The sequence below is a fragment of the Thiemannella venezuelensis genome, from assembly GCF_014203605.1.
Taxonomy (GTDB): domain Bacteria; phylum Actinomycetota; class Actinomycetes; order Streptosporangiales; family Streptosporangiaceae; genus Planomonospora_A; species Planomonospora_A venezuelensis.
Genome location: NZ_JACHJJ010000001.1, coordinates 555,733 through 612,288 on the forward strand (window position 1 = coordinate 555,733; position 56,556 = coordinate 612,288).

At 72.7% G+C, this 56,556-nt stretch carries 50 protein-coding genes and 1 pseudogene (2 of these 51 cut by a window edge); 26 read left to right on the top strand and 25 right to left on the bottom strand.

Annotated elements, in window-relative coordinates; translation table 11 throughout:
- Together FHS22_RS02825 and FHS22_RS02830 are read left to right on the top strand one after the other, a co-directional pair.
- Positions 1-980, top strand: the 3' portion of a protein-coding gene (locus FHS22_RS02825; protein WP_184938044.1) for a UDP-N-acetylmuramate dehydrogenase. Its footprint begins 61 nt before the window's first position; only the last 980 of its 1,041 coding nucleotides appear in the window; its start codon lies beyond the left edge, outside the window; its stop codon occupies positions 978-980.
- Positions 981-1,294: 314 nt separating this feature from the next.
- A complete protein-coding gene (locus FHS22_RS02830; protein WP_221473092.1) occupies positions 1,295-1,864 on the top strand; it encodes a TMEM165/GDT1 family protein in 570 nt (189 codons plus the stop codon).
- Positions 1,865-1,946: 82 nt separating this feature from the next.
- On the opposite strand, the gene FHS22_RS02835 is transcribed toward FHS22_RS02830, so the two are convergent.
- From FHS22_RS02835 to FHS22_RS02845, 3 genes are all read right to left on the bottom strand, one after another.
- A complete protein-coding gene (locus FHS22_RS02835; protein ID WP_184938049.1) occupies positions 1,947-5,573 on the bottom strand; it encodes a response regulator in 3,627 nt (1,208 codons plus the stop codon).
- Between the two features lie 80 nt (positions 5,574-5,653).
- A complete protein-coding gene (locus FHS22_RS02840) occupies positions 5,654-8,527 on the bottom strand; it encodes a helix-turn-helix transcriptional regulator (RefSeq protein WP_338047562.1) in 2,874 nt (957 codons plus the stop codon).
- Between the two features lie 121 nt (positions 8,528-8,648).
- Positions 8,649-8,816: a hypothetical protein gene (locus FHS22_RS02845; RefSeq protein ID WP_184938053.1), complete on the bottom strand. Its 168-nt coding sequence runs from the start codon at positions 8,814-8,816 to the stop codon at positions 8,649-8,651.
- A gap of 310 nt (positions 8,817-9,126) precedes the next feature.
- Between FHS22_RS02845 and deoC the strand changes: the two genes are divergently transcribed.
- The 5 genes from deoC to FHS22_RS02870 all read left to right on the top strand — a co-directional run bounded on the left by deoC (position 9,127) and on the right by FHS22_RS02870 (position 14,707).
- Positions 9,127-10,083 carry a deoxyribose-phosphate aldolase gene (gene deoC / locus FHS22_RS02850; protein ID WP_184938055.1) on the top strand — a complete coding sequence of 319 codons (957 nt, stop codon included), beginning with the start codon at positions 9,127-9,129 and terminating at the stop codon, positions 10,081-10,083.
- A 2-nt stretch (positions 10,084-10,085) separates the two neighbouring features.
- On the top strand, positions 10,086-11,510 hold the full coding sequence (locus tag FHS22_RS02855) for an aldehyde dehydrogenase family protein (protein WP_184938057.1): 1,425 nt from the start codon (positions 10,086-10,088) through the stop codon (positions 11,508-11,510).
- A gap of 182 nt (positions 11,511-11,692) precedes the next feature.
- Positions 11,693-12,556 (top strand): aldehyde dehydrogenase family protein, encoded by an 864-nt coding sequence (locus tag FHS22_RS02860; RefSeq protein ID WP_184938059.1) that lies wholly within the window; start codon positions 11,693-11,695, stop codon positions 12,554-12,556.
- Between the two features lie 287 nt (positions 12,557-12,843).
- Positions 12,844-14,115 carry an AAA family ATPase gene (locus FHS22_RS02865; protein WP_184938061.1) on the top strand — a complete coding sequence of 424 codons (1,272 nt, stop codon included), beginning with the start codon at positions 12,844-12,846 and terminating at the stop codon, positions 14,113-14,115.
- Between the two features lie 61 nt (positions 14,116-14,176).
- On the top strand, positions 14,177-14,707 hold the full coding sequence (locus tag FHS22_RS02870) for an RloB family protein (protein ID WP_184938063.1): 531 nt from the start codon (positions 14,177-14,179) through the stop codon (positions 14,705-14,707).
- Positions 14,708-14,762: 55 nt separating this feature from the next.
- Here the strand turns inward: FHS22_RS02870 and FHS22_RS02875 are convergent, their stop codons facing one another.
- The 3 genes from FHS22_RS02875 to FHS22_RS02885 are packed head-to-tail and all read right to left on the bottom strand — an operon-like array spanning position 14,763 to position 17,267.
- Positions 14,763-16,169 carry an amidase gene (locus FHS22_RS02875; RefSeq protein ID WP_184938065.1) on the bottom strand — a complete coding sequence of 469 codons (1,407 nt, stop codon included), beginning with the start codon at positions 16,167-16,169 and terminating at the stop codon, positions 14,763-14,765.
- Positions 16,170-16,228: 59 nt separating this feature from the next.
- Entirely contained in the window at positions 16,229-16,399 is a 171-nt protein-coding gene (locus tag FHS22_RS02880) for a type II toxin-antitoxin system antitoxin (protein ID WP_184938067.1), read from the bottom strand.
- 4 nt (positions 16,400-16,403) lie between these two features.
- Positions 16,404-17,267: an SPFH domain-containing protein gene (locus tag FHS22_RS02885; RefSeq protein WP_184938068.1), complete on the bottom strand. Its 864-nt coding sequence runs from the start codon at positions 17,265-17,267 to the stop codon at positions 16,404-16,406.
- A gap of 172 nt (positions 17,268-17,439) precedes the next feature.
- Here FHS22_RS02885 and FHS22_RS02890 point away from each other — a divergent pair, with 172 nt between their 5' ends.
- Positions 17,440-18,183, top strand: coding sequence for a hypothetical protein (locus FHS22_RS02890; protein WP_184938070.1), 744 nt, complete (start codon positions 17,440-17,442; stop codon positions 18,181-18,183).
- A 143-nt stretch (positions 18,184-18,326) separates the two neighbouring features.
- Positions 18,327-19,196 (top strand): hypothetical protein, encoded by an 870-nt coding sequence (locus FHS22_RS02895; RefSeq protein WP_184938072.1) that lies wholly within the window; start codon positions 18,327-18,329, stop codon positions 19,194-19,196.
- Positions 19,197-19,220: 24 nt separating this feature from the next.
- On the opposite strand, the gene FHS22_RS02900 is transcribed toward FHS22_RS02895, so the two are convergent.
- On the bottom strand, positions 19,221-21,851 hold the full coding sequence (locus FHS22_RS02900) for an ATP-dependent RNA helicase (protein ID WP_184938074.1): 2,631 nt from the start codon (positions 21,849-21,851) through the stop codon (positions 19,221-19,223).
- Between the two features lie 258 nt (positions 21,852-22,109).
- On the opposite strand from FHS22_RS02900, the gene FHS22_RS02905 reads away from it, so the two are divergent.
- From FHS22_RS02905 to FHS22_RS02915, 3 genes are all read left to right on the top strand, one after another.
- A complete protein-coding gene (locus FHS22_RS02905) occupies positions 22,110-24,680 on the top strand; it encodes a glycosyl hydrolase family 18 protein (protein WP_184938076.1) in 2,571 nt (856 codons plus the stop codon).
- A gap of 179 nt (positions 24,681-24,859) precedes the next feature.
- Positions 24,860-25,453 (top strand): hypothetical protein, encoded by a 594-nt coding sequence (locus FHS22_RS02910; protein ID WP_184938078.1) that lies wholly within the window; start codon positions 24,860-24,862, stop codon positions 25,451-25,453.
- Positions 25,450-25,662: a hypothetical protein gene (locus tag FHS22_RS02915; protein WP_184938081.1), complete on the top strand. Its 213-nt coding sequence runs from the start codon at positions 25,450-25,452 to the stop codon at positions 25,660-25,662. Before FHS22_RS02910 ends, FHS22_RS02915 begins: the two co-directional genes overlap by 4 nt.
- Positions 25,663-25,831: 169 nt before the next feature.
- On the opposite strand, the gene FHS22_RS02920 is transcribed toward FHS22_RS02915, so the two are convergent.
- The 4 genes from FHS22_RS02920 to FHS22_RS02935 all read right to left on the bottom strand — a co-directional run bounded on the left by FHS22_RS02920 (position 25,832) and on the right by FHS22_RS02935 (position 28,121).
- Complete coding sequence (locus FHS22_RS02920) at positions 25,832-26,671, bottom strand: undecaprenyl-diphosphate phosphatase (RefSeq protein WP_338047563.1); 840 nt, start codon at positions 26,669-26,671, stop codon at positions 25,832-25,834.
- 80 nt (positions 26,672-26,751) lie between these two features.
- Entirely contained in the window at positions 26,752-27,228 is a 477-nt protein-coding gene (locus tag FHS22_RS02925) for a DUF6098 family protein (RefSeq protein WP_184938083.1), read from the bottom strand.
- 150 nt (positions 27,229-27,378) lie between these two features.
- Positions 27,379-27,795 carry a CBS domain-containing protein gene (locus tag FHS22_RS02930; RefSeq protein ID WP_184938085.1) on the bottom strand — a complete coding sequence of 139 codons (417 nt, stop codon included), beginning with the start codon at positions 27,793-27,795 and terminating at the stop codon, positions 27,379-27,381.
- A 131-nt stretch (positions 27,796-27,926) separates the two neighbouring features.
- Positions 27,927-28,121 (bottom strand): hypothetical protein, encoded by a 195-nt coding sequence (locus FHS22_RS02935; RefSeq protein WP_184938087.1) that lies wholly within the window; start codon positions 28,119-28,121, stop codon positions 27,927-27,929.
- Positions 28,122-28,228: 107 nt separating this feature from the next.
- Between FHS22_RS02935 and FHS22_RS37710 the strand changes: the two genes are divergently transcribed.
- Complete coding sequence (locus tag FHS22_RS37710) at positions 28,229-28,360, top strand: hypothetical protein (RefSeq protein ID WP_260407577.1); 132 nt, start codon at positions 28,229-28,231, stop codon at positions 28,358-28,360.
- A gap of 66 nt (positions 28,361-28,426) precedes the next feature.
- Here FHS22_RS37710 and FHS22_RS02940 read toward each other — a convergent pair whose 3' ends face one another.
- Positions 28,427-29,929 carry a M20/M25/M40 family metallo-hydrolase gene (locus FHS22_RS02940; RefSeq protein WP_184938089.1) on the bottom strand — a complete coding sequence of 501 codons (1,503 nt, stop codon included), beginning with the start codon at positions 29,927-29,929 and terminating at the stop codon, positions 28,427-28,429.
- A gap of 170 nt (positions 29,930-30,099) precedes the next feature.
- Complete coding sequence (locus FHS22_RS02945; protein WP_260407578.1) at positions 30,100-31,656, bottom strand: M28 family peptidase; 1,557 nt, start codon at positions 31,654-31,656, stop codon at positions 30,100-30,102.
- A gap of 249 nt (positions 31,657-31,905) precedes the next feature.
- Here FHS22_RS02945 and FHS22_RS02950 point away from each other — a divergent pair, with 249 nt between their 5' ends.
- Together FHS22_RS02950 and lipB are read left to right on the top strand one after the other, a co-directional pair.
- Positions 31,906-32,091 carry a PspC domain-containing protein gene (locus FHS22_RS02950; RefSeq protein ID WP_184938091.1) on the top strand — a complete coding sequence of 62 codons (186 nt, stop codon included), beginning with the start codon at positions 31,906-31,908 and terminating at the stop codon, positions 32,089-32,091.
- A 15-nt stretch (positions 32,092-32,106) separates the two neighbouring features.
- Complete coding sequence (gene lipB / locus FHS22_RS02955; protein ID WP_184938093.1) at positions 32,107-32,742, top strand: lipoyl(octanoyl) transferase LipB; 636 nt, start codon at positions 32,107-32,109, stop codon at positions 32,740-32,742.
- Between the two features lie 50 nt (positions 32,743-32,792).
- Here the strand turns inward: lipB and FHS22_RS02960 are convergent, their stop codons facing one another.
- Positions 32,793-34,334, bottom strand: a complete 1,542-nt coding sequence (locus FHS22_RS02960) for an amino acid permease (protein ID WP_184938095.1) — start codon at positions 34,332-34,334, stop codon at positions 32,793-32,795.
- Complete coding sequence (locus FHS22_RS02965) at positions 34,331-35,323, bottom strand: phosphotransferase (RefSeq protein WP_184938097.1); 993 nt, start codon at positions 35,321-35,323, stop codon at positions 34,331-34,333. Before FHS22_RS02965 ends, FHS22_RS02960 begins: the two co-directional genes overlap by 4 nt.
- Positions 35,324-35,397: 74 nt before the next feature.
- Here FHS22_RS02965 and FHS22_RS02970 point away from each other — a divergent pair, with 74 nt between their 5' ends.
- The 4 genes from FHS22_RS02970 to FHS22_RS02985 all read left to right on the top strand — a co-directional run bounded on the left by FHS22_RS02970 (position 35,398) and on the right by FHS22_RS02985 (position 40,646).
- Complete coding sequence (locus FHS22_RS02970) at positions 35,398-37,866, top strand: GcvT family protein (RefSeq protein WP_184938099.1); 2,469 nt, start codon at positions 35,398-35,400, stop codon at positions 37,864-37,866.
- A 64-nt stretch (positions 37,867-37,930) separates the two neighbouring features.
- Complete coding sequence (locus FHS22_RS02975; protein WP_184938101.1) at positions 37,931-38,557, top strand: TetR family transcriptional regulator; 627 nt, start codon at positions 37,931-37,933, stop codon at positions 38,555-38,557.
- Entirely contained in the window at positions 38,557-39,093 is a 537-nt protein-coding gene (locus tag FHS22_RS02980; RefSeq protein WP_184938103.1) for a PH domain-containing protein, read from the top strand. Before FHS22_RS02975 ends, FHS22_RS02980 begins: the two co-directional genes overlap by 1 nt.
- Entirely contained in the window at positions 39,090-40,646 is a 1,557-nt protein-coding gene (locus FHS22_RS02985; RefSeq protein WP_184938105.1) for a PH domain-containing protein, read from the top strand. Before FHS22_RS02980 ends, FHS22_RS02985 begins: the two co-directional genes overlap by 4 nt.
- A 64-nt stretch (positions 40,647-40,710) precedes the next feature.
- Here FHS22_RS02985 and FHS22_RS02990 read toward each other — a convergent pair whose 3' ends face one another.
- Positions 40,711-41,256: a type 1 glutamine amidotransferase domain-containing protein gene (locus FHS22_RS02990; protein WP_184938107.1), complete on the bottom strand. Its 546-nt coding sequence runs from the start codon at positions 41,254-41,256 to the stop codon at positions 40,711-40,713.
- 183 nt (positions 41,257-41,439) lie between these two features.
- On the opposite strand from FHS22_RS02990, the gene FHS22_RS02995 reads away from it, so the two are divergent.
- From FHS22_RS02995 to FHS22_RS03005, 3 genes and pseudogenes are all read left to right on the top strand, one after another.
- Positions 41,440-42,462 carry a hypothetical protein gene (locus tag FHS22_RS02995; protein ID WP_184938109.1) on the top strand — a complete coding sequence of 341 codons (1,023 nt, stop codon included), beginning with the start codon at positions 41,440-41,442 and terminating at the stop codon, positions 42,460-42,462.
- Between the two features lie 139 nt (positions 42,463-42,601).
- A pseudogene (locus FHS22_RS03000) lies at positions 42,602-42,805 on the top strand (heavy-metal-associated domain-containing protein); the annotation flags it as partial.
- Positions 42,806-42,934: 129 nt separating this feature from the next.
- A complete protein-coding gene (locus FHS22_RS03005) occupies positions 42,935-45,154 on the top strand; it encodes a heavy metal translocating P-type ATPase (RefSeq protein ID WP_184938111.1) in 2,220 nt (739 codons plus the stop codon).
- An 89-nt stretch (positions 45,155-45,243) separates the two neighbouring features.
- Here FHS22_RS03005 and FHS22_RS03010 read toward each other — a convergent pair whose 3' ends face one another.
- The 9 genes from FHS22_RS03010 to FHS22_RS03050 form a co-directional block, all read right to left on the bottom strand.
- Positions 45,244-45,939: a DUF4386 domain-containing protein gene (locus tag FHS22_RS03010; RefSeq protein WP_221473094.1), complete on the bottom strand. Its 696-nt coding sequence runs from the start codon at positions 45,937-45,939 to the stop codon at positions 45,244-45,246.
- 246 nt (positions 45,940-46,185) lie between these two features.
- Complete coding sequence (locus FHS22_RS03015; RefSeq protein ID WP_184938113.1) at positions 46,186-46,821, bottom strand: Pr6Pr family membrane protein; 636 nt, start codon at positions 46,819-46,821, stop codon at positions 46,186-46,188.
- Positions 46,822-46,907: 86 nt separating this feature from the next.
- The gene (gene pyrF / locus FHS22_RS03020) at positions 46,908-47,741 is read right to left on the bottom strand and encodes an orotidine-5'-phosphate decarboxylase (protein ID WP_184938114.1); all 834 of its coding nucleotides are present in this window, start codon (positions 47,739-47,741) and stop codon (positions 46,908-46,910) included.
- A gap of 115 nt (positions 47,742-47,856) precedes the next feature.
- The gene (locus FHS22_RS03025; RefSeq protein ID WP_184938116.1) at positions 47,857-48,828 is read right to left on the bottom strand and encodes a 2-hydroxyacid dehydrogenase; all 972 of its coding nucleotides are present in this window, start codon (positions 48,826-48,828) and stop codon (positions 47,857-47,859) included.
- A gap of 29 nt (positions 48,829-48,857) precedes the next feature.
- Positions 48,858-49,721, bottom strand: a complete 864-nt coding sequence (locus FHS22_RS03030; protein ID WP_184938118.1) for an HAD-IA family hydrolase — start codon at positions 49,719-49,721, stop codon at positions 48,858-48,860.
- On the bottom strand, positions 49,624-50,292 hold the full coding sequence (locus FHS22_RS03035; RefSeq protein ID WP_184938120.1) for a thymidylate synthase: 669 nt from the start codon (positions 50,290-50,292) through the stop codon (positions 49,624-49,626). Before FHS22_RS03035 ends, FHS22_RS03030 begins: the two co-directional genes overlap by 98 nt.
- Before the next feature lie 50 nt (positions 50,293-50,342).
- A complete protein-coding gene (locus tag FHS22_RS03040) occupies positions 50,343-51,026 on the bottom strand; it encodes a hypothetical protein (RefSeq protein WP_184938122.1) in 684 nt (227 codons plus the stop codon).
- 237 nt (positions 51,027-51,263) lie between these two features.
- The gene (locus FHS22_RS03045; RefSeq protein WP_184938124.1) at positions 51,264-51,926 is read right to left on the bottom strand and encodes a J domain-containing protein; all 663 of its coding nucleotides are present in this window, start codon (positions 51,924-51,926) and stop codon (positions 51,264-51,266) included.
- A 157-nt stretch (positions 51,927-52,083) separates the two neighbouring features.
- Entirely contained in the window at positions 52,084-53,370 is a 1,287-nt protein-coding gene (locus FHS22_RS03050; protein WP_184938126.1) for an MFS transporter, read from the bottom strand.
- A gap of 263 nt (positions 53,371-53,633) precedes the next feature.
- On the opposite strand from FHS22_RS03050, the gene FHS22_RS03055 reads away from it, so the two are divergent.
- The 4 genes from FHS22_RS03055 to FHS22_RS03070 all read left to right on the top strand — a co-directional run.
- Positions 53,634-54,269 (top strand): LysE family translocator, encoded by a 636-nt coding sequence (locus tag FHS22_RS03055; RefSeq protein WP_184938128.1) that lies wholly within the window; start codon positions 53,634-53,636, stop codon positions 54,267-54,269.
- A gap of 171 nt (positions 54,270-54,440) precedes the next feature.
- Complete coding sequence (locus FHS22_RS03060; RefSeq protein ID WP_184938129.1) at positions 54,441-55,076, top strand: HAD-IA family hydrolase; 636 nt, start codon at positions 54,441-54,443, stop codon at positions 55,074-55,076.
- A gap of 88 nt (positions 55,077-55,164) precedes the next feature.
- Positions 55,165-56,115: an RNA polymerase subunit sigma-70 gene (locus FHS22_RS03065; protein WP_338047564.1), complete on the top strand. Its 951-nt coding sequence runs from the start codon at positions 55,165-55,167 to the stop codon at positions 56,113-56,115.
- A gap of 27 nt (positions 56,116-56,142) precedes the next feature.
- A protein-coding gene (locus FHS22_RS03070; protein WP_184938131.1) for a serine hydrolase domain-containing protein crosses the window boundary here: on the top strand, positions 56,143-56,556 show its start. It continues 678 nt past the right edge of the window; the window shows 414 of its 1,092 coding nt (coding positions 1-414); it begins with the start codon at positions 56,143-56,145; the stop codon falls past the right edge of the window.

The following is a 56,556-nucleotide window of genomic DNA, read 5'->3' on the forward strand; positions in this document are numbered from 1 at the left end:
CGGCCGGGGCGTTCGTGGAGGCCTCCTCGGCCGAGGAGATCGTCGAGCTGGTCGCCGCGGCCGACCGGGTGGGCGAGCCGGTGCTCGTGCTCGGCGGCGGGAGCAACCTGGTCGTCTCCGACGACGGGTTCGAGGGGCTCGTGGTGCGGGTCGCGTCGCGGGGGATCGAGATCGACGGCGACCTGGTCACCGCGCAGGCGGGGGAGGACTGGGACACGCTGACCGGGCAGGCCGTGGCGGAGCGGCGCTCCGGGATCGAGTGCCTCTCGGGCATCCCCGGCCTGGTCGGCTCCACCCCGATCCAGAACGTCGGGGCCTACGGACAGGACGTCTCCCAGACGATCACCGCGGTGCGGGTCTACGACCGGACGACCCGCCAGGTGCGCGACCTCGGCGCCAGGGAGTGCGGCTTCGCCTACCGCCACAGCGCCTTCAAGCAGGCGCCCGAGCGCCATGTCGTCCTCTCGGTCACCTACGAGCTGCCCCGGGACGGGCTCTCCGGCCCGGTCGCCTACAAGGAGCTGGCCGTACGGCTCGGCGTGGAGCCCGGGGCCCGGGTGCCGCTCGCCGAGGCCCGGCAGGCGGTCCTGGAGCTGCGCGCGGGCAAGGGCATGGTCCTGGACGCCGCCGATCCGGACACCCGGAGCGCGGGCTCGTTCTTCACCAACCCGGTCCTGACCGCGGAGCAGGCGGCCGAGCTGGAGCTGCGCGCCCCCGGCTTCCCCCGGTGGGACATGCCCGGCGGGGGCGGGGTGAAGGTCCCCGCCGCCTGGCTGATAGAGAACGCGGGGTTCCCCAAGGGCTACCGGCGCGGCCCGGTGAGGATCTCCACCAAGCACACCCTCGCCATGACCAACCCCGAGCTCGCGGCGGCCACCGAGGACCTCCTCGGCCTGGCCCGCGAGGTCCGCGACGGGGTGCGTGAGAAGTTCGGCGTGACGCTGGTCAACGAGCCCGTGATGGTCGGCGTCCGGCTGTAGTGCGGCGGCGTCCCGGCTCCGGGCGGGGCGGGAGACGACGGGAGACGACGGGAATGAGCAGCCCGGCGCGGATGTTAGGGTCTGGTGGAAACACCCGAAGGGGAGTAGTCCCAATCGCGTGATCGACATACTGGCGCCCTCGCGCGCCCGGTCGCGCGGGCCTCGTTCCCGGTGAAGACGCTTCTTCCCGGCGACAGGCGGACGAGACCTTCGGCCTGGCAGGCATACCGAAAATGCCGCCGGGCCGAAGCCGTGCCCGAGACTCCCCGGGTGCCCCTTCCGGCCCGGTCGCATGCACACGAAGGGCGACCCCGTTGGAAGCGTTCTGGATCAGTCTTGCTGTGATCTTCGTCGCCGAGCTCGGCGACAAGAGCCAGCTCATGGCGATGACCTTCGCCACCCGGTTCAAGCCGTGGCCGGTCCTGGCCGGCATCACCCTGGCCACCGCGGTGGTCCATCTCGTCAGCGTCGGCCTCGGCGGTCTGATGGGGGACTTCCTGCCGACCACCGCCATCTCGGTCGCCGCCGGTGTCGCATTCCTGGGGTTCGCGCTCTGGACGCTGCGCGGAGACGAGCTGACCGAGGAGGAGGCGCAGAAGGCGAAGCGCACCACCCGTTCGGCGGTCATCGCCGTGACCGTCGCCTTCTTCCTCGCCGAGCTCGGTGACAAGACCATGCTCGCCACCATCACCCTGGCCACCCAGCACGGCTGGTTCGGCACGTGGATCGGTTCGACGGTCGGCATGGTCGCCGCCGACGCGCTGGCCATCGCGGTCGGACGCCTGCTGGGCAGGAACCTGCCGGAGAAGGTCATCCGGTACGGCGCCGCCGCCGCGTTCGCCGTCTTCGGCGTGCTCCTGCTCGCCGAGCCGCTGCTCGCCTGACCTGGCCTGACCTGGCCTGACCTGGCCCGGCCTCGTGCGGCCCCGGGGGCCCGCAGCCGTTTCCCGGCGCCGGGCCCCGGGATCAGCCCTCCGCGGCCAGCGCGGTGCGCAGGGCGCGGCAGGTCGCGTCGGCCTGGTGGGCGACGACGCCGGCCAGGGCGGTGACGCCGCCGACGTCGCCGTCGAGGGCGGCCTGCTCCAGTGCGGTGCAGGTGGCGGAGAGGCGCCGCCCGGCGAAGGAGCCGCTGCTCCCCCGCAGCTTGTGCGCGAGTCTGGCCAGTTCCCTCATGTCGTTGCGGGCCGCGGCGGCGGTGATCGCGACGGCCGCGGCCGCGGTGTTCCGCAGGTAGGAGGGCAGGATGCGTTCGACGAACGAGGGACCCATCTCGCGCAGCTCGTCGAGGATGCCGGGGTCGAGCAGGGCCTCGGGGGAGTCCAGCCGCCCGGAGGCGGCCGCGGGCGCCACCGCCTCCGGAGGACCGGCCGCGGCGGCGGGCGCCGCAGGGCCGTCCGGAGACCCGGCCGGGCCGGTGCCGGAGCGCAGGACCGTGCGCAGGACGGCGTCGAGCTCCTGCCCGCGCAGCGGCTTGGCGAGGAAGGCGTCCATGCCGGCGGCCAGGCAGCGCTGCTCGTCGGAGGCCAGCGCCGAGGCGGTCAGGGCGACGACCGGGACGGCGTTCAGCGGCGCGGGAAGCCGCCGGATCCGCTCGGTGGCCTGGAACCCGTCGAGACGGGGCATCTGGCAGTCCATGAGCACGGCGTCGTAGTGCCCCGCCCGCAGCAGGCGCAGCGCCTTCTCGCCGTCGCCGGCGACGTCGGCGGCGTACCCGAGACGGGCGAGCATCGCGGTGACGACCTGCTGGTTGACCTCGTTGTCCTCGGCCACCAGGATCCGCATGCCGTTCCCGGCGCGGTCGTCGGCCGAGGCCGTTCCCGGGTCCGCGACCGGCTCCGGGGCGTCGGCGTCGGGCGCGCGGCCGAGCAGCTGGAGCAGCGCGGCGCGCAGCTGGGCGGCGCGCACCGGCTTGGTCAGGTAGACCTCGATGCCGCACGCGCGGGCGGCCTGCGCCTCGCCCGCCTGGTTGGTGGAGGTCAGCATGGCCAGCCGGACGCCGTTGACGGAGGGGTCGGCGGCGACGGCCCGGGCCAGCTGCAGCCCGTCGAAGCCGGGCATGTGCATGTCCAGCAGGGCGACGCCGAACGGGTCGCCCGAGCCGGCGGCGTCGCGCAGGACGGCGAGGGCGTCGTGGGCGTCCGGCGAGCTGTGCGCCCGCATGCCCCAGCTGGTGAGCAGGTCGTGGACCACGGTGCGGTTGGTGCGGTTGTCGTCGACGACGAGCACCCGCACCCCGGCCAGGTCGGCGGGAGGGGGCGGCGTGACCGACGGCGCCGCCGCGTCGGGCAGGGACAGGGTGAAGTGGAACCGGCTGCCGTGGCCGGGCCGGCTGGTCAGCCCGATCGTCCCGCCCATCAGCTCGACGAGCTGCCGGCTGATGGTCAGGCCGAGGCCGGTGCCGCCGTACCGCCGGGTGGTGGAGGCGTCGACCTGGGTGAAGGCGTCGAACAGGCCGGCCTGCCGGTCGGCGGGGATGCCGACGCCGGTGTCGGCGACGCTGATGTGCACCTGCCGGATCCGGTCCTCGCCCTCGGCGGGGCCGACGCCGACCTCGACGACGATCTCGCCGCGCTCGGTGAACTTGACGGCGTTGGAGACCAGGTTGGTCAGCACCTGGCGGATGCGGTGGGCGTCGCCGCGGACCGCGGGCGGGATCGCCGGATGCACCACCGCGGCGATCTCCAGTCCCTTGGCCTGCGCGCCGGCGGCCAGCAGGCTGACCACGTCCTCGGCGAGCGCCCGCACGTCGAAGTCGACCGGGTCGATCTCGAGCTTCCCCGCCTCGATCTTGGAGAAGTCGAGGATGTCGTTGATGACGTTGAGCAGGGCGTCGGCGGAGCTCTGCACCGTGGTCAGGTAGTCCCGCTGCCGGGCGTCGAGGCGGGTGTCCAGCAGCAGGCTGGTCAGGCCGATGACGCCGTTCATCGGGGTCCGGATCTCGTGGCTCATGTTGGCGACGAACTCCGACTTCATCCTCGACGCGGCCAGGGCCTCGTCCCGGGCCGCGGCGAGCTCGGCCTCCTGGCGCCTGCGCTCGGTGATGTCCCGGACGAACGCGCTGAAGGTCGTGTGACCGCCTGCCGAGGACGTCCACGCGGTGACCTCGGCGGGGAAGGCGGTGCCGTCACGGCGGAGGGCCTGCACCTCCATCCGCCGGTTGAGCAGGTGGGGCCCGCCGCCGGTGGGCACCCGGGCGAAGGCGGCGGCGTGCGCGTCCCGCTGCGGGCCGGGAGCCATCAGCTCGGTCAGCGGCCTGCCCAGCGCCTGCTCGACCGGCCGGCCGAAGACCGCCTCCGCCTGGGAGTTCCACCGGTTGATCCGGCCGGTGCCGTCGACCGAGACGAACGCGTCGCCGGCCGCGTCCAGGATGGCGCTGACCTGCTCCTCCCGGTGGGCCAGGACCGCCTCGGCGACGCGCCGGCGCCGGTCGGTGTACGCCGCCAGCACCAGCCCGGCCAGCAGCATCTGCGCCAGGGACAGGGTCACGGCCAGCGTCCGCCCGGCGAACCGGTCGGTGCCCGCGAAGGCCTCGCGGGTCGGTACCTCCGCGACCGCGGCCCAGTCCAGGCCGGGAACGGGCTGGTAGGCGGCGTCCAGTTCGACGCCGTTCTCCGTGCTCCGGCCGGTGCCGCTGGATCCGGCCAGGGCGGCCGCGACGTGTTCGTCGCCGGCACCCGAGGACAGGCCTGAGCCGTCGCCGGTGACACCGGCCAGCAGCGTGCCGCGCCGGTCCGTCAGCTTCAGCCGCACCTTCTGCACGTCGGCGAGCCGGTCGGTGAAGGACTCCAGCGCCTCCAGCCGGTAGCCCGCGGCGAGCACTCCGACGACCCGTCCGCCGTCCGTCACCGGCGCGGCGATGGCCACCACGCGGGGGCCGCCCGGCAGCGCGGTCGTGAAGGCGTCCGACACGTACGGCTCGCCGGTGCGCAGCACACCCTGGACGTAGTCGTGGGAGGAGAAGTCCGTTCCGGCGGCCGCGGGCTGGGAGGGGACGGAGGAGAGCAGCGTGCCCGCCGCGTCCAGCACCCAGGCGCCGGCGAACGCCGGGTCGCGCGACGTGAGCTCGGCCACGTGCCGGTCGATCTCCGGCCGGCCGGAACCCGCGAGCCCGTCCGGCGCCGCGGAGACGGCCTTCCTCAGCAGCCGCCGGTCCGCGTAGGAGCCGACGAGCTCCCGCAGCGTCGCCAGCTGGTCCCCGACGTAGGCGACGCTGACGTCGACGCTGGTCACCAGCCGCCGTTCGACCTCGGCTCGCACGGTGCCGGTGTCCTCGCGTACGGACAGGTAGGCCAGTCCCGCCAGCGGCAGCAGCCCCAGGACCGTGACCGCGGCGCACAGCCGCAGGACCGAGCGGCGCAGCGCCCTCCGCACGGAGGCCTCGGTGAGGGGGCCGCCGGCCGAGGCGAGGAGATGGACCAGCGCGAGCGCGGCCATCACCAGGGAGCCCGCGGCGACCACCGCGAGATCGTCGGTCGAGGCCTGCACCGCCCGCACCACCGGCAGCACCACCAGCGGCGTCACCAGGGCGCCCGCCAGCCAGGCGGGAAGGAGCCGTCTGCCCGGTCGGGGGCCGGGTGCCCGATGAGTAGCCATACAGGCTTCTCCATCGGCAGAGGCCTGCGGGGCTGAAGGAAACCCGGAACGCCCGCCCGCGTCCGGTTCGGGCCGGGAGGTCAGCCGATCAGGGCGAGGCGGTGGGCGGCCGCGGCGGCCTCGCCGCGCGTGGAGACGCCGAGCTTGCCCAGGATGTTCGAGACGTGCACGCTCACCGTCTTGGCGGAGATGAACAGCTCGGCGGCGATGTCCCGGTTCGAGCGCCCCTGCGCGACGAGCCGGAGCACCTCCTGCTCGCGCGGGGTGAGCGCCGGGGCGCCCGGGGTCTCCGGGCTCTGGGCGTCCGCCGGGGAGAGAGCGGTCCCGGTCCGCCGGGCCAGGGCCTCGATCTCGGCGGCCAGCGGTCGGGCCGCGAGCGCGAGGGCCACCGGGTGGGCGGTGCGCAGCCGTACGGCGACGCCCTCGCGGTCGCCCGCGGCGGCGGCGGCGCGTGCCGCCTGGAGCAGCGAGACGGCCCGCGGGAAGGGGCGGTCCAGCCGCTCCCAGGCGGCGGCCGCGGCGTCGTGGTCGCCGGTGAGACCGAGCCGGTACGCCTCGGAGACCGGGTTGTCCGTCGTCATCGCGGCGGCGGCCTCCCCGGTCCGGGCGCGCAGGGCCGCCGCCCGCTCGGGGGCGACGGCGGCGGCGGCGTCGCAGACGCCGGCGACCACCGAGAGCAGCCGCCAGCCGAGCTGCGGCTTGTTCATGATCCCTGTGTCGACCTCGACCCGCTCGGCCACGTCCAGCGCGGCCGGCGGCTCGCCCTCCAGCAGGTGGAGGGCCATCCTGAGCCGGTCGTTGGCGGTCAGCTCCTGGGTGAACTCCTCCTCCGCGGTGAAGGCGTCCACCTCGGCCAGGACGGACCTGAGCAGGTCCGTCTCGCCGCGGGCGGCCGCCACGTCCGCGCGGATCCGGCGCAGGTGGTGCCGGGTGCGCAGGGTGGGGTCCATGGCGAGGGCGTGCTCGGCCGCCGCGGCGGCCTCGTCGAAGCGGCCCAGGGACTCCAGCGCCTCGGCGCGGTTGTTGGCGATGAAGGTGCCGTGGACGCGGTAGAGGCCGTACCGCTTGGCCAGCCGCTCCCCTTCGAGCGCGCGCTCCACGGCCTCGGCGGAGCGGCCCAGGTTGTTCAGCGCGTCCACGTTGTTGGCCAGGGCGCGCAGGAAGATCCGGCCGGAGCCCAGCCGCTCGCCGATCGCCAGGGCGGTCTCGTTGACCGCGACGGTCCGCTCCATGTCCCCGGTGATCGAGTGGCCGACGGCGAGGTTGAGCAGCAGGTCGGCCTCCAGGGCCTCCTCCCCGTGCGCGCGGGCTATGTCCAGCGCCTCCCGGGTGAGCGACGTGCCCTCGGTGACCTCGCCCTGGAACATGAGGTAGGAGCCGAGCCGCGCCAGCACCCGGGCGCGGGCCAGGCCCGGCTCGGGCACCAGCCGTTCGGCGTGGCGGAGGTCGCCGAGCGCGCCCGGCCGCCGCTTGGAGATCTTGAGCTGCGAGAGCCGCACGACCAGCTCGGCCACCCGTTCGGGCTCGGCCGTCTCGTCCAGCTCGGCCAGGGCGGCCTTGACGAACTTCATCCCCCGGTCGTTCTCTCCGGAGGCGTAGGCGGCCTCCGAGGCCTGCTCCAGCACCGTGGTGTAGTCCGCGCCGATCCGCGCCTCCGCGTCGGGGACCTTGCCCCACAGGGTGAGCACCCGTTCCAGGAGCTGGACCTTCTCGGTGTAGGCGAAGGTCTTGGCGGCCTTCTGCGCGGCCTGCCAGGCGGAGACGAGGGCCCACAGATCGTCGCGGGCGGAGTACCAGTGGTGGGCGATCTCGATGGCGGCCCGGCCGGGCGGGACCAGGGTGCGGTCCTTCTCGATCTCCTCCGCGAAGCGGGCGTGCATCCGCACGTGCTCGCCGGGCAGGAGCTCGTCGTGTACGGCCTCGCGGATCAGCGCGTGCCGGAAGACGTAGGCCCGGCCGTCGGCGACCTGGAGCACGTTGGCCGCGACGGCGGGCCGGAGCGCGTCCTCCAGGTCGGGGTCGGACAGGCCGGTGACCGCGGAGAGCAGGGCGTGGCCGACCCGGATGCCGCCGGCGGCGGCGACGCGCAGCACGCGCTGGGTCTCGTCGGGGAGCTGCTCCACGGAGCCGATGATCAGGTCGTGCAGGGAGTCGGGGAAGGCGCACTCGCCGTCGCAGTCGAGCAGCGCCTCGACGAACAGCGGGATCCCCTCGCTGCGCTCGTAGACCCTGCCGACCTTGGCGAACTCCGGGGTGGTGCCGAGGATGCCGGCCATCTGCGCGGCCACCTCGTCGCGGGTGAGCCGGGGCAGGTCCAGCCGGAGGACTCCGTCCACCCGGCCGAGTTCGGCGAGCACCGGCCGGAGCGGGTGCTGGCGGTGCAGGTCGTCGGAGCGGTAGGTGAGGACCATCAGGACCGGCGCGGTGCGGAGATTGCGGCTGAGGAAGGCGATCAGGTCGCGGCTGGACCGGTCGGCCCAGTGGATGTCCTCGATGACCAGGACGACCGGGCGGCGCTCGGCCAGCCGTTCCAGAAGGGTGAGGATCTGCTCGAACAGGCGGGCGCGGGCGGTCTCGCTCTCCGCGTCGCCGCCGGGCTCGCCGAACTCGGGCAGGAGGCGGGCCAGATCGCGGGCGGCGCCGTCGGGCAGCAGGGCCGCCACCTCGTCGGAGCCCTGCTCGCGGACGAGCTGGCGGAGCACCGCGGTGAAGGGGGCGTAGGCCAGGCCCTCGGTGGAGAGCTCCACGCAGCCGCCGGTCAGCACGTGCGCGCCGTCGGCGGAGGCACGCTCGGCGAAGCACGTGACCAGCCGGGTCTTGCCGACCCCGGCCTCGCCCCCGAGCAGCACGGCCGCCGCGGCGTTCTTGCGCGCCTGCTCGAAGGACTCCCCCAGACCCGCGAGTTCCGCCTCCCGCCCCACGAAGACGGGGCTCACCGCCGCCCGACCCATCATGTCGTCCAGCATGTCACGCCTTATGTGTGGGTTTCTCCCTCTTATTCGGTGGTGCCGGGAGGCTAGGGGGGCTGAGATGCCCGGCCGGGCGGGAGGGGGCGGCCGGGCTCTCGTGTCAGCGTCATGCCGTGGTGGTCTTGCGGAAGAGGCCCAGCCCCCGGCGGCGGGTCTCGCCGGAGCGGCTCTTCCTGGCCTCCACGGCCTCGCGGGCCATGCGGTGCTCGGCCGCCTCGGCGCGAAGCTCGGCGGTACGGGTGACCATCAGGTCGAAGTGGATGTCCGGACCCATTTCGGGTGCCTCCTTGAGCGGTGCGATTTCCTTACACACTCAAGATTCGTCCTAAGGCCCCCCACCCCGCATCGGACGGATGCCCTATCTCCGGGGCGCCCGCCGGCCGGAAGGTACCTAGGACGGTCCCACCGCCGCCGGGAACGGCCTAGGACACCTCCGTACCGGGCTCCCCGGGCTCCGGCGGGCCGTGTCCCCCGCCGGGCGACGGGCCGGACTCGGCGAATGTTGACGAAAAGCTGTGAGAGGACTCGGCCACGTCCAGTTTGGAACTAATCACGCCTGTCGGCATGCTGGTGTGGTGTCAACTATGACTACTCCGCTCGCTGACGTGGCCGCCTCCGGCGCCACGCTGCGGGCCTTCCTGCACGGCCTGCCCGGTGTCGACCGGGTGGGCGCCGACCAGCGGGCCAAGATGCTCGGCACCCGGTCGATCAAGACCACCGCCAAGGCGGAGGCCATCGACCTGGCCATCCGCATGGTGGACCTGACGACCCTGGAGGGCGCGGACACGCCCGGCAAGGTCCGCGCGATGTGCGCCAAGGCCGCCCACCCCGACCCGAGTGACCCGTCCGTGCCCAAGGTGGCCGCGGTCTGCGTCTACCCCGACCTGGTGGGCCTGGCCGTGGAGGCGCTCGGCGGCTCCGGCGTGAAGGTCGCCAGCGTCGCGACCGCCTTCCCGAGCGGCCGGTCCTCCCTGGAGGTCAAGGTCGCCGACACCGCGCTCGCGGTGGCCGCCGGGGCCGACGAGATCGACATGGTGATCGACCGGGGCGCGTTCCTCGCGGGCGACTACCTGAAGGTCTACGAGGAGATCGCCGCGATCAAGGCCGCCTGCGCCCGTCCCGGAGACGAGCACGGCGCGCACCTGAAGGTGATCCTGGAGACCGGCGAGCTCGCGACCTACGACAACGTGCGGCGCGCCTCCTGGCTGGCCATGCTGGCCGGGGGCGACTTCATCAAGACCTCCACCGGAAAGGTCCAGCCCGCCGCGACCCTGCCGGTGACCCTGATCATGCTGGAGGCGGTCCGCGACTTCCTCGCGGCGACCGGCCGCAAGGTCGGCGTGAAGCCCGCGGGCGGCATCCGGACCACCAAGGACGCGATCAAGATGCTCGTCCTGGTCAACGAGACCGTCGGCGAGGGCTGGCTGGACCCCGACTGGTTCCGGCTGGGCGCCTCCACCCTGCTCAACGACCTGCTGATGCAGCGCCAGAAGCTGGCCACCGGCCGGTACGCGGGCCCCGACTACTTCACCCTGGACTGACGATGTTCGAATACGCACCGGCACCCGAGTCCCGCGACGTCGTCGACATCAAGCCGTCCTACGGCCTGTTCATCGACGGCGAGTTCGTCGACGGCGCGGGCACGTCCTTCAAGACGGTCAACCCCGCGACCGAGGAGGCGCTGGCCGAGGTGGCCGCCGCCTCCCAGGCCGACGTGGACCGCGCCGTCCAGGCCGCGCGCAAGGCGTTCGGCGCCTGGTCGGCGATGCCCGGCTCCGAGCGGGCCAAGTACCTGTTCCGGATCGCCCGCATCATCCAGGAGCGCTCGCGCGAGCTGGCGGTGCTGGAGACGCTGGACAACGGCAAGCCGATCCGCGAGTCGCGCGACGTGGACCTGCCACTGGTCGCCGCGCACTTCTTCTACTACGCGGGCTGGGCCGACAAACTCGGCTACGCCGGGTACGGCCCGGCCCCGAAGCCGCTGGGCGTGGCCGGCCAGGTCATCCCGTGGAACTTCCCGCTGCTCATGCTCGCCTGGAAGATCGCCCCCGCGCTGGCCTGCGGCAACACGGTGGTGCTCAAGCCCGCGGAGACCACGCCGCTGACCGCGCTGCTGTTCGCCGAGATCTGCCGCCAGGCCGACCTGCCGCCCGGCGTGGTGAACATCGTGACCGGCGCCGGGGAGACCGGCGCGGCCGTGGTGAACCACCCCGACGTGAACAAGGTCGCCTTCACCGGCTCCACCGAGGTCGGCCGCCTCATCGCGCGCAGCGTCGCGGGCACCGGCAAGAAGGTCACGCTGGAGCTGGGCGGCAAGGCCGCCAACGTCATCTTCGACGACGCGGCGATCGACCAGGCCGTCGAGGGCATCGTCGACGGCATCTTCTTCAACCAGGGCCACGTCTGCTGCGCGGGCTCCCGGCTGCTGGTCCAGGAGTCGATCGCCGAAGAACTGCTGGAGTCGCTCAAGCGCCGGCTGTCCAGGCTCCGGCTCGGCGACCCGCTGGACAAGAACACCGACATCGGCGCGATCAACTCCGCCGAGCAGCTCGCCCGGGTCCGCGAGCTGTCCGACATCGGTGAGGCCGAGGGCGCCGAGCGCTGGTCTCCGGCGTGCACGCTGCCCGAGCGGGGCTTCTGGTTCCCGCCGACGGTCTTCACGGGCGTCGCCCAGTCGCACCGGATCGCCCGGGACGAGGTCTTCGGCCCCGTCCTGGCCGTGCTGACCTTCCGCACCCCGGCGGAGGCCGTGGAGAAGGCCAACAACACCCCGTACGGCCTGTCGGCCGGGGTCTGGACGGAGAAGGGCTCGCGCATCCTGTGGATGGCCGACCGGCTCCGCGCCGGCGTGGTCTGGGCCAACACCTTCAACAAGTTCGACCCGGCCTCCCCGTTCGGCGGCTACAAGGAGTCCGGCTACGGCCGGGAGGGCGGGCGGCACGGGCTGGAGGCGTATCTCGATGTGTGACCATCGCGGGGCCGGACGCCGTGCCCGCCGGGCCCAGAGCACCCGTGGCCGCGCTTTCGCCCGTGCCGGCCGTCCGGCGCTGCGCGGCTGGTTCGCCCACCGGTGCGGGGTGAGCCGCTGCGGGCAGGTCTTCGTGCCGGTACGGCTGGCACAGCAGCAGAGCACGTGGAGAGGGCGCGGAGATGAGTAAGACCGAGGCCGTACGGCTGGCCGTGCGCAAGACGTACAAGCTGTACATCGGCGGGGCGTTCCCCCGTTCGGAGAGCGGAAGGTCCTACGCGGTGACCTCCTCCAAGGGCGACTTCCTGGCCAACGCGTCCAAGGCCTCCCGCAAGGACGCCCGCGACGCGGTGTCCGCCGCGCGCAAGGCCTTCCCCGGCTGGTCCGGCGCGACCGCCTACAACCGGGGGCAGATCCTCTACCGGATCGCCGAGATGCTGGAGGGCCGCCGGGCGCAGTTCGTCGCCGAGCTGACCGAGGCGGGCGCCAAGAAGGCCGGGGACGCCGTGGACGCGGCCGTCGACCGGCTGGTCTGGTACGCCGGGTGGTCGGACAAGATCACCTCGGTCGCCGGGGCGGCCAACCCGGTCGCCGGGCCGTACTTCAACATCTCCACCCCCGAGCCGACCGGCGTCGTCGCGGTGGTCGCCCCGGCCGACCCGCTGCTCGGGCTCGTCTCGGTGGTCGCCCCGGTGATCGTCACCGGCAACACGTGCGTCGTGGTCGCGAGCGAGCGGGCCCCGCTGCCCTCGATCACGCTGGCCGAGGTGCTCGCCACCTCGGACCTGCCCGGCGGGGTGGTGAACGTCCTCACCGGCTCGGTGAAGGAGATCGCCCCCTGGCTGGCCGCGCACATGGACGTCAACGCCGTCGACCTGACCGGCGTCGCCGACGACGACCTGGCGGTCGCGTGCGAGCAGGCCGCGGCGGAGAACCTCAAGCGGGTCCTGCGCCCGTCCGCGCCCGACTGGTCCGCCGATCCGGGCCTCAAGCGGATGACGGCCTTCCTGGAGACCAAGACCGTCTGGCACCCCACCGGGTTCTGATCTCCCCGCCCCGCCTCGCTCATGGAGCCGGGGCGGGGCGTTCCTTTCGGAGGGTCGGCCGGATGGGCCGGGAGTTGAGCCGACGGCAGGACTCCCTTGTCGGCCGATGCCGTTGTCGAACCCAGCTCGGCGAGTTCGTGCGGTGATGTCTCGTATTGATCACCGGGTCCGCTGTGACGCCCCTCAAGACAGCGGCATCTGAAGCACGTACAGTTACGGTATCGGCTCGTGCGGATTTTCCACACGGATCGGTATGTAAGCCTCATCTGGAGGGGGTTAACCCGCTCATGCTGCTGAGTTTCCGTGTAACCAACCATAGATCGCTCCGTGGTGAGCAACAACTCCTGTTGACGCCCGGTTACGGCACGGACAGCTCTCAAAACAGGGTTTCGGAAGCCGTTCCGGTGATCGGCCTGTTCGGGCCGAATGCTTCTGGAAAGTCGAACGTCATAGACGGGCTGGTCTACATGCGCGACCTCGTCCGGGGATCGCTTCGCGAGAACGAACCCGGGGCCGGGATCGAACGCCAGCCCTTCGCTCTGGACCCTGTAGCCAGGGAGGAACCGTCCACGTATGTCGTCGATCTCCTGATCAATGATGTCAGATACACGTACGGTGTGGCGGTCGATGATGCACGGGTGGTTGAAGAATGGATGTTCAGCTATCCCCTCAAAAAAAAGAGGACTATATTTCATAGGCGTTTTGATGACTACTCTTATGGAGAACGCTCTCCGGATTCAATGCGACAAGTTGCGGATATCACAGACTCCAATGTCCTTTTCTTGTCAATTGCTGCGCGGTCGAAGCAGGAGCTGGTGAGGCCGGTTTACGACTGGTTCACGGGAGTCCTGGCCCGCAGTCCATGGAGTCCTCGGTTCGCGCGACGGTCCATAGCCGAGTCGCTCGATCGTCTGGGACTCCTCGGAAGGATAACCGATCTTCTGCGTGCGGCCGATACTGGGATCGAATCCGCAGAGATCGTCGAAGAAACCGATGCGGAGCTCGCAGAGAGGTCCATGCGAATAAAGGGAATCGAAGGATATTCTCCGGAGCGGCGCAAGGACATACGGTTCAGGCACAGAGGTGAGGATGGGACTTTTTTACTGAGTCTCCACGACCAGTCCCTCGGAACGCGAACCCTTTACGAGTTGGGTTTTGACGTGCTCAGAGTGCTCGATCGAGGAGCGATTTTGATCGTTGATGAGATCGATTCGAGCCTCCATCCTTACTTGACGGCCCAGCTTGTCAAACTGTTCAACGACCCAGAGGTGAATCGTCACGGGGCCCAGCTCGTCTTCAGTAGTCACGATGCCACGCTTCTCGGCAGGATTCAGGGTGAAGAGGTACTGCGCCGCGACTCGATCTGGTTCACTGAAAAGGACGAGCACGGTGCGACGGAGCTGTTCCCTCTGACGGACTTCAAGCCTCGCCGTGACGAGAACCGGGAACGCCGCTATCTGGCCGGTCGCTACGGAGCTGTTCCCATCGTCAGCGACAACCTGTTCGCCGCCGCCCTGGCAACACGCGGAGAGGCAGGCGATGTCTCGTCGAACCCCTAGGGATGAAAGGTCGAGGAAGAAGATTCAAACGGAAACAGATCTCGGGCGCAGGAGAGGCGGTGTGCGCCAGGAGCGGCCATCGTTCCTGATTCTCTGTGAAGGGAAGACCGAGAGAGACTACTTCATCGGCATGAGATCCCGTCGTGGACCGCAAATCGATGTCGACATTCCTGATGTCGACCATCTTTCCATCGTGCGGGAGGCGACCGTTCGGAAGTCGGACGAATACAGTTCCATCTGGTGTGCTCTGGACACCGAGCTCGACCATGCGCTGACGGCCAGACTTGTCGACGAGGCCCGTCGCGGAGAGGTCAACCTGTGCCTGTCCACTCCATGTTTCGAGGTCTGGCTCATCCTGCACCACGCGGACTGTGCAAGGCCTTTTCAGTCCGCAGAAGAGGCCAAGAAGAAGCTGAAGTCCCTTGTCCGGTCCTGGAGCGAGGGAAGTACCCGGTTCTCTGATTTCTCTCACGGGATCGAAGTCGCCTGCGGCCGGTCGCGGAAGCTCGATCCCACTGGAGGCGAGGTCCTGAAGAACCCTTCGACAAACGCCTGGAAGCTGGTCGCCGAGATCCAGGAAGAACCAGAGTAGACATGCCGTGACCCCGCCTCCGCGAGCCCGGTCCCAGCGATGTATGGCGCCCGTTTCAGGCGGGCGGGGCGTGCCGGGGCCAGGGGGCGGCCTGCTCCAGGCAGGCGGCCAGCGTCAGCAGCTGGGCCTCGCCGCCGGGGGCCGCGACGAGCTGCACGCCGATCGGCAGGCCGCTGGAGTGCCTGCCGTACGGGACGGTCATGGCCGGCCAGCCGGCCACGTTCCAGGCGGCGGTGGCGGGGGCGTAGGTCAGGTTGGCGCGGGCGTTGCGCAGCAGGCCGCGGCGGCCCCAGCGCTCGGCCCGCGGCGGGACCATCGCCAGCGCCGGGGAGACGAGCACGTCGGCGTCGCCGAACCACTGGTCGGCGCCGTTGGCCCGCCAGCGGTCGCGGCCCTTCGCGCCGTCCAGCCCGAACGCGCCGAGGACCCGTCCGGCGCGGGCCAGGGCCCTGGTCCGCCGCTCCAGTCTCCGCCGGTCGAGCCCGGCCGCGTCCTCGCGGGCCAGCGCGAACCAGGTGGCGACCGCGGCCGAGCCGAGCCAGACCGGCAGCCGCGCGCCGTGCTCCACGACCGTGTGCCCGGCCTCGCCGAGCACCCGCGCCGCGCCGGTCACCGCCTCCTGGAACTCCCGGTCCACCGCGAACCCGGGCGGGAGCGGGCGGGGGGCGACGGCGACGCGGAGCCGTACCGGCTCGGCGGTGGTCAGCCCGCCCGGGTAGTCGTCGATCGAGTCGCCCACCCGCAGGGACTCGCTCTTGCCGGGTGTGGCCAGGGACATGTCGCCGGCCATCACGGCCAGGGCGAGGGCGAGGTCGGCCACCGTCGTGGCGAGCGGGCCGTTCTCCGACATGCCGTGCCAGTCGGGCTCGGGCGGGGGGACCACCCCCAGGCCCGGCTTGATGGAGACGATCCCGCAGCAGGCGGCGGGGATGCGCAGCGAGCCGAGCCCGTCGGTGCCGTGGGCCAGCGGGACCATCCCCGCCGCCACCGCCGCGGCGCTTCCGCCCGACGACCCGCCGGGCGTGCGCCCGGGATCCCACGGGTTGCGGGCCACGCCGTACACGCTGTCGGAGAACCCGGCCAGGCAGAGTTCCGGCACGTTGGTGATCCCCACGACCACCGCGCCCGCCGCGCGGAGCCTGGCGACCACGGGATGGTCCTCGGCCGCGGGCGCGTCCGGCGTGGCGGCCGAGCCGGAGCGGAACGCCTCCCCGCGGACCGGGACGTTGTCCTTGACCGCCACCGGCACCCCGGCGAGCGGCAGCTCCGCCAGGTCCTCCCGTTCCTGTACGGCGCCGGCCTCGGCGAGCGCCTGCTCGGCCCTGACCACGCGGAACGCCCCGACGCGCCCGTCCCGCTCGGCGATCGCCCGCAGGTGCTCCGCGACGACCGCCTGAGCGGTGACCCTGCCCCGTCGTACGGCTTCCGCGATCTCGACTGCGGACCTTCCCACCCACGACATGCACCGAGTGTGGTCCTGCGGGCGCTTCGAGGGGAAGTGCCCGTGTCGCAATCGAGGTCTCAATCGGGTGACTTGTCTTTCCTGGGGTCGCGGCCCGCTTCCTTCAGCGCCAGGCGCAGCGCGTACTCGATCTGCGCGTTGACGCTGCGCAGGTCGTCGGCCGCCCACCTGGCGATCGCCTCGTAGACGGCCGGATCGAGCCTGAGCAGGAGCTTCTTGCGTTCCGGCATGTGCTCAGGAGTAGAGACTGCCGGCGTTGACCACCGGCTGGGTCGCCCGGTCGCCGCACAGGACGACCAGCAGGTTGGAGACCATCTGCGCCTTCCGCTCCTCGTCGAGATCCACCACGCCCTCCTCGGCCAGCTTGTCCAGCGCGAGCCGGACCATGCCCACCGCGCCGGCCACGATGTGCGTGCGGGCCGCGACGACCTGGGCGGCCTGCTGGCGGACCAGCATCGCCTGGGCGATCTCCGGAGCATAGGCGAGATGGGTGATCCGCGCCTCCAGGACCTCGACCCCGGCGAGGTCGGTGCGCTCGCGCAGCTCGGCGGTGAGCTCCTCGGCGATCTCGCCGCCCTCGCGGAGGCTGGTCCGGCCCTCGTCGTGGGCGTCGTAGGGGTGGCTGGTGGCCAGGTGCCGGACGGCGGCCTCGGACTGGATCGCGACGTACTCCTCGTAGTCGTCCACGGAGAACGCGGCCTTGGCGGTGTCGGTCACCTTGTAGACGACCACCGCGGCGATCTCCACGGGGTTGCCGTCGGCGTCGTTGACCTTCAGCTTGGCCGTTTCGAAGTTCCGCACCCGCAGGGTGACGCTCTGCTTGGTGGTGAACGGCAGCACCCACTGGAAGCCCGGCGTGCTCACCGTGCCGACGTAGCGGCCGAGGAACTGCACGACCTTCGCCTCGTTCGGGTTGACGACCGTGAACCCGCTGAGCAGGACGAGCGCGGCCAGGCCCCACGGGCCCGCGGCGCCGATCAGCGCCGCGGCCGAGGCGGTCCACCCGGCGGCCACCACGACCGCCGCCGCGACGCCTCCCAGGACCAGCAGCCCGGCCAGGACCGCGAACCCGCTCATCCGGAACGCCTGTCGCTCCATGAAACCCTCCATTGCTATCGGGGTGATATCACTACGATAGCCAATGGAGCCGCTGCGCGCGCACGCCGTACGGCCGCCGCGCGGGCTCCGGACACCCCTCCCGCGCGGCCGCCCATGCCGTGACCAGGAGGTTCGCAAGTGAGCCGCAAGCGGGATCGCGCATACTGGCGTCATGTGGTTCCTCGATCGCACGGCACGCCAGCTCCGTGCCAACCCCGCTCTGCTCACCTACCGGCCCCCGGAGCCGGCCCGGCTGGAGAGCCTCCTGCGCCAGTACGACCCCGGCCTCTCCGTCTCCGGAGACTGGTTCGTCGCGCGGGGCGCCAAGATCCGCTGGGTGGAGGTCACCGAGGAGCTGGCGGGCAAGGCGCGCATCCCCGCCGACCGGCGCGGCGCGATCATCGCCAGCCACGACAACAAGCACGTGGCGGGCTTCGTCCTCAACGGCCTCGCCAGCCGCCTCGGCGGCGCGCTGCACCCCCCGGACGTGCACGACCCCTACGTGGACGTCCAGGTGAGCCTGCCGGGAGTGCCGGCGCCCGACTGCGAGGAGGTCGCCGCGCTGGTCCGCTCCATCCTCGGCGAGCGGGTCATCGAGCACGACCACGAAATCGGCTTCTGCTCCATCACCGGAGCCCCGGACGACCCGGTCAAGGTCTCCTACGACTGGCCGGCGGACGACGACGTCAAGGGCTCCTACGACCCGCGGACCCCCGGCGGCTCCGTGCTCGACCCCGACTACGCGATCGACCTGGAGATCGACCTGGCGGAGGACCCCGACCACCCCGGCCTGGAGCTGCTCTACCGCACCGCCGTCTCCCTCGCCACCGCCTTCAACGGGGTCGTCGTCTCCAAGGACATGCCCGTCACCCGCATCGAGGACATCACCCCCACCCGCGACCGCCTCCCCGCCTGACAGCCCCGTCCGCCTCCCGGCGGCTATGGTGCTCCGTACCCGATTCGATCTAGGTCGCAGGAGCCGCGCGGTGATGGACCCGAGGGAGCCCGACTGGGCGTACGTGACCAGCACTGGTCAGGGTGGTGCTCATCGCCGGATCGTTGCTCCTGGGATTTCGCGCCACCGAGGGCGTGCTCGCGGTCTTCGGCGACCTCGGCGAACGGACGGCGGCGGTGTACGGCACCGCCGCCGGCATCGTGAACCCGGACAAGCGCCTGCGCGACCACGACCTCGACGCGGGGCTGCTGTCGACGACGTACACGATGCGGTGGGAACCGCGCCGGGCCGTCTCCGGCGGCGGCACGAGCAGTTACGACGTCACGGAGAACCTGTTCGGCGCGGTCCACGCCCCCGCCCTCGGGTACCCGGAGCGATCCGATCTGATCGATGCGGTCCGGTCGGTGAGCGGACACAGGGACGATGCGGCGGACGCGGAGCTGAAACAGGACGCGCGCGAGGTCTTCGACCGGCTCCCACCGGCGCTCGACGCGGTCGCGGTCGTGGAGTTCGCCCGGCCCATGACGGCGGAACGGCTCACCGACCTCTACCGGAAGTACGGCCTGTGCGGAGGGGAGGGCGTCTCCTACATCTACTCCCTGTATCACCACGACGACTCCGGCGGGGATCCTCCCGAGAACGCGGTCGTCTGGGACCGCTACCCGGGCTATCGCGACATGCGGCGCCCCGCTCCGGAGCGGGCGGAGACCCCGCAGGACGTCGCCCGCCGGTGCGGGACCGGGCCGGAGGCGGCACTGGCCTCGTTCAGGGACTGGGTCGGCGTGCTCGACGAGGACGACGATCTCGCCGAGTTCGGCCTGGACCACGGCGCCCTCAGGCTGGCGGCCGACGAGGGCGTCGCGTACGGGCTCGTCGCCGACCGGTGGAAGGCCGCCGATCTCGGCAGGCTGCTCGGCGATCCGGACGTCCGGACGGTCCGTGTCACGGACGTGGCCTTCGACCTCGGACGGTGAAGGCCTTTCCCGGGGGAGGACGGCTCAGCGGCGGGGGTTGGTGCGGCGGGTCGCCACGGCGGAGAGCGGGTCCTCCGGCCAGGGGTGCTTGGGATAGCGGCCGCGCAGCTCGGCCCGGACCGCGCGGTAGCCCTCCCGCCAGAACGAGGCCAGGTCGCCGGTGACGGCGGCCGGGCGGCCCGCCGGGGAGAGCAGGTGGACGGTGAGCGGCACCCCGGCGACGCGCGGGGCCGCGTCCCAGCCGAACAGCTCCTGCAGCTTGGCCGCGAGGACCGGCCGCTCTCCCGAGTAGTCGACCCTGATCCGCGACCCGCTCGGCACCTCGATCCGCTCCGGGGCCACCTCGTCCAGGCGGGCGCTCCACGGGACCAGCCGGTGCAGGGCCGCGGCCACGTCGATGCGCTCCAGGTCGGCGCGGCGGCGGGCGCGGGAGAGCTCGGGCTCCAGCCACAGCTCGGCGGCGTCCACCAGGGCGGCGTCGTCCACCGGGTGCCAGGGGTCGCCGAGCGCCCGGTGGCAGAAGGCCAGCCGTTCGCGCAGGGCCACGGCCTCGGGGGGCCAGCGCAGCACGGAGGGGCCCTCGGCGCGCAGGCCGTACAGGATCGCCGGCCGGACGTCGGCCTCGCGCAGCGGGACCGAGGACAGCTCGATCGCGCCCAGGCGCTCGACCCGGCGGGCCGAGACGTCGCCCTGCCGCTGCCCCGGCGGGACCCTCCAGGCGATCTCGTCCCCGGAGGCGAGGAGCGGCGCGGCGGCGAGCCGGGCGATCTCCTCGTCGATCACGACCGCCTGCCTGATCCGGGCCGCCGCGGACCCGGCCGGACGGTCCGCGACCGCGACCGCGAGCCACTCGGCGGTGCCGAGCCGTGAGCCCCGGGGCAACTCGGCGGCGGTCCCCGAGGCCATCAGGTAGGCCCCGCCACGCCGTCTGGCCACCCGCTCGGGGTAGGCCAGCGCGACCGTCATCCCGGCCAGGCGGTCGTCGCTCCGTCCGCGGACGGGATCCGGGTCCTCCGGGCCCCCGGAGGCGCCGTTCCGCGGCCCCGCCGTCCCGGCGTGCTCCGGGACCCGGTCCCCCCGCGGTACGGCTCCCGCCAGGCGCCGGGCCTCCTGCCGCCAGCGGGCGGAGAAGCCGTCGCCGCCCCGGCGCGCCGAGCGCCACACCGCGACGAGGTCGTCGCCGGCGTCGCGGGGGAGCTGCTCGGACAGGAGCGCGACGACCTCGGCGGCCCGCGGGCCGAGGTCGGTCAGGGCCCGGGCCAGGCGGGGATGCACCCCGGCGGCGGCCATCGTGCGGCCCCGGCCGGTGACGACGGCGTGGGAGAGGCCGGGGGCGTCCGGGCCGCCGGACCCTTCGGGACCGGTGCGCGCGTCCGGGCCGGCGGCGGCGCGGGGGCGCAGGGCGCCGAGGGCGTGCAGGGTACGGCGGGCGGCGTCCATCGCGGCAGGCGGGGGCGGGTCGAGCAGCGCCAGGCCGGTGGCGGCGGGGTCGCCCCAGCAGGCGGCCTGCAGCGCGAAGCCGGTCAGGTCGGCGAGGGCGATCTCGGGCCGGGCGTGCTCGGGGAGCCGCTCGTGCTCGGCCTCGGACCAGCAGCGGTAGACGGCGCCGGGGGCCTCCCGGCCCGCGCGCCCGGCCCGCTGCTCGGCGGAGGCCCGGGAGGCGCGGACGGTGGTGAGAGAGCCGAGGCCGCGGGCGTGGTCGGTGCGCGGCTCGCGGGCCAGGCCGGAGTCGACCACGACGCGGACGCCGGGCACGGTCAGACTGGACTCGGCGACCGAGGTCGCGAGGATCACCCGCCGCGTCCCGCCGGGGGACAGGACCGCGTCCTGGACGTGGGCCGGTGCCTGGCCGTGGACCTGGAGGACCTGGAGTCCCCGGCCGTCCTGGACGTCGCCGAGCAGCCCGGCGACCCGGCCGATCTCGCCGACCCCCGGCAGGAAGCAGAGCACGTCGCCGTCCCGCTCGGCCAGCGCCCGCCGTACGACGTCGGCGACGTGGGACAGGAACGCGGGATCGACCCGCATGCCGTGCGGGGGAGCCGTCGGCCGGGGCGGCGGCGCCCAGACCGCGGTGACGGGATGCAGGGCGCCGGAGGCGTGGACGACCGGGACCGGCCCGCTCGTGCCGGTGCCGAGCAGGCGGGCCCAGGGCTGCGCGTCGGCGGTGGCGGAGGCGGCCAGGAGCCGCAGGTCGGGGCGGAGGGCGGCGCGGACGTCGAGGAGGAAGGCGAGGGCGGTGTCGGCGTCCAGGTGGCGTTCGTGGCACTCGTCCAGCAGGACCGCGTCCACCCCGCCGAGCTCGGGGTCGCGCTGCAGGCGCTGGAGGAGCACGCCGGTGGTGACGACCTCGACGACCGTGCGCGGGCCCGCCCGGCGCTCGCCGCGGACCGAGAAGCCGACCTCCGCGCCCACCTCGGACTCCAGCAGCCAGGCCATCCGCCGGGCCGCCGCCCGCACCGCCATCCGCCGCGGCTCGGCCACGATCACCTTCCCGGCGGGCGGACCGTCCAGGAACCCGGCCAGGGCGAGGGGGACCAGCGTCGTCTTGCCGGTGCCGGGTGGGGCGGTGAGCACGGCGGCGCCGTGCCCGTCCAGGGCGGCCAGCAGCTCGGGGAGGACACGCCGGACGGGCAGCCCGGACCACTCGGAACGCATCCGTCCAGTCTCCCCGAACGCGCCGGTGCGGTGACCGGGAGACCGGCCCGGAGGCGGTGTCCTGGACGCCCGGCTCCGGAGATCGTGTCGCGGTATGGAACGTCCCGGGCGGGTGACCGCCCGGGACGTTCCGCACCGGCCGGAACGGCGGGGCCGGAGACGCGTCCGGACCGAATTTTCGGGTCTTGTTGACAGGGGGCGTCAGAGTTACGATCCGCGTAATTGTTAGGAAACTTTCCTAAAAGAAAGAGTTTCCGCATGCGCCGTACACCCTCCACGCTGCTCGTCCTCACCCTGCTGGCCGTCCTCGCCACCGTGCTGGCCGCCGTACCCGCCGCGGGCGCCGCCCGCCTCACCGCCGTGTTCACCCTGGCCGGAAGCCAGGGCACGTTCGTGGTGAGCAACCCCGGCACCACCGCGGTCACCGGCTGGTCGATCACCTTCGACCTGCCGGCCGGGGTCACCGTGAGCAACCCCCAGAACGCCACCACCACCCAGAACGGGACGCGGGTCAGGCTGACCCCCGCGTTCTACATCAACACCGTGCGGGCGGGCGGCTCGACGGAGCCGTACAGCCCCACGTTCACCCTCAGCTCACCGGTGCAGCCGACGGGCTGCTCGATCAACAACGCCGCCTGCGACGGGAGCGGCGACCCGCCGCCCCCGCCCGCGCCGGTCACCGCCACCTACATCGGCAGCGGGACCCGGGGCGGGTTCACGGTCGCCAACAACACCGCCACCGCCCTCAACGGCTGGTCCATCACCTTCGACCTGCCGGCCGGGGTCACCGCGGGCGGCGCCCAGCACGCGACGCTGAGCCAGAGCGGCCGCCAGGTCACGCTGACCCCGGCCCACTACAACACCACCGTGCCCGCGGGCGGGTCCACCGAGCCGTACAGCCCGGCCTTCACCCTCAGCGCCGCCGCCGAACCGGAGAACTGCCGGGTCAACGACGTCAGGTGCGACGGGTCGGCGGACACGGCCCCGCAGGCGCCGAAGAACCTGCGCTCCCCGGTCAGGACCACCAAGACCGTCTCGCTGGCCTGGGACGCCTCGGTCCCGGGCAGCCTGCCCGTCACCGGGTACGAGGTCTACAACGGCACGGCGCTCGCCGCCGCGGTCACCGGGACGAGCACGACCCTCACCGGCCTCACCCCCGACACCGAGTACACGTTCACCGTGAAGGCCAAGGACCGCAAGGGGAACACCTCCCCGGCCGGTTCCGCACTGAAGGTCAGGACCAACGATCCCGGTCAGGATCCCCAGCCGCCCACCGCGCCGACCGGACTGCGCGGCACGGGCAAGAGCCCGGCGAGTGTCTCGCTCGCCTGGGAGGCCTCCACCGACAACACGGGCGTCGCCGGATACGACGTCTACATCGGCGAGACCCTGAAGACCACCGTGCCCGGCACCTCGGCCACGGTCAACGGGCTCTCGCCGTCCACCGAGTACACCTTCACCGTCAGGGCCCGCGACCTGTACGACAACGTCTCACCGCCGAGCAACGAGCTGAGGGCGAGCACCGCCGACATCGTCGGCGACGGCTACGCCCGGGTCGGCTACTTCGTGCAGTGGGGCATCTACGGCCGCCAGTACTTCGTGCGCAACCTCGACACCACCGGAGCCGCGGCGAAGCTGACCCACCTCAACTACGCCTTCGGCAACATCGACCCGGTCAACCTGACCTGCCTGCAGGGGGTCACCAAGGGCACCACGTCCAACCCGCAGGACCCGAACCAGGGCGACGGCGCGGGCGACGCGGACGCCGACTACGGCAGGCCGATGAGCGCGGCGCAGTCCGTGGACGGGGTCGGCGACACCGGCTGGGAGAAGCTGCGGGGCAACTACAACCAGCTCCGCAAGCTCAAGGCCAAGTACCCCCACCTGAAGGTGCTGATCTCGCTGGGCGGCTGGACCTACTCGAAGTACTTCTCCGACGCGGCCGCCACCGACGCCTCCCGGCGCAAGTTCGTCAGCTCCTGCATCGACGTCTACATCAAGGGCAACCTGCCCGCCTACAACGGCGCGGGCGGGCCGGGCACCGCGGCCGGGATCTTCGACGGCATCGACCTGGACTGGGAGTGGCCGGGGGCCGAGGGGCACCCGGGCAACCACGTCAGCCCCGCCGACAAGCGGAACAACACGCTGCTGATCGCCGAGTTCCGCCGCCAGCTCGACGCGCTGACCGAGGAGACCGGCAGGCGCTACCAGCTCACCGCCTTCACCCCGGCCGACCCGGCCAAGATCGAGGCGGGCTGGGAGCTGGCCGAGGTCGCCAGGCACATGGACATCTTCAACGTCCAGGGCTACGACTTCCACGGCTCGGGCAGCGACGACTCCTGGGAGCCGAACCGGACCGGCCACCAGGGCAACCTGTACGCCGACACCGACGACCCCTACTCCTTCCACTTCAGCGTCGAGAACGCGGTCCGGGAGTACCTGGACGCCGGGGTGCACCCGAGGAAGATCACCATCGGCCTCGCCTACTACGGGCGCGGCTGGAAGGGCGTCGCCGACGGCGGCAGGGCGGGCGAGTGGCAGCCGGCCACCGGTGCGGCCCCCGGCCAGTTCCAGGACGAGGCCGGCACCCGCGGGTACGGGAACCTCGTGGCGAGCGTGCCGGGCTGTACCGTGCGCCACGACGAGCAGGCCGTGGCCACCTCCTGCTTCACCGGCGACGGCGGCCAGTGGTGGACCTTCGACGACACCTGGTCCATCCAGCGCAAGACCGCCTGGGTGCGGCAGAAGGGCCTGCTCGGCGTGATGATCTGGGAGATGTCCGGGGACACCGGCATCCTGACCGACGCCGTCGACGCCGGACTGAGGTGATCGGCTCCGTGGCCGCCCGCGGGCGGAGGGCCCGCGGGCGGCCACGGTCCTTCTGCCGGGGGACCACCGGTCGCCGGGGAGGCTGACGACGGCCGCCGCGGCGCCTGGCACGATGGTCCGGCGGTCGCGCCCGTGCGGCGGGACGGCCGATCCGTCCCCTTCGACCAATGGACACGCCGATGCCACCACCGGAACCACGCCTGCCGCTCCTCACCCGCGCGCTGATCGGCCCGCCCGGCCTGCTGCTGCTCCCGGTCTGCGCGCTCACCGGCCTCCTCCTGCTGTACGGCGTGAGCGTCCCGGGCGGCTACTTCGGGCTGCTGCTGCTCGGCGGGTTCGCGGGACTGCTGCTCACCGTCGTCTGGCTGCCCCGGTTCGTCGTGGGGCTGATCCGCGAGGACGGCCGTCCCGGCCTGCGCAGGCACTGGGTCCGCTGGGCGGCGGCGCCGGTCATGGCGGCGGCGGTGATCGGCCTGGTCGCCTTCGACGTCCCGTGGACCGTGCGGTTCGCCGCCTCGGAGGCGAGCCTGGAACGGGTCGCGAAGGACGTCTCCGCCGGGGCCGAGCCGGAGGGCGGCACCCGGTGGATCGGGCTGGTCCAGGTCTCCTCCGTCACCCGGGCCGACGGCGGGGTCGCCTTCAGGCTGGCGGACGCCGGCTTCCTCGACTCGCACGGCCTGGTCTGGTCTCCGGAAGGCGCGCCGCAGGAGAACGCCCCGTCCACGTACGAGCACCTGGACGGTCCCTGGTACGAGTGGACGGAGGGCTGGTGACGATGGCACGCAACCCCGCGACCTGGGTGGCCGTCGCGATCCTGTCCGTCCTGGCGCCGCTCCTGCTCCCGTCCGGCGCCGTCTGGCCGCTGGCCCTCGTGGCGGGGCCGGTGGCGATGACCGCGGCCGTGGTCACCGCCTACCAGCAGGCCGCCAGGATCCGCGCCGGGCACGCCGCGGACCCGCGGCATCCCTCCGAGGGGTCCTGACGTCTCCGGCGTCTCCGTGACAGCCGGGTCCTGACGTCCTTTCCGGTGGATCCGGGGCACCGGCGCACGGTCGGCCCTGCCACTGCCATCGGCGGCGGCCGGGAGACCTGGGGTTTCCCGGCGGGTGTTCACCGGGTGCGTCCGCCCGGATGTCCTCAGCGGCCGGTGCTCACGGGGCGGGATCGAGGACGCCGAAGCTCACCAGGGCGATGATGGCGGTGCCCAGGACGACGCGGTAGATCACGAATCCGGTGAAGCGGTGGGTGCTGATGTACTTCAGGAACCAGGAGACCGCCGCGTAGCCGACGGCGAAGGAGATCACCGTGGCCAGGATGGTCGGCCCCCACGCCGGGGCCCCACCCTCGCCGATCTCGAACAGCTCCAGCACCCCGGCGCCCAGCACGGCGGGGATGGCCAGCAGGAAGGAGTACTTCGCGGCCTCCTCGCGGCGGTAGTCCAGCAGCAGGCCCGCGGTGATCGTGCCGCCGGAGCGGGAGACGCCGGGGATCAGGGCGAGGGACTGGGCGAGGCCGTACACGATGGCGTGGGTGAAGCTGAGGTGCCGCTCCAGCGTGAGCTTGTTGCGGGCGGTGCGGTCGGCGTACCAGAGGACCAGGCCGAAGACGATCAGCGTGGCGCCGATCAGGCGCAGGTCCCGGAAGACGGTCTCGATGCTGTCCTTGAAGAGCAGGCCGAGGACGAGGATGGGGAGCGTGCCGACGATCACGTACCAGCCCATCCGGGCGGCGTGGTGACCGCGCAGCGAGGGAGTCCAGAGCGCACGCGTCCAGGTGGAGACGATCTCCCAGATCTCCTTGCGGAAGTAGATCAGCACCGCGGCCTCGGTGCCGAGCTGGATCACCGCGGTGAACGCGGCCCCCGGGTCCTCCCAGCCGAAGAACGCCGACACCACCCGGATGTGGGCGCTGGAGGAGATCGGCAGGAACTCCGTCAGTCCCTGGAGGACCCCGAGGACCACCGCTTCGAACCAGCCGATCAACTTGGGCACCTTCCGTCCGGCGCGTGCGTGACCTACGCGAGGTTAGCGGAGGAAAGCGACGTCCGTGATCCGGCCGTCCGGCCGGACCGTCACCGCTCGTCGGCGGGCTCGTGGTCGCCGTTGGCGTGCCCGCGGTCCAGCGGTCCCCACTCGCAGGATCCCTGGCTGTCGACGAGCTCGCCGGCCTCCTTCATGACCGCGTCGTCGACGATCGCCACCACCTCGTCGCACCGGACGAGGGGCTCGTTGTCGGGGCCGCGGCCCACCTCCCTGCCGGACAGGACCCACGCCTTGACGCCGGGCCCGCGGTCACGGCGGAGGTGGGAGTAGTCGTGCAGGCGGCGGGCGACCCAGAGCCGGATCGGACGCCCGCCCCACCAGTCCTCGACGTCCAGCGGGTTGGCGGACAGGCCGGGCAGCTCCGCGCCGGTGAGGGAGTCGCGGCTGCAGCCGTTGGCGCGGTCGCCGTCCGGGTCCCTGGACCAGCGGATGAACAGCCCCCGCCGCTCTCCGAGCAACGTCGCCAGCTCGCGGAGACTGGTGACGACGGACGGTGCCGACTCCATGATCACCTCGCTCTCTCCGGCCTGTGGTTCACGGTTCCCGCGTGCGGGCGGCCCACACCCGGCGGCACGGGTCCGTACGGGGTCCCGGCCCTGCGCGGGCGGGGCGGTGACCGGCGGGGCGGCGGTCCCGGTCACCGCCCCGCCGGGGGTCTACCGGTTGCCCTCCGCGGCCGAGATGTCGGCCAGCGCCGAGCCGGCGTCGCGGTCGATGGCCAGGTCGCCGATGCTCACGATGCCGACGGCCCGGTCGTTCTCCACCACCGGCATCCGGCGGACCGCCTTGGACCGCATCAGCTGCACGACCTGCTCGATGCTGGTGTCGGGCCCGACCGTCACGAGGTCGTCGCTGCAGGCGTCCCTGACGGGTGTCTCGGGGCCCTTGTCCTCGGCCACGATGCGGACGGCGATGTCCCGGTCGGTCACGATCCCGGCGATCACGCCGTCATTGGTGATGATCACGGCTCCGGTGTCCTCGTCGCTCATGATCCGGGCCGCCACGGACACGGGCTGGCTGGCGTCGATCGTCATCGGATCGGCCGTCATCACGTCGGCCACGGTCTTGCTCATGAGATTCCCCCCTTGCTCGTGATGGGGACTCCTCCCCACACGGAACAGACGAACGGCTGGACTTGTCCCGATCGGACGATCCTCGGGTGCCCCGCCCGGTGGGCCGGGCGGGGCACCCGAGGATCGAGGGCTCAGGCCGGATGCGGCGGCTGCTGGCCCGGAGGCACGCCGCCTCCCTTTCCGCCGCCCCGGTTGCCCTTGTCGGTGCCGTGGGACCGGCCGGAGGACTTCTTCCCGCTGCGCGACTGGGGAATGACCGGGTTGTCCTTGTCGGAGGTGCCTCCCCGCTGGGATCGCCGGAGTTCGGGCTGCTGTGGTTCGGGCATGATGGCTCCTTCCATGTGAGATAGGACGATTCCCCATGAAATTGACATGAACCCGGAATTTACTTATTTAAAGGATCAAATGGGATTTCCCGGGGCATGGGAGAGTCATGACGATGCCAGAGGAGAGCAGGCCGAAGACCGACGACAACGACCCCCTGCTGCAGTCGGTCGCCGAACGGAACCAGGACGTGGAGGAGGCCGGGGCCGAGGAGGACGAGGATCTCGAAGACCTCCAGTGACCCCGGCCCCGCCGCCGGCCGGGACCGGTACGGCCGTGCCCCCGGCAGGGCGCGGCCGCCCGCGTGCTACTGCCGCGTGATCTTCACGTCGTCCACCCCGGCCTCGACCAGCGAGGCGCCGGAGGCGTCGGCCGCCTCGATCAGGATCCGGACGCTCTGCCCGGCGAAGGAGGAGACGTCGACCTCGGCCGAGCCCCAGGAGCCGTCGCGGTCGGTGGCCGCGCCGAGCTGCTGGAACACCTGGGCCGTGGTCGAGCCGACGACCTTCACGCGCAGGAAGTCGGCGCTGGAGGAGTTGGAGCCGTGCGCCAGGTACCAGGAGAAGCCCAGCTTGAGCGTTCCGTCGCCGGGCAGGGTGACCGCCGGCGACCGGACGCTGGTGAGGCCGCCGTCGATGTCGTAGGCGCCCGCCGAGGAACCGGCCAGGCGGCCGGTGACCAGGTCGTTGACGCCGCTGACCGTGGTGCCGAGCTGCTTGGCCCCGCTGGAGGAGGTGGCCGCCGGGTCGCCGCGCTCCCACTGCCCGAGGGTGGCGGTGTCGGTGCCGCCCGGGTTCGCCGTCCAGCCGGTCGCCGTCTCGAAGGTGTCCTGCCAGACGACCGCCGGCGGGGTCGTGTTCGCGATCGTCCAGACCGCGTAGGCGATCGCGTCGGCGTTCCGGTCGAGCGCCGTGTCGTCGATGTTGGCCGTCGTGTCGCAGGACCGGTGGTAGCAGCGGTCGAACGCCTGCCCCGCCGTACCGCCCCAGAGGGAGGCCTGGGCGCTGGACTTGACGCCCTCCGCGCCGGTGAAGGTGCCGCCCGCGGGGATGCCGACGGCGATGAACGGGCCGTAGTCGGAGCGGCCGTCGAAGTCCGTGCCCCGCGTCGGCACGCCGATCGAGGTGAAGTAGTCCTGGAGCGTCCGCTCCAGCTGGGCGGAGCCCGCCGGGCCGGGGCCCGAGCCGGTGCCGTCGGAGTTGTCGCCGTCGTAGACGAAGTACCCGGGGTTGGGCGAGCCGACCATGTCGAAGTTCAGGTAGCCCTTGATCTTCGCGCGTTCGGCGGCCGGGAGGTTGTTGACGTAGTGCTGCGAGCCGCGCAGGCCCAGTTCCTCGGCGCCCCACCAGGCGAACCGCAGGTGCTTGACCGGGGTGAGCCCCTGGCGGGCGACCTCCAGCGCGGTCTCCAGGATGGCGGCGCTGCCGGAGCCGTTGTCGTTGATGCCCGGCCCGGCCGTGACGCTGTCCAGGTGGGCGCCGACCATGAGGACGTCGTTCGGGTCGCCGCCCGGCCAGTCGGCGATGACGTTGTAGCCGGTCGCGCCGTTGTAGGTGAACGACTGCAGGGTGGTGGTGAACCCGGCGCCGTCCAGCAGGCCCTTGACGTAGTTGGCCGAGGCCAGGTAGCCGGGGCGGCCGTGCGCGCGGTTGCCGCCGTTGGCGGTCGCTATCGCCTGGAACTGGGACAGGTGCGCCTTGACGTTCGCGAGCGGGATGTCCGGCGCGGCCGCCGCTGACGCGGCGGGTGCGGTGAATGTCAGGGGGATGGTCAGGATCACTGCCATGCCGATGGACCGGAGAATTCGCATGATGCTCCTCGGACCGGAGGTGGGGGGTCCCCCGAGCGGCGCGCGCCCCCGACGGGGACGCGCGCCGTACAGCGCGGTGGTGCGTCCGGATGACGGCCTGCTGCGCCTCATCCGGCTCGGCCGGGTTACCCGACCGTGTCTTACCTGGCCGTGTCTTACCGGGCCGTGTCTTACTTGGCCTCGTCGCCGTGCGAGTGCCGCGCCGGGGCGGCGGCGGAGGACTTCGCCAGGGCGGCGGCGTTGCGGTCGGGGATGTTGGACAGGTCGAAGGCGAAGTACGCCGACGAGTAGGCGACGGCCTTGGAGTTGCGCTCCAGCGCGGCGGCGCTGATGTTGGCGATGCCGTCGCACGCGGCGTGGTAGCAGGGGTCGAAGGCGACGCCTGCGGTGCCGCCGAACTTCGCGGCCTGCTCGGCCGTCTTGATGTCCTCGGCGCCGGTGAAGATGCCGCCGGAGGGGATGCCGTTGGCGATGAACGGGCCGTAGTCGGAGCGGCCGTCGAAGTCGGTGCCCTCGAACGGCAGGCCGCGCTTGGCGTAGAACTTCTCCAGTCGCTTCTCGATCTCGGCGGAGCCCGCCGGGCCGGGGCCCGCGCCCTCGGCGTCGGAGTCGTCACCGTCGTAGAGGAAGGTGGCGTCGTTCGGTGAGGCCACCATGTCGAAGTTCAGGTAGAGCCGGATCTTGTCCTTCTCCGCCTGGGAGAGCCCGGCCACGTACTGCTCGGAGCCGAGCAGGCCCAGCTCCTCGGCGCCCCAGAAGGCGAAGCGCAGCTTGTACTTGGTGGGCACGTAGGCCATCTTCAGCGCGGTCTCCAGGACGGCGGCGGTGCCGGAGCCGTTGTCGTTGATGCCGGGGCCCTCGGGCACGCTGTCCAGGTGGGCGCCGGACATCACGATCTCGCCGCTCCTGCCCCAGCGGGAGTCGGCGATGAGGTTCCTGGTCTGCCCGACCGTGGTCTTGGCGTCGACCTTCAGGCGCACCGTCGTGTTGGGGCTGTCGGCCAGGTCGAGGCCGACGGCGGTGCTGGCCATCACGATCGGGAAGCCGAAGCGCCACTCGACGATGTCGAACTCCAGCGGGTCGGTACGGCCCGGCTGGCCCTCGTTGAAGAAGATCACACCGGCCGCGCCCGCCTCCTTGGCGTTGGTGGCCTTGTCGACGAAGGGGCAGGTGCCGCGCTGGATCAGCGCGATGCGGCCGGGGACGAACCCGGCGAAGTCGGAGTCCTCGCAGCCCGCGGTGGAGGTGTTGGGGGTCGGCGCGGGCGGGATGACCGGGTCGACCACCTGGATCTGCGCGGTGACGTCACCCGCGCTGGAGGAGTGCACCGTGACGAAGTCGGCGGGGTTGGCGTAGGTCTTCGCCTCGGGGCTGACCTGCTGCAGGACCGACGGGGAGAACTCCTCCCACGAGATCGGGAACTCGACGTCCGTGGTCGAGGTCCGGTAGCCGGCCTTGCGCAGCTTGTCCTGGACGTAGGCGAGCGAGGCGTCGTATCCGGGGGTGCCCGCGGCGCGGTTGCCGCCGTTGGCGGTGGCGATCGCCTGGAACTGCTCCAGGTGCTTGTGGACGTTCTTGCCCTTCACCTTGTGGGCGATGGCGTTGGCCAGCACCTCGGGGACGTCGACCGCGGCCGCGCTCGCCGGCGGGGTGAAGGCGAGGGGGAGGGCGAGGGCCGTGGCGAGGGTGAGGCCTCGGACCACGCCGTGTCGGAATCTCAAGCGCATGAACGCTCCTCGGGAGGTGTTACATGGGGGGTCCCCATTCCGTACTAGGCGGAACGTACCGTTATCGACCATCTACGCCTAGAGGGGATCCGGGAGGTTCGCGAATAGTTATGGAGTTCGAGTGGCCGCAGCGGACGATGCATCGTGAAATCCGACCCTGACAGGGTTTTCTCAGGGGTGTTCCGGGAACGTGAGTCTCTTCGCCCCTCGTTCTACCGGGTGAGAAACGACAATCCGGGGAGACAAGACATGCACCGTTCGAGAAACCACAAGATGGTCGCCGGCGTCTGCGGCGGGATCGCGGAGAGCCTCGGCTGGTCGCCCACGGTCGTCCGGGCGCTCTGGCTGCTGCTCTCGCTGATCCCGGGACCGCTCTGGGTCGTCTACGTGCTGATGTGGATCTTCGTCCCGAAGGCCCCCGCGGTCCGGTACTGAAAATATGCTGGGGACATGAGGCAACGCCCCCTGTCCCTGATCACCGACGACCTGGTCGACTACGAGAAGGCCATGGACCGGATGGCCGAGCTGGTCGGCGAGCGGCAGCGCGACGAGCGGCCGGACACTCTCTGGCTGCTCAGCCACCCCCAGGTCTACACCGTCGGCCGGCGCACGCCGGAGCAGCACCTGCCCGACCCCTCCCACGGCATCCCCGTCGTGAGCACCGGGCGCGGCGGCCAGCTCACCTACCACGGCCCCGGCCAGCTGGTCGGCTACCTCGTCGTCAAGCTCGGCGAGGGGGAGGGGATCGTCGACTACGTGCGCGAGGTCGAGCTCCGGCTCGTCCGCGCCCTGGCCGCGCTGGGGGTCCCGGCCGAGCGCAGGGACACCCCGCCCGGCTCGGAGCTGCTCACCGGGGTGTGGACGACCGGGACCGACCGGAAGATCGTCTCGATCGGCATGCGCCAGAGCCGGAGCGTCACCAGCCACGGGTTCGCCCTCAACGTCGACGGCGACCTGGCCCCGTGGGACTGGGCGGTGCCCTGCGGCATGCCCGAGGTGGACATGACCTCGCTGGTCCGGGAGGCCTCCGCCGTACCGATGGAGCGGGTCAGGGCCGCGGTGGCGGAGGCCTTCGAGGCGGGCTGACCGGGTGGGCGGGCCGTGGGGGCCCGCCCGCCCCGGAGCGTCCGGCCGGGTCAGCCGACGGGCTTGGTCTCGTCCTCGGGGACCTCGTCGACCGTGCGGCGCGGCCCGGTGAACCAGTGCCGGGCCGACAGCGCCCACCACAGCCCGACGCCCAGGACCATGACGCCGACCACGATCGGCGCGTAGTTCACCGCCGTCCAGGTGAAGTCCGCGCTGAACGGCACCGCCTGCGGGACCAGCGGCATGATGAAGTAGACCGACACGATCACGATCTCGATGATCGCGATCCAGCACATCACCTTGTACTTCGAGCCGAGCGTCCACGGGCCGGGCTGGAAGCGGTCGCCCATCCGCAGCCGGAGCCAGATCGGGATCAGGAACGCGAGGTAGAGGCCGATGACCGCGACCGAGACGACCGCGTAGAACGCCAGCGGCAGCCCGTTCGGCGCCTCGTAGAGCGCGGGCAGGGTCAGGACCAGCGCGAGCACGCAGCCGAAGACGATCGCGTTGACCGGGGTCCGGTTCCGGTCCACCTTCGACCAGAGCCGCCAGCCGGGGATCGCGCCGTCCCGGGAGAAGGCGTAGGTCATCCGGGACATGGAGGTCACGCAGCTCATGCCGCAGAAGAACTGGCCGACCGTGGAGATCGCGAAGATCGCCGTGGCCAGGTTGCCGGGGAGCGCCGACTCGAAGATGGCGCCGACGAAGCCGCCCGCCGCGTTGACCGCCTCGACGTCCGTGGCCGCGAACAGGAAGGCCAGCAGCACGATCCAGCCGCCGATCGCGGAGTAGAAGATCGACTGCCAGAGGCCCCGGGCGGCGGCGGTGGAGGCGCCCTGGGTCTCCTCCGAGACGTGCGCGCACGCGTCGAAGCCGGTGATCGTGTACTGGGTCAGCAGGAAGCCGAGCGGCAGCACGTAGAACCAGTAGGACGAGTCGGAGAAGCCCGAGTTGTTGATCGTCTCGGTGAAGACGAACGACATCGACTGGTGCGAGTCCGGGCCGAAGACCAGGATGAGCACCACCGCGGCCGCGCCGAACACGTGCCAGTAGACGGAGACGTTCTGCAGGACCGAGATCAGCCGGTGGCTGTAGATGTTGATCAGCGCGTGCAGCACCAGGACGACCGCGAACAGGATGAACGTGTTGAGCAGCGAGATCTCGAACCCGGGGGCGAACCGGTTGATCGTGATGTTCATGAACGTCGCGCAGCCGTAGTCGACCGAGGCCGTGACCGCGATCAGGCCGATGAGGTTGAACCACCCGGTGAACCAGCCGTGGATCGGCCTGCCCATCTTCGCGGCCCACCAGTAGATGCCGCCCGCGGTCGGGTAGGCCGAGACCAGCTCCGACATGCACAGGCCGATGATCAGAATGAAGATCGAGATCAGCGGCCAGCCCCAGGAGATGGCGATCGGCCCGCCGTTGTTCCAGGCCTGGCCGAAGGTGGTGAAGCACCCGGCCAGGATCGAGATGATGGAGAAGGAGATGGCGAAGTTGGAGAAGCCGCTCCACGTGCGGGAGAGCTCCTGTTTGTAGCCGAGTTCGGCGAGTCGCCTCGCGTCCTCGTCCACCGGGGCCGGCTCGGTCATTCAAGCCTCCTTGCGTTCCTTGCGCTGTGCGGGGGGTGGAGCACCCGGGGCGCGCCCCGGACGTCGTCGATCAGCCGCCCGAACCCCGGGTCGTCCAGGTCCCGTACGGCCTGCGCGAACTTGTCGGCCGCCTCGGCCCCGTAGTCGAAGTCGGCGGCGGCCGCCTGCTCCCTCAGCAGTCCGTGGTGGACGGAGAACCAGAGGGTCCAGGTGAGGTTCGACATGATGAGGTTGAGCCGTACCCTGGCCTCCAGTCGTGGGCTGTCCTCGCCGAAATAGGCGCGGGCCAGTTGGCAGGTGAGACCGGGGTCGTAGTCCGCCTCGGCGGCGATGTCGCCCAGCTCGAAGGCGGGGTCGTTGTTCCCGGAGAGCTGGTAGTCGACGATCTTCACCTCCGCGCCGCAGCGGATGAGGTTCTCCGGGAGCAGGTCGTTGTGGCACGGCACGGCCGGCAGCGGGGCGGCGGCCAGCGCCCGTTCGATCTCGGTGGCGGCGGGCAGCCGGTCCTCGTACCCGGCGGGCATGCTCAGGCCGTGGGTGCGGCAGAGGGCGAGGAACTCCTCCAGTTTCCGGAAGATGGAGAAGTCGTTGACGAAGCGGGGCCCGGCGTGCAGGCGGCGGCAGGCCGCCGCGACCGGTCCCGGCAGGGCCCGTACGGCGTGCGCGTCCAGGGTCGTGCCGTCCAGGTACTCCAGCAGCAGCGCGCCGGGCATCCGGTGCAGGACCCGGGGGCCGATCCCGGCCTCGGCGGCCCGGAGGGTGTTGGCGATCTCCTGGTCGAGGGGGATGCCGAGCCCGGCGGCGCTGACGCGCGGGTCGAGGATCCGCAGCAGCCAGCGCCGCCCGTCGGCGGCGTCCATCCGGGAGATCCGGTGGCTGAGCCCGCCCTTGATGGGCGTCTCGGCGACCGGCTGCCCGGCCCATTCGCGGACGGCCCCGAGGGCGGCTTCGTGGACGGCTTCGTGGGCGGCGGTGCGGGCATCTGGCATGCCGGACTCCTTTGGCCTACCTTCAGACCATTGATCCGATTCTGCGGACGAGGCGTTACAGAGAGGTCCCGATCGTGAAACTTCCCGACTCCGCGCGGGCCGTCGTGATCGGCGGCGGAGTGGCCGGCTGCAGCGTCGCCTACCACCTGGCGAGGCTCGGCTGGGGCGAGGTGCTCCTGGTCGAGCGGCACGAGCTCACCGAGGGCACCACCTGGCACTCGGCCGGGTTCGTGGGCCAGCTCCGCTCCACCGTCACCCAGACCAAGATGATCATGTACTCGGCCGGGCTCTACCCCGAGCTGGCCGAGCTGACCGGCCTCGACCCGGGCTGGCGCGGCGTGGGCGGGCTCCGCCTGGCGACCACGCCCGAGCGGGTGGAGGAGTCGCTCCGCCTGGCCGGGGCCGCCGAGACCTACGGGCTGGACCTCTCGCTGCTCTCCGGCGCCGAGGCGGGGGAGATGTCGCCGCTGCTGGAGACGGCCGGCGTGCGGGCCGCGCTCTGGCTGCCGGGCGACGGCTGGCTCGACCCGGCGCTGCTGGCCAGGGCGCTGGCGGCCGGGGCGGAGAAGCTGGGCGTGCGGATCCGCACCGGGACCGAGGTGGTCGGCCTCGACGTCGAGGGCGGCCGGATCACGGGCGTGCGGCTGGCGGCCGGCGCGGGAGCGGAGCGGGCCGCGGAGGGAGGCCCCGGCGCGGGCCCTGCCGGGGCGGGGGGAGAGGGTTCCGGCCGGGAGGAGTGGACGGTCCGGGCCGACGTCGTCGTCATCGCCGCCGGGGCGGCCAGCGGGCGGGTCGGGCGGCTGGCGGGGGTGGACATCCCGGTCGTTCCGATCAAGCACCAGTACGTCGTCACCGAGCCTTTCGGGGTCCCCTCTTCCATGCCCACGGTCAGGGACCCGGACAACATCGTCTACTTCAGGGAGGAGGGCGGCGGGATCCTCGTCGGGGGGTACATCCGGACGCCCGAGGTCTGGGACACTCCCGCGCCGCTGGCCGAGCCGCGGACGCTCTTCCCCGCCGACATGCCGAAATTTCAGGAATCGTGGGACTCGGCGGTCCGGCGGGTCCCGGCGCTGGACCGCGCCGGGATCGCGAAGGTCGTGCACGGCCCCGAGGCGTTCACCCCGGACGGCGAGTTCCTGCTCGGCGAGACCGCGGTGCGCGGCCTGTGGGCGGCGGCCGGGTTCTGCGTGCACGGCCTGGCCGCGGCGGGCGGCGTGGGCAAGGTCATGGCCGAGTGGATCACGGACGGCTCCCCCGAGTACGACGTCTTCGGCATGGACCTGCGCCGCTTCGGCGGTCACGCCCGCTCCGCCGCCTGGGCCCGCGCCAGGGCGCTGGACTCCTACGCGAAGTACTACGACATCGTCTACCCGGGCGAGGAGCGCACCGCCGCCCGCCCGCTGCGCCGCTCTCCCGCGTGGATCCGGCACGCGGAGCTGGGCGCCGCCTTCGGCGAGAAGGCGGGCTGGGAGCGGGTCAACTGGTTCGAGAGCAACGCGGAGCCCGCCGGAGGGATCCGGCCGGAGGGGTGGGCGGGGCGGATCTGGTCGCCCGCCGTACGGGCCGAGTGCCTGGCCACGCGGGACGCGGCCGGACTGTTCGACCAGACCTCGTTCGCGAAGCTGGAGGTCTCCGGGCCCGGCGCCCTGGAGGGACTCCAGCGGGCCTGCGCCGGGCAGCTCGACCGGCCCGCCGGCTCGGTCGTCTACACCCAGTTGCTGAACGCGCGCGGTGGCGTCGAGGCCGACCTGACCGTCACCCGGCTGGCCGCCGACCGCTTCCGCCTGGTCACCGGGACCGCGTTCGGCGTGCACGACGCCGCCTGGCTGCGCGGCCACGGGCTGGAGGTCCGCGACGTCACCTCGGCGTACGCCTGCTACTGCCTCTGGGGACCTCGCGCCCTGGACATCCTCGGCGGGCTCTCGCCCGACGACCTGGCCTTCGGCTACATGAAGGCCAGGGAGATCAGCGTGGGAAACGTCCCGGTGCTGGCCCAGCGCGTCACGTTCGTCGGCGAGTTCGGCTGGGAGCTGTACTGCCCCGCCGAGTACGGCCTCACGCTCTGGGACGCGCTCATGGAGGCCGGCATGCCGTACGGCATGCGCCCGGCCGGGTACCGGGCCATCGACTCGATGCGCCTGGAGAAGGGCTACCGCGTCTGGGGCCTGGACGTCACCCCGGAGACCACCCCCCTGGAGGCGGGCCTGGGCTTCGCGGTGGCCGGGGACAAGGACTTCCTCGGCCGGGACGCGCTCACCGAGCCCTCCCGCAAGCTGTTCTGCCTGGTCCTCGACGACCCCCGCCAGGTCTGCCTGGGCGGCGAGCCGGTCCGGCTCGGCGGCGGGCCCGCCTCCCGGGTGACGAGCGGCGGGTACGGCCACCGCGTGGACCGCTCGATCGCCTACGCCTACCTGCCGGCGGAGACGGCTCCGGGCACCCGGGTCCAGGTCGGCGTCACAGGGGTCTGGACGGACGCCGCCGTGACGGCCGAACCCCTCTACGACCCGTCCGCCGAGCGGGTCAGGAGGCTCCCGGGCTGACCCCTCCGCCGTCCCGGCCGTCGTGGCGCGAGCGTTTCCTGGCCGACTGTGTTATTTTTTGGCCGTGCGGTCAGAAAAAAATTCGAGCGGCCAGGAAGGCCGGTCGTTCATCGAGACGGCCCGGCGGGCCCAGATCGTCGCGTGCGCGATCGAGGTGATCGCCGAGGTGGGCTACGCCCAGGCGTCGCTGGCGCTGATCGCGAAGCGGGCGGGGATCAGCAAGGGGGTGATCTCCTACCACTTCCGGGGCAAGGACGAGCTGATCCAGCAGGTGATGGAGGAGGCGTTCGCCCTCGGTGACGCCTTCGTCCGCTCCCGGGTCGAGGGGCGGACGACCGCCGCGGCCATGCTCCGGGCCTACCTCGAGGCGTCCGTCGAGTTCTACCGGACCCACCGGGCGCACATGATCGCCCTGCTCGACATCTGGTCCGCCTTCCGCCACGAGGACGGCAGGCCGCGGTTCGACGCGACCACCAACGAGCCGGAACTGGCCTCCGTCGAGGAGATCCTGCGCTTCGGGCAGCTCGCCGGGGAGTTCCGCGGGTTCTCCACCCGTGTGATGGCCGTCACGGTCAAGCAGGCGGTCGACGGCGCGCTCGTCCAGATGGCCGCCTATCCCGATCTCGACCTCGACCTCTACGTCCGCGAGCTCGTCGAGACCTTCACCATCGCGACCCGGAAGGAGCGGTGATGTCCCCCCGCCACGCCTCCCCGCCGCAGGAGCGTTCCGCCGGCCCCGCCGGGACCGGTCTGCGGCCCCCGCGGCACCCGGTGGACCGCAGGGCCGTCGGATGGTGGACCGGTCAGGCGCTGGTGCTCGTCGCCCCGCCGGTGCTGGTCCTGGTCCTCCTCGCCCTGCTGATCCCGCCCGCGCGGTTCTGGCTCCTGCTCCCGGCGGGGGCCATCGCCGCCCCCGGGCTGCTCTACACGCTGGTGATGCCCCGGTGGCGCTACCGGGTGCACCGCTGGGAGACCACGGAGGAGGCGGTCTACGCGGCCTCCGGGTGGCTCTGGCAGAAGTGGCGGGTCGCCCCGATGTCCAGGATCCAGACCGTGGACACGGTCAGGGGCCCGATCCAGCGGCTCTTCGGCCTGGCGGGGGTGACGGTGACCACCGCCTCGGCGGCCGGGGCCATCAAGATCAACGGCCTGGACCGCGCCCTCGCCGCCGATCTCGTCGAACGGCTCACCGCCCGCACCCAGGCGACCCCGGGGGACGCCACGTGAACCCGCACGGCTCCGTCCGCGCACCGTGGTCCAGGCCCGACCCGCGACTGCTCTGGCTGGACCTGGGCCGGGCGCTCGGGCCGGCGGTCCCCGTCGGGGTGACGGCGTTCGCCGCCCGCGACCGGCTGAACCTCCAGGCCGCCATCACGCTCGGCACGGTCCTCGCCGCCCTGGCCGCGATCGCGGTGGCCGGTCTGGTCCGCCATTCCACCACCCGCTACCGGGTCACCGCCGAGCGCGTGGAACTCCGCTCGGGGCTCGTCCTCCGGCGGCACCGCTCGGTCCCGCGCGACCGCGTGCGCAGCATCGACCTCACGGCGGACCCGCTCCGGCGGATCGCCGGGCTGGCCGCGGTCAGGATCGGCACCGGCCAGGGCGGCGAGGGCAAGGGGCTCGTCCTCGACGGGATCCGCCGGGAGGCGGCTCTCCTGCTGAGGGCGGAGCTGCTGGGCCGTACGGCTCCGGCCGGATCCGCCATCACGGAGCTGCGCCCCGCGTGGATCCGCTACGCCCTGCTGAGCAGCTGGTCGCTGCTCATCGGCCTCGCCCCGTTCGGCGTGTTCTTCCGGGTGCTGGACGCCGTCGGGGTGAGACCGGACGAGGTCGGCTTCCTGGGGGAGCTCTGGGCGCTCGTCGTCGCGACCCATCCGGCCGCGGTCGCCGCCGCCGCGGTCGCGGTCGTCCTGTCCATCGGCCTGGCCGGCACCCTCCTGCTCTACGTGGAGTCCTGGTGGGACTTCCGCCTGACCCGCGAACCCGACCGCACGCTCTCGGTACGGCGCGGCCTGCTGACCACGCGGTCGGTGTCGCTGGAGGAGCGGCGGCTGCACGGGGCCGAGCTGGCCGAGCCGCTGCCGCTGCGCTGGGGAGGCGGGGCCAGGGTGAGCGCCGTGGCCACCGGGCTCGGCGAGGGCGAGTCGGCCGTCCTGCTCCCGCCCGCCCCGCGTGCCGAGGCCCACCGGGTCGCCGCCGCCGTGCTCGCCGGGAGCGCCTCGCGACCGCCCGCCGGGGACGCCCCACCGGCCGGGGAGGCCGCGGCCGCGGAGAGCGCGGCTCCCGCCGGAGGCTCCGCGTCCGGGGAGGGGCCGCCGCCCACGCTCATGCCGCTGGCCGCCCATCCCCGCGCCGCCCTCCGCCGGCGGGTCGTCCTGGCGATCTGGCCGCCGGTGCTCCTGGCCCTCCTCCCGGCCGGGCTCGCCGCCTGGTGGAGCGGGTTCCCGGGGCTGCTCTGGACGGCCGGGGCCGTCCTGCTCCCCGCCGCCCTGCTCCTGGCCCGGGACGCCTACCGGAGCCTGGGGCACGGGCTCCACGGCCCCTACCTCGTCACCCGGTACGGCACCGCCCGGCGCAGGACCGTGGCGCTCCGCCGTACCGCGATCATCGGCTGGACGGTCGGCAGGTCGCCCTTCCAGCGCAGGTCGGGCCTGCTCACCCTCACCGCGACGACGGCGGCCGGCCGCGGAGCCTACGCGGTGCGGGACGTGTCCGTGGCCGAGGGGCTGGCCTTCGCCGAGGAGGCGGTCCCCGGCCTGCTGGCGCCCTTCGTCCGCTGACGCCGTCCGCCGATCCCCGGCGGGCGTGCGGCTCCGCGGCCCGAGGGGAGGAGCGGTCCGGCCGTCAGCCGCCGAAGGCGGCGACGGCGGCCTGGCAGAAGGCCTTGAGGTCGTCCGGCTTGCGGCTGCTGACCAGGGTGTTCGGGCCGCCGGTGCAGACCCTGACCTCCTCGTCGACCCAGGTGGCCCCGGCGTTGCGCAGGTCCGTGGCCACGCTCGGCCAGGACGTCATCGTGCGGCCGCGCACGGCGTCGGCCTCGATCAGGGTCCACGGGCCGTGGCAGATGACGGCGACCGGCTTGCCCGCGTCGAAGAAGTCCTTGGCGAACCGTACGGCCCGCTCCTGCGTGCGCAGGAAGTCGGGGTTGGCGACGCCGCCGGGCAGGACCAGGCCCGCGAAGTCCGCGGCGGAGACCTCGTCGACCGTGCCGTCCACGGTGAAGGTGTCGCCCCTGTCCAGGTGGTTGAACGCCTGCACGCTCCCCGGCTCGGTGGAGATCAGGCGGGGCGTGCCGCCCGCCTGCTCGACGGCCTTCCACGGTTCGGTGAGTTCGACCTGCTCGACGCCCTCCGGCGCGACGAGGAACGCGATCGCCTTGCCCTGAAGCATATTTCCCCCTACGGGATGCCTGCTGTCCGAATGCGGTCTGTCCGCATGCGGTCTGCCCGGGAGCGGGTGATCTATGTCGCAGATCCGCCGTATATACCCCCGGGGGGTTGCATGACGCGATGGGATGTGGCAGCCTGAGGACTGCGAAGATACCCCATAGGGGTATCAATGAGGGGAGGGAAGATGAACGGCGCAACCAAGGTGGGCGCGTACGTGCTCGGGCTGGCGGCGGTGTTCGGAGGGGCGCTGGGCGTCGGAAGGGCGGTCGGGCCGGTCGTGCCGGCGGAGGAGGCGAAGGCCGCGGCCTCCCACGGCGCGGGTCACGCCTCCGCGGGCCCGGCAGGGGGGAGCGGAGGCGTGGAGGGCCCGGCGGTCCCCGGCGGGCTCCAGGTCTCGGCGGCGGGATACACGCTGGTGCCCCGGACCGACCTCGTCGAGCCGGGCAAGGCCGTGGACTTCCGCTTCTCGGTGCTCGGACCCGACGGCCGGCCGGTGACCCGCTTCACCCCCCAGCACGAGAAGAGGCTGCACTTCATCGTGGTCCGCCGGGACCTGACCGGGTTCCAGCACCTGCACCCCGAGGAGGAGGGCGACGGGATCTGGTCGGTCCCGCTGACCCTGCCCGAGGCGGGCGAGTACCGGGCCTTCGCCGACTTCGCCCCGGAGGGGGCGGGCGGGATGACGCTCGGCATGGACCTGTCGGCCCCCGGCGACTACCGGCCCGCGCCGCTCGCCGCGCCGGTCCGCACCGCCGCCGTGGACGGCTACACGGTCGCCCTCGCCGGAGACCTGGCCCCCGGGCGGACGAGCAGGCTCACGCTCTCGGTGAGCAAGGACGGCAAGCCGGTCACCGACCTGGAGCCCTACCTCGGCGCCTACGGCCACCTGGTCGCGCTGCGCGACGGGGACCTGGCCTACCTGCACGTCCACCCGGACGGCGAGCCCGGCGACGGGCGGACCGCCTCCGGTCCCGGCATCACCTTCCACACCGAGGTGCCCAGCGCGGGGGCCTACCGCCTCTTCCTGGACTTCAAGCACGGCGGCACCGTGCGGACCGCGGAGTTCACCGCGACCGCGGGGGGAGCGACGGTCCTGCCCGGGGGAGGGGACGCCCCGGAGGCGGGCAGGGGCTCCGATCCGGAGGAGAAGGTCCCGGCGGATCCGTCCCCGGCGAAGTCGCACAACCCCGACGACCACACCCACTGACCAGGAAATACCCTACGGGGGTTGAGTGTTCGTCGCGGTGGAGGGCCGTCGGCCGCGTCCGCCGCGCGGAGCACCACCCGCCGGAACCCGTCCAGCGGGGCTCCCGGAGCCCCGGACGACCGACAGAGAGGCGAGAGCCATGACCGTCACCACCTACCGCGTCGAGGGCATGACCTGCGGCCACTGCGTCAGCTCGGTCACCGCCGAGGTGAGCAGGGTCGAGGGCGTGACCGCGGTGGAGGTCGACCTGACCGCCAAGCTGGTCACCGTGACCAGCGGCGCCCCGCTCGACGACGCCGCCGTGGGCGCCGCGGTGGACGAGGCCGGCTACGAGCTGGCAGGCAGGGCCGAGGCCCCGGCCGGGGCGGCCGGGACCGGCGCGTGCTGCGGCTCGGGCGGCTGCTCCTGAGCCCCGATTACCCCTCGCGGCTCCGGGCCGCGCACCATTGAGAGACGAACAACGGGAGAAGCGATGTCCACGACCACCACCAGGCCGCCCGCCGGCGGCGGCGAGATCGAGCTCGCCATCGGCGGTATGACGTGCGCCTCCTGCGCGAACCGGATCGAGCGCAAACTCAACAAGCTCGACGGCGTCACCGCGACCGTCAACTACGCCACCGAGAAGGCCAAGGTCGTCTACACCGGGGGCGTCGCCCCCGAGGACCTGGTCGCCGAGGTGGAGAAGGCCGGCTACACCGCAGAGCTGCCCGCCGCGGCGGAGGAGGCGGCGCAGGAGGACGGGCGCGACGAGCTCGCACCGCTCCGGCAGCGCCTGGTCACCGCCGTCGTGCTCTCGGTCCCGGTCATCGCGATGGCGATGATCCCGGCGCTGCAGTTCACCAACTGGCAGTGGCTCTCGCTGGCCCTGGCCGGACCGGTCGTCGTCTACGCCGGCCGGCCGTTCCACCAGGCCGCCTGGACCAACCTGCGGCACGGCACCGCGACCATGGACACCCTGGTCTCGCTGGGCACGCTCGCCGCGTTCGGCTGGTCGCTGTGGGCGCTGTTCTTCGGCACGGCCGGCACGCCCGGCATGACGCACGGCTTCGAGTTCACCCTCGCCCGGGGCGACGGGGCGGGCAACATCTACTTCGAGGCCGCGGCCGGAGTGACCGCCTTCATCCTGGCCGGACGCTACTTCGAGGCCCGCTCCAAGCGGCGGGCGGGCGCGGCGCTGCGCGCGCTGCTGTCGATGGGCGCCAAGGAGGTCACTCTGGCCTCCGGGGAGCTCGTCCCGGTCGGGCGTCTCAAGGCCGGCGACCGCTTCCTGGTCCGCCCCGGCGAGAAGATCGCCACCGACGGCGTGGTCGAGGAGGGCTCCTCGGCGGTGGACGCCTCGATGCTGACCGGCGAGTCCGTGCCGGTGGAGGTCCGCCCCGGCGACGCCGTGACCGGCGCGACCGTGAACGCCGGCGGGCGGCTCGTGGTCCGGGCCACCCGGGTCGGCGCCGACACCCAGCTCGCCCAGATGGCCCGGCTGGTGGAGGAGGCGCAGAACGGCAAGGCGCAGGTGCAGCGGCTGGCCGACCGGATCTCCGGGATCTTCGTGCCGATCGTGATCGCCCTGGCCCTGGCCACCCTCGGTTTCTGGCTCGGCACCGGCGACGGCACGGCCGCCGCCTTCACCGCCGCGGTCGCGGTGCTCATCATCGCCTGCCCCTGCGCGCTGGGCCTGGCCACCCCGACCGCGCTCATGGTCGGCACCGGCCGCGGCGCCCAGCTCGGCATCCTGATCAAGGGACCGGAGGTGCTGGAGTCCACCCGGAGGATCGACACGATCGTCCTGGACAAGACCGGCACCGTGACCTCCGGCACGATGACCCTCAAGGACGTCTTCACCGCCGACGGCGAAGACCGCCAGGAGGTGCTCCGGCTCGCCGGGGCGCTGGAGTCGGCCTCCGAGCACCCGATCGCCCGGGCGATCGCCCGGGCGGCCGGGTCGGACGCGAAGGTGGAGGACTTCGCCAACGCCGAGGGCCTGGGCGTGCAGGGGATCGTCGACGGCCACGCCGTGCTCGTCGGCCGCCCGCAACTGCTGGCCGAGTGGTCCCAGCACCTGTCCGCGGACCTGGAGCGCGAGTTCGCCCAGGCCCAGGCCCGGGGCGAGACCGCCGTCGCGGTCGGCTGGGACGGCGAGGCCCGCGCGGTGCTCACCGTCGCCGACGCGGTCAAGCCCACCTCGGCCGAGGCGATCGCCGCCCTGCGGAAGCTGGGCCTGCGCCCGGTCCTGCTGACCGGTGACAACGAGACGGTGGCCCGCCAGGTCGCCGCCGCGGTCGGCATCGAGGAGGTCGTCGCCGACGTCCTGCCGGCCGACAAGGTGGACGCGGTCAAGCGGCTGCAGGCCGGGGGCCGTACGGTCGCCATGGTCGGCGACGGGGTCAACGACGCCGCCGCACTCGCCCAGGCCGACCTCGGCATGGCGATGGGCACCGGCACGGACGTGGCGATCGAGGCCTCCGACCTGACCCTGGTCCGCGGCGACCTGCGGGTGGCCGCCGACGCGATCCGGCTGTCCCGCCGTACGCTCGGCACCATCAAGGGCAACCTGTTCTGGGCCTTCGCCTACAACGTGGCCGCCCTGCCGCTGGCGGCGACGGGCCTGCTCACCCCGATGATCGCGGGCGCCGCGATGGCGTTCTCCTCGGTCTTCGTGGTCGGCAACAGCCTCCGCCTGCGCCGCTTCGGGTAGGCCCCCGCGGACAGGCCCCCGCACCGCCCGGTGCGAGGGCCCGCGACGAGGCTCCGGATCCCGCGGACGAATCCCCGGGATCCGGGGCCTCACGCTGTCCGGGTGCGCTCCACCCCGCCTCTGGCCAGGAGCCAGACCATGAACACGACCTCGCCCACGAAGGTGAACACGGCCGCGCCGAGTGAGAGGTCCGGGACGAGGAGCGCGCCGAGGCTGTCCACGAGGTAGCCGAGCCCCGCGATCGCGAGGAGGACGCCCAGCGGCCTGGGGACATGACCCGACCGGTATGCCAGGTACCCCAGGAGCACCAGGTGGAGGCCGAAGAGGCTCAGGCCGGCGTCCCAGATCTCGTGGAAGGCGTCGATCTTCATCAGCGCCTCGGCGTGCAAGCGGTCCGCGGTGTCCGCCCGCGGGTGCCCGGCGGCGTCGAGGAGGGGCGGCACTCCGGCGAGCTGGGCGATCGCGACGGTGAACACCCCCGCGTACACCGCCCTGAGCCAGGCGGCGAGAGTGGCGACGCCTTCGTGGACCGGCCTGAAGAAGACCATGAGCGCCCAGGCCGCGATCACGTCGAGGATGGCGACGAGGAGGAGGCCGGCCACGCCGTAGCGGAAGAGCCCTTCCGACCCGCGTACGGCCTGCGCGGTCCTCTCCGCGTCTCCCTCGGTGACGAGGTTCTCCACGACGCCGAAATTGGCGAGGCCCGCCAGGACGGCCATCGCCACGAGGGCGATCCCCGCGACCAGGGCGACCCCCCGAACGGGCTGGTCCGTTGTCCTCGACATGGTCATGTTCTCTCCCCTGGGTGATCGCGGGGCGGCGGCATCGGGCGCAGGGCGACGGGTGTCATGGCTGCCGGACCCGGGATGTACAGAATGTTTGACATTGACCAATGTAGTGAATCCTTGACGTCATGTCTACGATTTTTTACATCACTCGTCCTGCCGTACGACGGCGCGGTCATGCGGCCGCTCCCGGGCCTCCGGGAGCGGGAGGGCGGGTCGCGGCGGAGGCCGTCCTGCGAGACCCCGTCAGGCGGGGACGCGGGATCCGGCCGTACGGGCGGCCAGGCGGTGCAGGGCGACGAGGCCGTAGCCGAGGGCGGCGAAGAAGGCGGTGAGGACGACGGCCTGGAGGGCGACCCCGTCGTAGCCGAGCCTGTCCACGTCCAGGAACGGGTACGGGTAGCGGCGCTCGGTGCCGGGGTCGAGCAGGGCGCCGCGGATCAGCGCGAAGACCAGGTAGAGGCCGGGGTAGGCCAGCCAGGTGAGGGGGACGGTCCACGCCGGGCGCAGGGCGCGGTCGAACAGCAGCCAGTCGGCGACGGCCATGACCGGCGTCACGTAGTGCAGGAGCAGGTTTCCCATGTCGAGCACGTCGTCGCCGCGGCCGTCGGGGAGCATGCCGAGCGGGCTGGCGCCGTGCATCAGGACGAAGTGGAAGACCAGGCCGGTGATCGAGATGAAGAGGGTGACCGCGCCCTTGAGGACCGCCGAGGGGACCCCGCGCCAGAGCAGCCAGGCGTAGTAGGCCACCAGCATGACGTTGCTCTGCACGGTGAAGTAGACGGGCGGGCCGAGCGGGTCGGCCGCGGGCCACCAGGTGCAGACGAGCCCCGCCAGGCCCGCGACGACCAGCACGATCCGATACGCGTTCGTCCCGTTCACGCGCACACCATACTGGCCGGTAATGCATTGAACGGACAGAAGGGGCACCGGGTCGCCGGCCCCGAGGGGGACCCCGGCCGGGCGGGTCAGGCGGACAGGTGCGCGCGGGCCTCGTCGTTGAGACGGGCGACCGCGGCCCGCAGGCGGGCGGGGTCGGGGCCCTCGGCGAGGACGGCCCGGGAGACCGAGGGCAGCACGTCGCGCCGGGCCGCGGCGAACAGGCGGGCGGCGTCGGCGAAGGTGGCGCCCTGAGCGCCCACGCCGGGGGCGAGGATCGGGCCGCCCAGGCGCTCCACCGGGTAGCCGGGATCGTCCAGGGTGGCGCCGAGCACCACGCCGAACGAGCCCAGCGGCTCGGCCCCGCGGTTCAGCCCGGCGACGTGGTCCATGATCGCGGCGGCCACGGTCCGCCCGCCGGGGACGGTCGCGAGCTGCACCTCACCCGCCTCCGGGTTGGAGGTCCTGGCCAGCACGAACAGGCCCGCGCCGTGCGCCAGAGCCGTGTCGATCATCGGCTGGAGCGAGCCGAAGCCCAGGTAGGGGCTGACCGTGACGGCGTCGGCCGCCAGAGGGCTGCCCGGGTCGAGGTACGCCTGCGCGTAGGCGGCGGTGGTACTGCCGATGTCACCCCGCTTGGCGTCCATGACCACCAGTGCGCCCGCGGCCCGCGCGTCCGCGACCACCGCCTCCAGTACGGCGACGCCCCGGCTGCCGAACCGCTCGAAGAACGCCGACTGCGGCTTGACGGCCGCGGCCAGGCCCGCCACCGCTTCGGTCGCCGAGCGGGCGAACTTCTCCAGCCCGCCGGGGGAGTCGTCCAGACCCCACGCGCGCAGCAGCGCCGTACTCGGATCGATCCCCACGCACAGCGGGCCCCGGCTGTCGATGCGCGACCGCAGCCGCTCTCCAAATGACGTCACGACACACCAGGATGCCAGGGGCGGGCCAGGCGGCGACGCCCCGGGGGCGTGCCGGCGGGCACGGCCGGATCGCGGCGTTCCGAGGCGTTTCGAGGACCCGCCGGTGAGGGGCCGGTCAGTTCACGACGTCGAGGGGCGGCCTGCCGCCGAGGTGCTCGGACACGTTCTGCACGGCCGCGAGGGCGATGCGGACCACGGCCTCCCGGGTCACCCCTCCGGCGTGCGGGGAGAGCACGACGTTCGGGGCCTTCAGCAGCCGGAAGCCGGCGCCGGGGGGCTCCGGGTCGTAGACGTCGAGCCCGGCTCCGGCCAGGCGGCCCCGCTCCAGGGCGTCGGCGAGGGCGTCCTGGTCGACCATCGCGCCCCGGGCGGTGTTCACGACGAACGCGGTCGGCTTGAGCAGGGCCAGCCGGGCGGCGTCGAGCAGGTTCCGGGTGGAGTCGTTGAGCGAGGCGTGCAGGGTGACGTAGTCGGAGACGCGCAGCAGCTCCTCCAGCGGGAGCCGGCGCGCGCCCAGGCGCTCCTCGACCTCCGGAGCGGCGGGGGTGCGGGAGGCGTACACCACGGTCATGCCGAACGCGGCGGCCCGGCGGGCCACCTCCCGGCCGATCGTCCCCAGGCCGACGACGCCGAGGGTCTTGCCGGAGAGCTCGGTCAGCGAGCCGCGCAGCCGGGGCAGCGCCCACTCGCCTCCCGCGAGGGCGTTGTGGGCCGGGACGACCTGCTTGGCCAGGGCGAGCATGAGCGCGAACGCCTGCTCGGCGACGCTGTGCACCTCGGCACCGCTGGAGCCGATGGTGCACACCGGCACGCCGCGCCGCGCGGCCGCCTCCGTGTCGACGTGCTCGTAGCCGTGGCTGGAGCACTGGACCAGCTCCAGGGCTCCGGCGGCGTCCAGGTGCCCGGCGGTGACGGGGACCAGGGCGGTGAGGACGACGTGGGCCTCGCGCAGCGCCTCCGGATCCTCGTCGAGGCTCTCCACCACGGTGACCTTCGCCTGTCCGGGGAAGAGGGTGCCGAGCGCGGAGCCGGCCCGGCGGCCGCCGACATGGGGCGCGACGGCGACCAGAACGTTCTTGAGCGGCATAGGGGGGCTTTCTGCTGGTCGGGGGGTTGCTACGGTGCTTCGCCGGGACCGCCCGCGGCGCTTCCGGCCGGAGCGGGGGCGGAGATGGTGACGGTGGCCGGGGCCGGGACGGCGGCCGGGGCGGAGAAGGTGACGGACCGCAGGGCGGCGCCGAGGTCCGCGGCGGTGACCGATCTCCGGACGGCGCCGAGGTCCGGGGCGGTCACGGACCTCCGGACGGCGCCGAGGTCGGGGACGGTCCAGCGGACGGGGACGTCGCAGGCCCCGGGCGGCCCGGCGGGCCGGGCGGCCCGGGCGCGGTCGACCCAGCAGAAGTCCACGCCGGCCTCCCTCGCGCAGCCGCCGTCGCTCGCCGGGGAGTCGCCGACCATCAGGGCGGCGTCGGGTTTGGCCCCCAGGAGGGAGAGGGTGTGGTGGAGCAGCGCGCCGTCCGGCTTGCGCAGGCCGACCTCGGGCGCGATCACGACGTGCTCGAAGAACCTCCCGATGCGCGTGCGGCGGAGCTTGACCCGCTGCACGTCCGCGATGCCGTCGGTCACCAGGGCCAGCCGGAAGTACCGGGAGAGCCGCCGCAGGGCGCGGTTCGCCTCCGGGAACAGGACGGTGTTGCGGCCCAGGGCTTCTTCGAACGCGGCGGCCACCGCCGGTCCGGCGCCCAGCCGGGCCCAGCGCTCCACCCGCAGCTCGGCCAGGTCGATGCGGCGCTCGCGGTAGGCGGTCCAGAGGGGCTCGTTGGCCGCGTGGAAGTCGCGCAGGAAGGCTCTCAGCTCACCCCGGAAGAACCGGCGGTGGACCTCACGAAGCGCACCGCCCTCGGTCCGGGCGTAGTCGACCACGGTCCCGTCCAGATCGACCAGCAGGACCCGGTAACGACTCTCCCTCGCCGAGCTCATCGTGCTCCGACAGCCGGAGGATCTCGTCCACTTTCTCCACGTCCACGGCGTAGATGTGGGGAACGTCGACGAACACCCTCATTGACCCAATGCCCACCCCGAGATCGTCCGCGACCTCGCACTGGATACTACGCAGCGGGACGTAGTTCAGGTAGCAGGTGAAGGCGTTCTGCGAGCGGAATGTCGCGGTCATCGTCAGCCGGCCCTCGCGGAGCCGGAAGGCGAGGCCGGTCAGGCAGGGCACCGCGTCCGGCCGCTCGCCGGGCACGGTCAGCGAGATCCAGCCGCTCTTGCTGTACGGCTTCGCGCGCAGCACGTCGGTGACCCAGCGGAGCTGGTCCACCTCCAGCAGCCCGCGGAGCCTGCCGCCGTAGCTGTACTTGAACGGCGGCACGACCGCGAGCTCGCTGAACTTGCTGGAGTACAGCGAGATCTTCCCGGGGTCGCCGTGGGCCTCCAGGACCGGGTCGTCCCAGCCGAGCTCGTCGATCTCGAACAGCACGGCCGGGGCCTCGGTGACCGGTCCCCGGTCGTCGTCGGCGGGCCTGCCGTACTCCCTCACGTAGCGCATGAGCCAAATCCAGGTCTCCCCACAGGACGTGAATCGGAGGAGGTCTGCCATCAAGTCTCCACGTTGGGGAAATGGAACGGGTTCTGCGGGAGTCTGCGCTGGCGCGAGACGTTGGCCCGCACGTAGTAGACGGAGTAGTGGATCGAGGCGATCAGACCGATGATCACCATGAGGACGGCCGGGTTGGGCTCCGCCCGGAACAGGCCCAGCGTGCCGACCGCGATGTAGGCGCTGTTCACCAGCGAGAGCATCATCACGTTGATGCCGGGCCAGGCGAGCGGCGCGTAGGTCTCCGGATAGCGCGGGTCCACCGGGAGGTTCGGGGACCAGCCGAGGGCGGAGAAGTGGTCCTTGAGCTGGACCACGTAGAGCAGCCGGAAGTTGTTGAGCGCCCGGGCGGTGCGCATGTGCGCGTTGACCGCCTCGATCAGCCGCAGGAACGGCAGCACGCTGAGCAGTCCGAAGGCGACGACCATCGCGAACAGGTACTCCGGGATCATCTCCCACGAGGTGAGCGCCACCGGGTCGATCACCTGCGTGCTGGCCAGGGCGATGGCGGCGGCGAAGGGAGCGGCGAGCAGGCTCATGGAGAGCCTGGTCATCTTGAGGCGCTCGTCCTTGGCGGAGAGGTAGACGTTGTAGGTCCCGGTGAAGTCCGCGGTCACCAGTTGGAGGAATTCCTTGGAGTCCACGGGCAGGTTGTCGAGTCTCTCGGGCAGCGACTCCGCGCTCATTCGCGGCAGCATCTTCTTCATCGGGGGCCCAGCCTCGCGGGTTGGCGAACTTTCCCAGTAAGAAAATTTTGACGCACTTGTCAGCGCGACGCGCGGATTTTACCGAGTTATCTTGGATAACTTTGCCAAGCTCAGAGCCTCTATAGGGAGGTTCTGCCAAGAATGAGGATCTTTCACAAAGGGAGAAGGCCGTGGCCCTCTTCCGTGCGCGCCGGACGGCCGTGCGGCCGTACGGGCTCAGGACCCCCCGGTGCCCGTCGTGCGGCGGTAGAGCAGCCAGAGCTTGAGCTTGGCCGCGGCGAGGAAGCTCCACAGGGCCAGCCAGAGCAGGATCGCCGCGGCCCTGCCGGCGTCCCGGGCCGCGTCGCCGTGCGAGAAGGTGGCGAACGCGCTGACGAGAACGGACAGGAAGGCTCCCGCGGGGAGGTAGAAGAGCACCAGCTTGGCGGCGGTCCAGATGGTCGGCCGCGGGCCGTACAGCCGCTCCAGCCGCGCGACCGGGCTCTCCGGCCCGGCCGGGCCGCGCGGCCGGGCGCCGGGGCCGCCCCCCGCGCGGTGCGGCGGCGCGCTCCCGCCCGGGTGCCCCGTCCCGCCCGGGTGCCCCGCCCCGCCCGGATGCTCCGTCCCGCCCGGATGCTCCGCCCCGTCCCCCGTCGCATGGCCGTGCCCGGCTCCGCCCGGGTGCCCCGCCGCCGCCCCGGCCCCGGCCCCGCCGGCCCCGGCCCGCCCGGCGTCGTAGCGCAGGCGGCGCCCGGGGTCGGAGAGCAGCCCGTACGCGCTCGCTATCTCCATGAACGCCGCCTGGCCCTGCGGGTTCTTGTCCGGGTGGTACCGGCGGGCGAGCCGCCGGTACGCCTGCCGGAGGTCCTCTGGGGTGGCGTCGGGCGGGACACCGAGCACCTGGTACGGATCTCTCCCTTGAAGATCGTTTACGCCCATGTGGCATCCGTCCGCGCGAAGATCTCGGGGTGTGCCATTCTGGCACGCGATCAGACGGATGAACCGTCCCGGCGTGATGGTCCTGATGTGATGTTTTATCCGGACATGCGGAAGCGCATCACGGGGTCGCGCGGTCCGCCGCCCTGCGGGCGCGCCCGCCGTACCCCAGCGCGAGCGCGAGGAGCAGGTACGGCACGGCGAACAGGGCGAAGACCACGCCGTGCCCGGCGAACGCCGAGGCGGCCGCGTAGCCGCCGTAGACCAGGACCGTCGCCAGGTCCGTGCCCAGGTTCGCCATGGAGGTCACCGTCGCCCGGCTCGGTCCCGTGATCCTCTCCTGGAGCCGGGCGTCCACGACGATGCTCGCCAGCTGGAAGACGCAGAAGGCCGCCGAGACCAGGACCAGCCCCGCCGGGTGCCCGCCGATGGTCCCGGAGGCCAGGGAGAGCGCGGCGAACGCGAGGGCCCCGGCGAGCGCCCCGGTGCTCAGGCGCCGCCCGGCCGGGGCGAGGAGGCCTCCGGCCGTCACCCCCGCCCAGACCAGCAGCACCCACAGGGGCACGGCCTGCGCCGGGACGCCGGTCTCCGCCACGAGCAGGGCGACGTACTCCTCCAGGGCACCCCAGACGGCCGTCACGGCGGGGATGAGCAGCAGCGCGCGCCGCACGGCGCGGTCGTCGCGGGCCGCGGCGAGCCCGGACCGCAGGATCGCGGCGTACCCGCCGTACCCGCCGTCTCCGCTGTCCCCGTCGGTTCCGCTCCCGTCACCGCCGCGCCCGCCCGCCCCGCCGTCCCCGGCCGGGTCCTGCGAGGTCCGCGAGCGGTGCTCGGGAAGGAGCGCCCCGGCGGCCGCGCAGAGCAGGCAGGCCAGCACGCTCGCCGCGCCCAGCGCCGGGTAGCCGCCGGCGGCGAACACCGGCCCCGCGGTCGCGGTGGCCACCGCGACCCCGCAGAGGCCGGCCACCTCGGCGCGGCCGATCACCCGGGCGTACCGGTCGGCCTCGCCCAGCCGGTCGAGCTCCTCGTAGGCGAGCGCCTCGAAGGCGCCCGAGCTCATCGCCCCGCGCACCCCCCACAGGACGAACCCGAGGGCGAACGCCCAGTAGGAGGGGGTCGCGACCCACAGGGCGTATCCGGCGGCCGCGGGGAGGGGGGCCAGGCAGAGCAGGAGCCGCCGCGAGACCGCGTCGGCCCAGACGCCGGAGGGGACCTCCAGCACGATGCCGGTCACCGACCAGATGACGAAGAGCGAGGAGATCTCGGCGACGGACAGCCCGGTCTCGGCGAACAGCAGCGCGTACACCGGGTAGAGCAGGATGAGGTCGTCGAGGAACGTGTAGACGTAGAGCGTCGCTGCCAGCCGCTTCGCGCGCACGCCGGGCGCGCGTGAGGAATGAATGATCATGAGGTCTTTCCGTGGGGACGATTCGGACTCCGGGCGGCAGGCGTCCCGGGTGGTCCGCGGCATCGTGTCCCGCGCCGACCTCTAGGCGTTCATCAATGTCGGTGTCTCATGGTGCCGAGTCTAGGCCGCCGCGCTCGGGGAGGACAGGACTTTTCGGGCGCCGGGCGGCGGGACGGCGCGCTCCCCCGGCGGGTGGCGGCGTTTCGTGACGCCGGTTCCGGTTCATCAATGAATGTCCTGGGTGCACCGTACGATGGGCCACCGTGGACATCTACACGTCGGTCGTCTCGTTCGCCCTCGTCGTCGGACTGCTGACCCTCACCCCCGGTCTCGACACCGCGCTCATCCTGCGCACGTCGATGCTCTCCGGCAGGCGGTCCGCCTGGGGCGTGGTCCTCGGCATCCAGGCCGGGACCCTCGGCTGGGGGGCGATGACCGCGGCGGGCGTCTCGACCCTGCTGGCGACCTCCCGGCTCGCCTACGACGTCCTGCGCTGGGCGGGCGCCGCCTATCTGGTCTGGATGGGAGCCCGCATGCTCTGGGAGAGCCGCCGGGGCGGCGGCGCGGCGGCGGAGGCCCCCGCGGACCGGCCGGAGGGCGGAGGGTTCCTCACCGCCTTCCGGCGCGGCCTGCTCACCAACCTCCTCAACCCGAAGGTGGGCGTCTTCTACGTCGCGATGCTCCCGCAGTTCATGCCGGACGGCGTCCCCCACCTGCTGATGGGGGTGCTGCTGGCGGGCGTGCACGTGGTCGAGGGCCTGCTGTGGAGCGTGCTGCTCATCGGGTTCACCGTCCTGCTGCGCGGCTGGCTGCGAAGGTCCTCCGTCAAGCGCGCCCTGGACCGGCTGACCGGCGTCGTCGTGGTGGGCTTCGGCGTGCGGCTGGCCGTACAGGACTGAGGTCCCGGCCCGGGTCCGGCTCCCGCGCCCGCCGGGGAACCGGCGCGGGTCAATGCCGTTGATCACCGGGTGGGCGGGGCAATACCGTGCAGACATGGAGATCCGTCCCGCGGCCCCCGGCGCGGAAACCCCGACCCGCCGGTTCCGCGTGTACGCCTGAAGGAAGAGGCCATGAACGTGTACGACGCCGTGCTGTGCGACTTCGACGGAGTGATCCGCCACTACGACGCCGCCGGGCTGGTCGAGCTCGAACGCTCCTACGGGATCGCCGAGGGGACCACGGTGAAGGTCGCGCTCGCGCCCGGGCTGCTCACCCCGGTGACCCAGGGACAGATCACCGTCGAGCAGTGGCGGGACTCGATCGTCGAAGGGCTGGCGCGGCTGCTCGGCTCCCCGGAGCGGGCCGCGGCGCTGGGGGACGCGTTCGCCCGGGCCCGCGCCCAGCTGGACGAGGAGGTCCTCGGCCTGCTGCGCCGGGCCCAGGAGCGGGTGCCGGTGGTGCTGGTGACGAACGCGACGTTCCAGCTGGAGGACGACCTGCGCGCGCTCGGCCTGGCGCGCTTCTTCGACGAGGTCGTCAACAGCGCCAGGGTGGGGGCCGTCAAACCCGAGCGGCGGATCTACGAGATCGCGGCCGAGCGGGCCGGGGCGGACGCCGTACGATGCCTGTTCGTGGACGACCGCGAGGAGAACGTCGAGGCCGCCCGGGCGCTCGGCATGACCGGCGTGCTCTACCGCGAGGCCGCGGACCTGCGTGAGGCGCTGGCTCCGCTGCTGGAGGGGGACCGCGGCGCGGTCCTCCCGTAGCGGGGACCGGCGCGCCGGAGACGCGTGCGGGTACGGGGTGAGCGGCCGGGAGGACCTCCCGCCGCCCCCGGTGCGGGAAGGAGACGGGGTGGCCGCGGACGGGTTCGGCGAAGTCATCGAGCAGCACCGCCGGGAGCTGCACGTGCACTGCTACCGGATGCTCGGCTCGTTCGACGAGGCCGAGGACATGGTGCAGGAGACGTTCCTGCGGGCCTGGCGGAGCCGTACGGCGCTGCAGAGCGAGGCGGGGCTGCGCGCCTGGCTCTACCGGATCGCCACCAACGCCTGCCTCGACTTCCTGCGGGCGAGCCCGCGAAGGCCGGAGCCGCGCGAGGCGCCCGTCATGGCCGACCCGTGGCTGGAGTGGCCGGTCAGGACGGCGGTGCCGTGGCTGCAGCCGTACCCCGACGACCTGCTCGACGCCGTCATCGAGCGGGAGACGATCGAGCTGGCCTTCCTGGCCGCGGTCCAGCACCTGCCGCCCCGGCAGCGCGCCGTGCTGATCCTGCGCGACGTCCTCGGCTGGCCGGCCCAGGAGACCGCGGAGGCGCTGGGGATGAGCGCGGCCGCGGTCAAGAGCGCCCTCCAGCGGGCCCGGCCGGTCATGCGCGAGCACCTGCCCGCGCAGCGGCTGACCTCCGCGACGGAGGAGGAGGCGGCCGTGGTCCAGCGCTACATCGACGCCCTGGAGCAGGCCGATCCCTCCCTCCTGCCCGGACTGCTCCGCGCCGACGTCCACCAGACCATGCCGCCCTCGCCGGTGTGGATCCTCGGACGCGAGGCGTTCCTGGCGTCCTGGACGCCCCAGCTGGCGGGCGAGGGGTCGTGGGGCGACTGGCGGCTGGTCGCCACCCGGGCGAACCGGCAGCCCGCGGTCGCCGCCTACCTCCGCAGGCCGGTCGACTCCCTGTACCGGCCCTACTGGCTCGGCGTCCTCCGCGTCGAGGACGGGCTGATCAGCCAGATCACCACGTACGGGCACGAGATGTTCCCCGAGTTCGGCCTCCCCGATTCCTTTTCCGGGGACCCCTCGTCCTAGGAGGAGACACCGAGAAGGGAAACGAGCATGTCCGATCTTCAGAAGGACGTCCAGGCCGCGATCGACGAGCTGGTCGGGTCGGGGGCCGAGCGCGGGGTGCAGGTCGCGGTCTACCGCCGCGGCGAGCTGCTGGTCGACGCGGTGGCGGGCGTGGCGGACCCGGCGACCGGCCGGGCCTTCACCTCCGACACGCCGGTCTACGTCACCTCCACCGGCAAGGGGGTGATCTCGGCCGTCGTGCACGTGCTCGCCGAGCGCGGAGTCATCGACTACGACGCGCCGATCGCCTCGTACTGGCCGGAGTTCGGCGCGTGCGGAAAGGATCGGGCGACGGTACGGCACGCGCTCACGCACTCCGCCGGCGTGCCCGGCGTGCCGGTGGACACCACACCCGAGGACCTCGCCGACTGGGACCGGATGTGCGCGGTCATCGCCGCCGCC

Excerpts from the sequence above, each read along its gene's own strand:
- FHS22_RS02835 (WP_184938049.1), bottom strand. The coding sequence starts at position 5,573 with ATGGCTACTCATCGGGCACCCGGCCCCCGACCGGGCAGACGGCTCCTT.
- FHS22_RS02840 (WP_338047562.1), bottom strand. The coding sequence starts at position 8,527 with ATGATGGGTCGGGCGGCGGTGAGCCCCGTCTTCGTGGGGCGGGAGGCG.
- FHS22_RS02845 (WP_184938053.1), bottom strand. The coding sequence starts at position 8,816 with ATGGGTCCGGACATCCACTTCGACCTGATGGTCACCCGTACCGCCGAG.
- deoC (WP_184938055.1), top strand. The coding sequence starts at position 9,127 with ATGACTACTCCGCTCGCTGACGTGGCCGCCTCCGGCGCCACGCTGCGG.
- FHS22_RS02855 (WP_184938057.1), top strand. The coding sequence starts at position 10,086 with ATGTTCGAATACGCACCGGCACCCGAGTCCCGCGACGTCGTCGACATC.
- FHS22_RS02860 (WP_184938059.1), top strand. The coding sequence starts at position 11,693 with ATGAGTAAGACCGAGGCCGTACGGCTGGCCGTGCGCAAGACGTACAAG.
- FHS22_RS02865 (WP_184938061.1), top strand. The coding sequence starts at position 12,844 with ATGCTGCTGAGTTTCCGTGTAACCAACCATAGATCGCTCCGTGGTGAG.
- FHS22_RS02875 (WP_184938065.1), bottom strand. The coding sequence starts at position 16,169 with ATGTCGTGGGTGGGAAGGTCCGCAGTCGAGATCGCGGAAGCCGTACGA.
- FHS22_RS02880 (WP_184938067.1), bottom strand. The coding sequence starts at position 16,399 with ATGCCGGAACGCAAGAAGCTCCTGCTCAGGCTCGATCCGGCCGTCTAC.
- FHS22_RS02885 (WP_184938068.1), bottom strand. The coding sequence starts at position 17,267 with ATGGAGCGACAGGCGTTCCGGATGAGCGGGTTCGCGGTCCTGGCCGGG.
- FHS22_RS02890 (WP_184938070.1), top strand. The coding sequence starts at position 17,440 with ATGTGGTTCCTCGATCGCACGGCACGCCAGCTCCGTGCCAACCCCGCT.
- FHS22_RS02900 (WP_184938074.1), bottom strand. The coding sequence starts at position 21,851 with ATGCGTTCCGAGTGGTCCGGGCTGCCCGTCCGGCGTGTCCTCCCCGAG.
- FHS22_RS02905 (WP_184938076.1), top strand. The coding sequence starts at position 22,110 with ATGCGCCGTACACCCTCCACGCTGCTCGTCCTCACCCTGCTGGCCGTC.
- FHS22_RS02910 (WP_184938078.1), top strand. The coding sequence starts at position 24,860 with ATGCCACCACCGGAACCACGCCTGCCGCTCCTCACCCGCGCGCTGATC.
- FHS22_RS02925 (WP_184938083.1), bottom strand. The coding sequence starts at position 27,228 with ATGGAGTCGGCACCGTCCGTCGTCACCAGTCTCCGCGAGCTGGCGACG.
- FHS22_RS02930 (WP_184938085.1), bottom strand. The coding sequence starts at position 27,795 with ATGAGCAAGACCGTGGCCGACGTGATGACGGCCGATCCGATGACGATC.
- FHS22_RS02935 (WP_184938087.1), bottom strand. The coding sequence starts at position 28,121 with ATGCCCGAACCACAGCAGCCCGAACTCCGGCGATCCCAGCGGGGAGGC.
- FHS22_RS37710 (WP_260407577.1), top strand. The coding sequence starts at position 28,229 with ATGACGATGCCAGAGGAGAGCAGGCCGAAGACCGACGACAACGACCCC.
- FHS22_RS02940 (WP_184938089.1), bottom strand. The coding sequence starts at position 29,929 with ATGCGAATTCTCCGGTCCATCGGCATGGCAGTGATCCTGACCATCCCC.
- FHS22_RS02945 (WP_260407578.1), bottom strand. The coding sequence starts at position 31,656 with ATGCGCTTGAGATTCCGACACGGCGTGGTCCGAGGCCTCACCCTCGCC.
- FHS22_RS02950 (WP_184938091.1), top strand. The coding sequence starts at position 31,906 with ATGCACCGTTCGAGAAACCACAAGATGGTCGCCGGCGTCTGCGGCGGG.
- lipB (WP_184938093.1), top strand. The coding sequence starts at position 32,107 with ATGAGGCAACGCCCCCTGTCCCTGATCACCGACGACCTGGTCGACTAC.
- FHS22_RS02960 (WP_184938095.1), bottom strand. The coding sequence starts at position 34,334 with ATGACCGAGCCGGCCCCGGTGGACGAGGACGCGAGGCGACTCGCCGAA.
- FHS22_RS02965 (WP_184938097.1), bottom strand. The coding sequence starts at position 35,323 with ATGCCAGATGCCCGCACCGCCGCCCACGAAGCCGTCCACGAAGCCGCC.
- FHS22_RS02980 (WP_184938103.1), top strand. The coding sequence starts at position 38,557 with ATGTCCCCCCGCCACGCCTCCCCGCCGCAGGAGCGTTCCGCCGGCCCC.
- FHS22_RS02990 (WP_184938107.1), bottom strand. The coding sequence starts at position 41,256 with ATGCTTCAGGGCAAGGCGATCGCGTTCCTCGTCGCGCCGGAGGGCGTC.
- FHS22_RS02995 (WP_184938109.1), top strand. The coding sequence starts at position 41,440 with ATGAACGGCGCAACCAAGGTGGGCGCGTACGTGCTCGGGCTGGCGGCG.
- FHS22_RS03005 (WP_184938111.1), top strand. The coding sequence starts at position 42,935 with ATGTCCACGACCACCACCAGGCCGCCCGCCGGCGGCGGCGAGATCGAG.
- FHS22_RS03010 (WP_221473094.1), bottom strand. The coding sequence starts at position 45,939 with ATGTCGAGGACAACGGACCAGCCCGTTCGGGGGGTCGCCCTGGTCGCG.
- FHS22_RS03025 (WP_184938116.1), bottom strand. The coding sequence starts at position 48,828 with ATGCCGCTCAAGAACGTTCTGGTCGCCGTCGCGCCCCATGTCGGCGGC.
- FHS22_RS03030 (WP_184938118.1), bottom strand. The coding sequence starts at position 49,721 with ATGAGCTCGGCGAGGGAGAGTCGTTACCGGGTCCTGCTGGTCGATCTG.
- FHS22_RS03035 (WP_184938120.1), bottom strand. The coding sequence starts at position 50,292 with ATGCGCTACGTGAGGGAGTACGGCAGGCCCGCCGACGACGACCGGGGA.
- FHS22_RS03040 (WP_184938122.1), bottom strand. The coding sequence starts at position 51,026 with ATGAGCGCGGAGTCGCTGCCCGAGAGACTCGACAACCTGCCCGTGGAC.
- FHS22_RS03050 (WP_184938126.1), bottom strand. The coding sequence starts at position 53,370 with ATGATCATTCATTCCTCACGCGCGCCCGGCGTGCGCGCGAAGCGGCTG.
- FHS22_RS03060 (WP_184938129.1), top strand. The coding sequence starts at position 54,441 with ATGAACGTGTACGACGCCGTGCTGTGCGACTTCGACGGAGTGATCCGC.